The organism is Phyllobacterium sp. OV277 (assembly GCF_900104355.1).
GTDB lineage: Bacteria > Pseudomonadota > Alphaproteobacteria > Rhizobiales > Rhizobiaceae > Phyllobacterium.
The window spans coordinates 1-56,634 of record NZ_FNIY01000013.1 but is presented as its reverse complement, the minus strand read 5'-3'; the positions used below and the strand labels follow the sequence as shown (position 1 = coordinate 56,634).

The 56,634-nt window shown below is 54.4% G+C and carries 61 protein-coding genes (1 of these 61 only partly in view); 42 read left to right on the top strand and 19 right to left on the bottom strand.

Annotated features, from left to right (window positions below):
- The 15 genes from BLU05_RS24195 to BLU05_RS24120 form a co-directional block, all read left to right on the top strand.
- On the top strand, positions 1-884 hold the 3' portion of the coding sequence (locus BLU05_RS24195) for a VOC family protein (RefSeq protein WP_091886067.1). 13 nt of this gene lie to the left of the window's left edge; 884 of the gene's 897 nt are visible here — the last part of the coding sequence; its start codon lies beyond the left edge, outside the window; its stop codon occupies positions 882-884.
- Entirely contained in the window at positions 881-1,714 is an 834-nt protein-coding gene (gene kdsA, locus BLU05_RS24190) for a 3-deoxy-8-phosphooctulonate synthase (RefSeq protein ID WP_091886064.1), read from the top strand. The genes BLU05_RS24195 and kdsA overlap by 4 nt, the downstream gene beginning before the upstream one ends.
- 90 nt (positions 1,715-1,804) lie before the next feature.
- A complete protein-coding gene (locus BLU05_RS24185; protein ID WP_091886061.1) occupies positions 1,805-2,158 on the top strand; it encodes a PRC-barrel domain-containing protein in 354 nt (117 codons plus the stop codon).
- Positions 2,159-2,322: 164 nt separating this feature from the next.
- The gene (eno, locus tag BLU05_RS24180; RefSeq protein ID WP_091886058.1) at positions 2,323-3,600 is read left to right on the top strand and encodes a phosphopyruvate hydratase; all 1,278 of its coding nucleotides are present in this window, start codon (positions 2,323-2,325) and stop codon (positions 3,598-3,600) included.
- Positions 3,601-4,634: 1,034 nt separating this feature from the next.
- Positions 4,635-4,967, top strand: coding sequence for an FtsB family cell division protein (locus tag BLU05_RS24170; protein ID WP_091886052.1), 333 nt, complete (start codon positions 4,635-4,637; stop codon positions 4,965-4,967).
- A 128-nt stretch (positions 4,968-5,095) separates the two neighbouring features.
- The gene (gene pdhA / locus BLU05_RS24165; protein ID WP_091886049.1) at positions 5,096-6,127 is read left to right on the top strand and encodes a pyruvate dehydrogenase (acetyl-transferring) E1 component subunit alpha; all 1,032 of its coding nucleotides are present in this window, start codon (positions 5,096-5,098) and stop codon (positions 6,125-6,127) included.
- A gap of 13 nt (positions 6,128-6,140) precedes the next feature.
- Positions 6,141-7,535 carry a pyruvate dehydrogenase complex E1 component subunit beta gene (locus BLU05_RS24160; RefSeq protein ID WP_091886046.1) on the top strand — a complete coding sequence of 465 codons (1,395 nt, stop codon included), beginning with the start codon at positions 6,141-6,143 and terminating at the stop codon, positions 7,533-7,535.
- 16 nt (positions 7,536-7,551) lie between these two features.
- Entirely contained in the window at positions 7,552-8,904 is a 1,353-nt protein-coding gene (locus BLU05_RS24155) for a pyruvate dehydrogenase complex dihydrolipoamide acetyltransferase (RefSeq protein ID WP_091886043.1), read from the top strand.
- An 8-nt stretch (positions 8,905-8,912) separates the two neighbouring features.
- Positions 8,913-9,551, top strand: coding sequence for an SGNH/GDSL hydrolase family protein (locus BLU05_RS24150; RefSeq protein ID WP_091886040.1), 639 nt, complete (start codon positions 8,913-8,915; stop codon positions 9,549-9,551).
- Between the two features lie 24 nt (positions 9,552-9,575).
- Positions 9,576-11,021 carry a dihydrolipoyl dehydrogenase gene (gene lpdA, locus BLU05_RS24145; RefSeq protein WP_091886035.1) on the top strand — a complete coding sequence of 482 codons (1,446 nt, stop codon included), beginning with the start codon at positions 9,576-9,578 and terminating at the stop codon, positions 11,019-11,021.
- An 89-nt stretch (positions 11,022-11,110) separates the two neighbouring features.
- Entirely contained in the window at positions 11,111-11,308 is a 198-nt protein-coding gene (locus BLU05_RS24140) for a hypothetical protein (RefSeq protein ID WP_091886153.1), read from the top strand.
- Between the two features lie 35 nt (positions 11,309-11,343).
- Entirely contained in the window at positions 11,344-11,601 is a 258-nt protein-coding gene (locus tag BLU05_RS24135; RefSeq protein WP_244518522.1) for a GlsB/YeaQ/YmgE family stress response membrane protein, read from the top strand.
- A gap of 9 nt (positions 11,602-11,610) precedes the next feature.
- Positions 11,611-12,576 carry a lipoyl synthase gene (gene lipA, locus BLU05_RS24130; protein WP_091886029.1) on the top strand — a complete coding sequence of 322 codons (966 nt, stop codon included), beginning with the start codon at positions 11,611-11,613 and terminating at the stop codon, positions 12,574-12,576.
- A gap of 4 nt (positions 12,577-12,580) precedes the next feature.
- On the top strand, positions 12,581-13,039 hold the full coding sequence (locus BLU05_RS24125) for a type II toxin-antitoxin system RatA family toxin (RefSeq protein WP_091886026.1): 459 nt from the start codon (positions 12,581-12,583) through the stop codon (positions 13,037-13,039).
- Positions 13,040-13,343: 304 nt separating this feature from the next.
- Positions 13,344-13,775 carry a GNAT family N-acetyltransferase gene (locus BLU05_RS24120; RefSeq protein WP_348271774.1) on the top strand — a complete coding sequence of 144 codons (432 nt, stop codon included), beginning with the start codon at positions 13,344-13,346 and terminating at the stop codon, positions 13,773-13,775.
- 2 nt (positions 13,776-13,777) lie between these two features.
- On the opposite strand, the gene BLU05_RS24115 is transcribed toward BLU05_RS24120, so the two are convergent.
- Together BLU05_RS24115 and BLU05_RS24110 are read right to left on the bottom strand one after the other, a co-directional pair.
- The gene (locus BLU05_RS24115; protein WP_091886020.1) at positions 13,778-14,269 is read right to left on the bottom strand and encodes a CinA family protein; all 492 of its coding nucleotides are present in this window, start codon (positions 14,267-14,269) and stop codon (positions 13,778-13,780) included.
- Positions 14,266-15,459 (bottom strand): bifunctional 2-C-methyl-D-erythritol 4-phosphate cytidylyltransferase/2-C-methyl-D-erythritol 2,4-cyclodiphosphate synthase, encoded by a 1,194-nt coding sequence (locus BLU05_RS24110; RefSeq protein WP_091886017.1) that lies wholly within the window; start codon positions 15,457-15,459, stop codon positions 14,266-14,268. The genes BLU05_RS24115 and BLU05_RS24110 overlap by 4 nt, the downstream gene beginning before the upstream one ends.
- 192 nt (positions 15,460-15,651) lie before the next feature.
- Here BLU05_RS24110 and dusB point away from each other — a divergent pair, with 192 nt between their 5' ends.
- The 3 genes from dusB to ntrC are packed head-to-tail and all read left to right on the top strand — an operon-like array spanning position 15,652 to position 19,273.
- Complete coding sequence (gene dusB, locus BLU05_RS24105; RefSeq protein ID WP_091886015.1) at positions 15,652-16,650, top strand: tRNA dihydrouridine synthase DusB; 999 nt, start codon at positions 15,652-15,654, stop codon at positions 16,648-16,650.
- Positions 16,647-17,804: a two-component system sensor histidine kinase NtrB gene (locus BLU05_RS24100; protein ID WP_091886012.1), complete on the top strand. Its 1,158-nt coding sequence runs from the start codon at positions 16,647-16,649 to the stop codon at positions 17,802-17,804. Before dusB ends, BLU05_RS24100 begins: the two co-directional genes overlap by 4 nt.
- Positions 17,805-17,806: 2 nt before the next feature.
- Positions 17,807-19,273: a nitrogen regulation protein NR(I) gene (gene ntrC, locus BLU05_RS24095; protein ID WP_091886008.1), complete on the top strand. Its 1,467-nt coding sequence runs from the start codon at positions 17,807-17,809 to the stop codon at positions 19,271-19,273.
- A 9-nt stretch (positions 19,274-19,282) separates the two neighbouring features.
- On the opposite strand, the gene BLU05_RS24090 is transcribed toward ntrC, so the two are convergent.
- Complete coding sequence (locus BLU05_RS24090) at positions 19,283-19,747, bottom strand: Lrp/AsnC family transcriptional regulator (RefSeq protein WP_091886005.1); 465 nt, start codon at positions 19,745-19,747, stop codon at positions 19,283-19,285.
- A gap of 160 nt (positions 19,748-19,907) precedes the next feature.
- Between BLU05_RS24090 and BLU05_RS24085 the strand changes: the two genes are divergently transcribed.
- Positions 19,908-20,921 (top strand): 1-aminocyclopropane-1-carboxylate deaminase, encoded by a 1,014-nt coding sequence (locus BLU05_RS24085; protein WP_091886003.1) that lies wholly within the window; start codon positions 19,908-19,910, stop codon positions 20,919-20,921.
- A 241-nt stretch (positions 20,922-21,162) separates the two neighbouring features.
- Here the strand turns inward: BLU05_RS24085 and BLU05_RS24080 are convergent, their stop codons facing one another.
- From BLU05_RS24080 to BLU05_RS24060, 5 genes are all read right to left on the bottom strand, one after another.
- Positions 21,163-21,513, bottom strand: coding sequence for a DMT family protein (locus BLU05_RS24080; RefSeq protein WP_091886000.1), 351 nt, complete (start codon positions 21,511-21,513; stop codon positions 21,163-21,165).
- Between the two features lie 172 nt (positions 21,514-21,685).
- The gene (locus tag BLU05_RS24075) at positions 21,686-22,864 is read right to left on the bottom strand and encodes an alpha/beta hydrolase family protein (protein WP_091885998.1); all 1,179 of its coding nucleotides are present in this window, start codon (positions 22,862-22,864) and stop codon (positions 21,686-21,688) included.
- A gap of 75 nt (positions 22,865-22,939) precedes the next feature.
- The gene (locus BLU05_RS24070; protein ID WP_091885995.1) at positions 22,940-23,602 is read right to left on the bottom strand and encodes a hypothetical protein; all 663 of its coding nucleotides are present in this window, start codon (positions 23,600-23,602) and stop codon (positions 22,940-22,942) included.
- Between the two features lie 79 nt (positions 23,603-23,681).
- Positions 23,682-24,422: a CbtA family protein gene (locus tag BLU05_RS24065; RefSeq protein ID WP_091885992.1), complete on the bottom strand. Its 741-nt coding sequence runs from the start codon at positions 24,420-24,422 to the stop codon at positions 23,682-23,684.
- A gap of 12 nt (positions 24,423-24,434) precedes the next feature.
- Positions 24,435-24,644: a CbtB domain-containing protein gene (locus BLU05_RS24060; protein WP_091885989.1), complete on the bottom strand. Its 210-nt coding sequence runs from the start codon at positions 24,642-24,644 to the stop codon at positions 24,435-24,437.
- A gap of 233 nt (positions 24,645-24,877) precedes the next feature.
- Between BLU05_RS24060 and BLU05_RS24055 the strand changes: the two genes are divergently transcribed.
- The 7 genes from BLU05_RS24055 to BLU05_RS24025 all read left to right on the top strand — a co-directional run bounded on the left by BLU05_RS24055 (position 24,878) and on the right by BLU05_RS24025 (position 30,901).
- Positions 24,878-25,474, top strand: coding sequence for a histidine phosphatase family protein (locus tag BLU05_RS24055; protein ID WP_244518521.1), 597 nt, complete (start codon positions 24,878-24,880; stop codon positions 25,472-25,474).
- A 76-nt stretch (positions 25,475-25,550) separates the two neighbouring features.
- Positions 25,551-25,922: a copper homeostasis periplasmic binding protein CopC gene (gene copC, locus BLU05_RS24050; protein WP_091885983.1), complete on the top strand. Its 372-nt coding sequence runs from the start codon at positions 25,551-25,553 to the stop codon at positions 25,920-25,922.
- Positions 25,922-26,806, top strand: coding sequence for a copper homeostasis membrane protein CopD (gene copD / locus BLU05_RS24045; protein WP_091885979.1), 885 nt, complete (start codon positions 25,922-25,924; stop codon positions 26,804-26,806). The genes copC and copD overlap by 1 nt, the downstream gene beginning before the upstream one ends.
- 232 nt (positions 26,807-27,038) lie before the next feature.
- A complete protein-coding gene (locus BLU05_RS24040; protein WP_139210516.1) occupies positions 27,039-27,446 on the top strand; it encodes a hypothetical protein in 408 nt (135 codons plus the stop codon).
- A 113-nt stretch (positions 27,447-27,559) separates the two neighbouring features.
- The gene (locus BLU05_RS24035; protein ID WP_244518520.1) at positions 27,560-28,813 is read left to right on the top strand and encodes a hypothetical protein; all 1,254 of its coding nucleotides are present in this window, start codon (positions 27,560-27,562) and stop codon (positions 28,811-28,813) included.
- A 149-nt stretch (positions 28,814-28,962) separates the two neighbouring features.
- A complete protein-coding gene (locus BLU05_RS24030) occupies positions 28,963-30,540 on the top strand; it encodes a putative bifunctional diguanylate cyclase/phosphodiesterase (protein WP_175540740.1) in 1,578 nt (525 codons plus the stop codon).
- Between the two features lie 154 nt (positions 30,541-30,694).
- On the top strand, positions 30,695-30,901 hold the full coding sequence (locus tag BLU05_RS24025) for a TOBE domain-containing protein (protein ID WP_091885971.1): 207 nt from the start codon (positions 30,695-30,697) through the stop codon (positions 30,899-30,901).
- Positions 30,902-30,934: 33 nt separating this feature from the next.
- Here BLU05_RS24025 and BLU05_RS24020 read toward each other — a convergent pair whose 3' ends face one another.
- Positions 30,935-31,261: a hypothetical protein gene (locus BLU05_RS24020; RefSeq protein ID WP_091885969.1), complete on the bottom strand. Its 327-nt coding sequence runs from the start codon at positions 31,259-31,261 to the stop codon at positions 30,935-30,937.
- 310 nt (positions 31,262-31,571) lie between these two features.
- On the opposite strand from BLU05_RS24020, the gene BLU05_RS24015 reads away from it, so the two are divergent.
- Complete coding sequence (locus tag BLU05_RS24015; RefSeq protein ID WP_091886148.1) at positions 31,572-31,934, top strand: DUF6481 family protein; 363 nt, start codon at positions 31,572-31,574, stop codon at positions 31,932-31,934.
- A 12-nt stretch (positions 31,935-31,946) separates the two neighbouring features.
- Here BLU05_RS24015 and BLU05_RS24010 read toward each other — a convergent pair whose 3' ends face one another.
- From BLU05_RS24010 to BLU05_RS23995, 4 genes are all read right to left on the bottom strand, one after another.
- Positions 31,947-32,465, bottom strand: coding sequence for a DUF1993 domain-containing protein (locus tag BLU05_RS24010; protein WP_091885966.1), 519 nt, complete (start codon positions 32,463-32,465; stop codon positions 31,947-31,949).
- A gap of 69 nt (positions 32,466-32,534) precedes the next feature.
- Positions 32,535-33,617 carry an ABC transporter ATP-binding protein gene (locus tag BLU05_RS24005; RefSeq protein ID WP_091885963.1) on the bottom strand — a complete coding sequence of 361 codons (1,083 nt, stop codon included), beginning with the start codon at positions 33,615-33,617 and terminating at the stop codon, positions 32,535-32,537.
- A complete protein-coding gene (locus BLU05_RS24000; protein ID WP_244518528.1) occupies positions 33,614-35,152 on the bottom strand; it encodes an ABC transporter permease in 1,539 nt (512 codons plus the stop codon). The genes BLU05_RS24005 and BLU05_RS24000 overlap by 4 nt, the downstream gene beginning before the upstream one ends.
- A 201-nt stretch (positions 35,153-35,353) precedes the next feature.
- On the bottom strand, positions 35,354-36,364 hold the full coding sequence (locus BLU05_RS23995) for an iron ABC transporter substrate-binding protein (RefSeq protein WP_091885957.1): 1,011 nt from the start codon (positions 36,362-36,364) through the stop codon (positions 35,354-35,356).
- Between the two features lie 287 nt (positions 36,365-36,651).
- Here BLU05_RS23995 and BLU05_RS23990 point away from each other — a divergent pair, with 287 nt between their 5' ends.
- Together BLU05_RS23990 and BLU05_RS23985 are read left to right on the top strand one after the other, a co-directional pair.
- The gene (locus BLU05_RS23990; protein WP_091885953.1) at positions 36,652-36,945 is read left to right on the top strand and encodes a hypothetical protein; all 294 of its coding nucleotides are present in this window, start codon (positions 36,652-36,654) and stop codon (positions 36,943-36,945) included.
- 116 nt (positions 36,946-37,061) lie between these two features.
- Positions 37,062-37,637 (top strand): DUF1349 domain-containing protein, encoded by a 576-nt coding sequence (locus tag BLU05_RS23985; RefSeq protein WP_091885950.1) that lies wholly within the window; start codon positions 37,062-37,064, stop codon positions 37,635-37,637.
- Positions 37,638-37,646: 9 nt separating this feature from the next.
- On the opposite strand, the gene BLU05_RS23980 is transcribed toward BLU05_RS23985, so the two are convergent.
- Positions 37,647-38,351: a GntR family transcriptional regulator gene (locus BLU05_RS23980; RefSeq protein ID WP_113097131.1), complete on the bottom strand. Its 705-nt coding sequence runs from the start codon at positions 38,349-38,351 to the stop codon at positions 37,647-37,649.
- Between the two features lie 135 nt (positions 38,352-38,486).
- Between BLU05_RS23980 and BLU05_RS23975 the strand changes: the two genes are divergently transcribed.
- The 4 genes from BLU05_RS23975 to BLU05_RS23960 all read left to right on the top strand — a co-directional run bounded on the left by BLU05_RS23975 (position 38,487) and on the right by BLU05_RS23960 (position 42,908).
- Positions 38,487-40,043 (top strand): sugar ABC transporter ATP-binding protein, encoded by a 1,557-nt coding sequence (locus BLU05_RS23975; protein WP_091885945.1) that lies wholly within the window; start codon positions 38,487-38,489, stop codon positions 40,041-40,043.
- Positions 40,044-40,084: 41 nt separating this feature from the next.
- Entirely contained in the window at positions 40,085-41,365 is a 1,281-nt protein-coding gene (locus BLU05_RS23970; RefSeq protein WP_210184635.1) for an ABC transporter permease, read from the top strand.
- Between the two features lie 82 nt (positions 41,366-41,447).
- Entirely contained in the window at positions 41,448-42,377 is a 930-nt protein-coding gene (locus tag BLU05_RS23965) for a substrate-binding domain-containing protein (protein WP_244518524.1), read from the top strand.
- Between the two features lie 177 nt (positions 42,378-42,554).
- Positions 42,555-42,908 (top strand): DUF1428 domain-containing protein, encoded by a 354-nt coding sequence (locus BLU05_RS23960; protein ID WP_091885940.1) that lies wholly within the window; start codon positions 42,555-42,557, stop codon positions 42,906-42,908.
- A gap of 15 nt (positions 42,909-42,923) precedes the next feature.
- Here BLU05_RS23960 and BLU05_RS23955 read toward each other — a convergent pair whose 3' ends face one another.
- Both BLU05_RS23955 and BLU05_RS23950 read right to left on the bottom strand, forming a co-directional pair.
- On the bottom strand, positions 42,924-43,208 hold the full coding sequence (locus tag BLU05_RS23955; protein WP_091885937.1) for a hypothetical protein: 285 nt from the start codon (positions 43,206-43,208) through the stop codon (positions 42,924-42,926).
- 24 nt (positions 43,209-43,232) lie between these two features.
- Positions 43,233-43,646, bottom strand: a complete 414-nt coding sequence (locus tag BLU05_RS23950) for a DUF2147 domain-containing protein (RefSeq protein ID WP_091885934.1) — start codon at positions 43,644-43,646, stop codon at positions 43,233-43,235.
- 299 nt (positions 43,647-43,945) lie between these two features.
- Between BLU05_RS23950 and BLU05_RS23945 the strand changes: the two genes are divergently transcribed.
- From BLU05_RS23945 to hflX, 9 genes are all read left to right on the top strand, one after another.
- Positions 43,946-46,222, top strand: a complete 2,277-nt coding sequence (locus BLU05_RS23945) for a sensor histidine kinase NtrY-like (RefSeq protein ID WP_091885931.1) — start codon at positions 43,946-43,948, stop codon at positions 46,220-46,222.
- Positions 46,212-47,573: a nitrogen assimilation response regulator NtrX gene (locus tag BLU05_RS23940; protein ID WP_091885929.1), complete on the top strand. Its 1,362-nt coding sequence runs from the start codon at positions 46,212-46,214 to the stop codon at positions 47,571-47,573. Before BLU05_RS23945 ends, BLU05_RS23940 begins: the two co-directional genes overlap by 11 nt.
- Positions 47,574-47,695: 122 nt before the next feature.
- Positions 47,696-48,100, top strand: coding sequence for a RidA family protein (locus tag BLU05_RS23935; RefSeq protein ID WP_091885926.1), 405 nt, complete (start codon positions 47,696-47,698; stop codon positions 48,098-48,100).
- Positions 48,100-49,476, top strand: a complete 1,377-nt coding sequence (trkA, locus tag BLU05_RS23930) for a Trk system potassium transporter TrkA (protein WP_091885923.1) — start codon at positions 48,100-48,102, stop codon at positions 49,474-49,476. Before BLU05_RS23935 ends, trkA begins: the two co-directional genes overlap by 1 nt.
- 21 nt (positions 49,477-49,497) lie before the next feature.
- Positions 49,498-50,262 (top strand): MBL fold metallo-hydrolase, encoded by a 765-nt coding sequence (locus BLU05_RS23925; protein ID WP_091885920.1) that lies wholly within the window; start codon positions 49,498-49,500, stop codon positions 50,260-50,262.
- An 8-nt stretch (positions 50,263-50,270) separates the two neighbouring features.
- Positions 50,271-51,374, top strand: a complete 1,104-nt coding sequence (locus BLU05_RS23920) for a lactonase family protein (protein WP_175540738.1) — start codon at positions 50,271-50,273, stop codon at positions 51,372-51,374.
- Positions 51,375-51,385: 11 nt separating this feature from the next.
- Positions 51,386-52,252 (top strand): D-amino-acid transaminase, encoded by an 867-nt coding sequence (locus tag BLU05_RS23915; RefSeq protein WP_091885914.1) that lies wholly within the window; start codon positions 51,386-51,388, stop codon positions 52,250-52,252.
- A 120-nt stretch (positions 52,253-52,372) separates the two neighbouring features.
- Positions 52,373-52,618, top strand: a complete 246-nt coding sequence (hfq, locus tag BLU05_RS23910; RefSeq protein WP_091885912.1) for an RNA chaperone Hfq — start codon at positions 52,373-52,375, stop codon at positions 52,616-52,618.
- Positions 52,619-52,626: 8 nt separating this feature from the next.
- The gene (gene hflX / locus BLU05_RS23905; RefSeq protein ID WP_091885910.1) at positions 52,627-54,039 is read left to right on the top strand and encodes a GTPase HflX; all 1,413 of its coding nucleotides are present in this window, start codon (positions 52,627-52,629) and stop codon (positions 54,037-54,039) included.
- 6 nt (positions 54,040-54,045) lie between these two features.
- Here the strand turns inward: hflX and mazG are convergent, their stop codons facing one another.
- The 3 genes from mazG to BLU05_RS23890 all read right to left on the bottom strand — a co-directional run bounded on the left by mazG (position 54,046) and on the right by BLU05_RS23890 (position 56,271).
- Positions 54,046-54,867 carry a nucleoside triphosphate pyrophosphohydrolase gene (gene mazG / locus BLU05_RS23900; protein WP_091885907.1) on the bottom strand — a complete coding sequence of 274 codons (822 nt, stop codon included), beginning with the start codon at positions 54,865-54,867 and terminating at the stop codon, positions 54,046-54,048.
- 75 nt (positions 54,868-54,942) lie between these two features.
- Positions 54,943-55,170, bottom strand: coding sequence for a hypothetical protein (locus BLU05_RS23895; protein WP_091885905.1), 228 nt, complete (start codon positions 55,168-55,170; stop codon positions 54,943-54,945).
- Positions 55,171-55,248: 78 nt separating this feature from the next.
- Positions 55,249-56,271 carry a hypothetical protein gene (locus BLU05_RS23890; protein WP_139210515.1) on the bottom strand — a complete coding sequence of 341 codons (1,023 nt, stop codon included), beginning with the start codon at positions 56,269-56,271 and terminating at the stop codon, positions 55,249-55,251.
- Positions 56,272-56,634 lie beyond the last annotated feature (363 nt).

Sequence of the window (56,634 nt, the reverse complement as noted above, 5' to 3'; positions counted from 1 at the left end):
CTCCCCGCACATCTCGTCCCGTTGATCATCTGGTTCTGCCCGTGGTGGAACTGGATACCGCTCGTGCCCGGCTTGAAGCGCTGGGCTTTACGGTTGCGCCGGTTGGCGTGCATCCGTTTGGCACTGAAAATGCCTGCGTGTACTTCAACGATAATACGTTTCTCGAACCGCTTGCTATTGGCCAGCGGGAGACGTGCGAACTTGAAGCGCGCAAGGGCAATGTCTTCGTTGCCCGGGATCAAGCCTATCGTTTCCGCAATGGGCAGGATGGTTTTTCTGGACTGGTGCTGGGCACGGAAGATGCGAAAGCGGATCACAGGGAATTTGTGAAGTCAGGTATTTCAGCTGGCGAGGTTCTTGATTTTTCAAGAGCTTTCAAAACGCCAGAGGGCAAGGAAGATACCGCCAGTTTCCGTCTGGCCTTTGCCTCGGATTTGCGGGCACCGGATGTCTTTTTCTTTACGATCCAGCGCATCAATACGCCAAAAGTAGATCGGACCACGCTGCAGACCCATAAGAATGGCGCATTGGGATTGCGCGAGATTGTGCTGTCAGAGATCAATCCGACGGATTTCCAGTATCTGTTGCAGGAGCTAGTCAATCAGCGCGATGTGAATGCGCACTCTTTCGGCATGGATATTCGTGCTGCAAATGCCAATATCACCGTGCTGACGCCTGCGGGTTTGCGTTCATTCCTTGGCCTTAATGCCTCTGAGAACGAGCGCGGTCTGCGCCTGCAGGCTTTTGTGGTCGGCGTGCGCGATCTGGCTGCGGTTGAAACTTTGCTTGCCAACAACAATATCTCCACCGAAAAGCGCGGCTCCCGCCTGATTGTGCATAAGGCACCGGGACAGGGCGCTGCCATTATATTTGAGGCTGCCTGATGTCCCTGAATTCCACCGTATCCGCCGGCCCGGTTGCCTTTTCCAATACCGGTCAGTTTTCGCTGATCGCCGGTCCATGCCAGATGGAAAGCCGCCAGCACGCCTTCGATATGGCTGGCGCTCTGAAAGAGATGACCGGCAAGCTCGGCATCGGACTGGTTTATAAATCAAGCTTCGATAAGGCGAACCGCACATCGCTAACAGGCAAGCGCGGCTTTGGCCTTGAAAACTCGCTGCCGGTTTTCGCCGATATCCGCAAGGAATTCGGCCTGCCGACACTGACCGACGTTCACACGGAAGAGCAGTGCGCCATTCTGGGTGAAGTGGTGGATGTGTTGCAGATTCCGGCATTTCTTTGCCGCCAGACCGATCTGCTGATCGCTGCTGCCAAGACAGGCAAGATTGTCAACATCAAGAAGGGTCAGTTTCTCGCGCCTTGGGACATGAAGAATGTCATCGCCAAAGTGACGGAAAGTGGCAATCCGAATGTCATGGTCACCGAGCGCGGTGCGTCTTTCGGCTATAATACGCTTGTCTCCGATATGCGCTCGCTGCCGATCATGGCAGGTTTTGGCGCACCGGTTATTTTCGACGCGACTCATTCGGTACAGCAGCCAGGCGGGCAGGGTGGTTCGACCGGTGGTCAGCGCGAATTTGTGGAAACATTGTCCCGCGCGGCTGTGGCCGTTGGCGTTGCAGGTGTCTTCATTGAAACGCATCAGGACCCTGATAATGCGCCTTCCGATGGCCCCAACATGGTGCCGCTCGACCAGATGCCGCGTCTTCTGGAAACACTGTTGAAATTCGACCGTATCGCCAAGGGCCTCTGAAAGGTTCCGGGCAAAAAACCTGAATTTTTATGCAACCATGGGCGGCTTTGTTCATTCCCCTTTCAGTGACAACAGAAAAGGAGTGAGCAAATGCCAACCAATTCAGGTCATACAACAGCGATCCGTGCCACACGCGTTATTGGTACGAATGTCTACAATACAACCGGTGAAAAGATCGGCGAAATTGAAGACGTGATGCTGGACAAATCAGCCGATGGAATCATGTTTGCCGTTGTTGGCTTCGGCGGTTTCCTTGGAATTGGCGAAAAATATCATGCTGTTCCATGGTCCATGCTGGATTATGATACCAATAATGATGGATACGTCGTGCCATTCACGCGGCCCCAGCTGGAACAGGCGCCGACCCACACAATCAAGGAATTGACGGAGAATGACGGGCGCAAGGCGCGCGATCTCTCTGTTTCCTATTACAAAGCAGCGTAAGCAGTTTTTGTGACGGCTGTACCGTCTATTCTGGAAAAAGGTCGTCTCTGACGGCCTTTTTTCTGTTTTGATCGACAAATCGTCTCAATGGGGATTTTCCTTGTCATCTTCATTCGCTATTCCAGTTGCGAATGCTGCCCAATGTAAATTGAAGGAAAAGCCTTATGACTGCTATTGTCGATATTATTGGCCGTGAAATTCTGGATAGTCGCGGGAACCCGACTGTTGAGGTCGATGTCATTCTCGAAGACGGCTCTCTCGGCCGCGCTGCCGTACCATCAGGCGCATCGACAGGTGCACATGAGGCGGTTGAACTGCGCGATGGCGGCACACGCTATCTCGGCAAGGGCGTTCAGAAGGCCATTGATGCGGTCAATGGCGAAATTTTTGATGCCATTGGTGGCCTCGACGCTGAAAACCAGATCCATATCGACAAGACCATGATTGATCTGGATGGCACACCGAATAAGGGCCGTCTCGGCGCCAATGCCATCCTGGGCGTATCGCTTGCTGTTGCCAAGGCTGCTGCCGAAGCATCCGGCCAGCCACTCTATCGCTATCTCGGCGGACCAAACGCCCACGTCCTGCCCGTTCCGATGATGAACATTATCAATGGCGGTGCGCATGCTGATAATCCGATCGATTTTCAGGAATTCATGATCCTTCCCGTTGGCGCATCGTCCATTGCCGAAGCCGTGCGTTATGGTTCGGAAGTGTTCCACACGCTGAAGAAGCGTCTGAAGGATGCCGGTCATAACACCAATGTCGGCGACGAGGGCGGTTTCGCTCCAAATCTCAAGACCGCGCAGGCTGCGCTCGACTTCATCGTTGAGTCGATTGAAAAGGCCGGTTTCAAGCCGGGTGAAGAAATCGCCATTGGTTTGGATTGTGCTGCCACCGAATTCTTCAAGGACGGTAATTATGTCTATGAGGGGGAAAAGAAGACCCGTGATCCGAAGACACAGGCAAAATATCTTGCCAAGCTGGTTGCCGATTACCCGATCATCACCATCGAAGATGGCATGTCCGAAGATGACTGGGAAGGCTGGAAATATCTGACGGATCTGGTTGGTGACAAATGCCAGCTGGTTGGCGATGATCTGTTCGTTACCAACTCGGCGCGTCTGCGCGATGGTATCAAGATGGGTGTGGCCAATTCGATCCTCGTCAAGGTCAACCAGATCGGCACGCTGTCGGAGACGTTTGATGCCGTGGATACCGCGCACCGTGCGGCCTATACCGCTGTCATGTCGCACCGCTCGGGTGAAACGGAAGATTCAACGATTGCCGATCTCGCCGTTGCCACCAATTGCGGACAGATCAAGACCGGCTCGCTTGCCCGTTCGGACCGGGTCGCCAAGTACAATCAGCTGATCCGTATCGAGCAGGAACTTGGACCGCAGGCCCGTTATGCGGGTCGCAGCATCTTCCGCAGCATCTGATAAGGATTTGCTTTTGCATCAGGGCGCCAGAGATGGCGCCCTTTTTGTTTGATGTGAGGTTTGTGGTCCGCCCTTCGACAGGCTCAGGATGAGGGGTGCTAAATTCTGCGGCCTTTATGATCTGCAATTTTGGCGATTATCGTTACATCCACCCAAGCCCCTCATGGTGAGCTTGTCGAACCACGAACCACGCAGCGGCGGCGCTCACCCCCCTCTGCCTTGTCAGGCATCTCCCCCACAAGGGGGGAGATCACATTGACATCAACGCCTTTGCACAACAGGAATCGTTGCAGATTGTGCAAGATAGTATTGAAGGCTGATCTCCCCCCTTGTGGGGGAGATGTCCGACAGGACAGAGAGGGGTGAATACATCCTCAACATTGCAGTCACGGAATGTACCTCCTCATCACCACACCCGCTTTCGCGTCTGGCTATTGAAAAGGTGGGAAAGACGGGCGATCCAAAAGGGAACGCGGGTGTCTTTATGGGTAGTGTAGTTGGTGCGTTCCCCAGAGATTTTCCTGTTTCAACCAAGAAAACTCCCGGATCGCCCGTCCCGATGACTGGTTTTACCCTTGTGAGATAAAACCGCTTCCCCTGCGGTTGGGTTCTCCCCGCAGACGAAATCACCGATCCTTTCCTGACTTCAGAAAGTTTCCGGAGCATTCCCGCCGGAAAGGACACCATCAGAATAAGCGAGGTGGGATGGTGTTGGATAAGTTGGTGTGATTTTTTTTAAATTGATGGCTGCATGGATTTGGTTCGTGGTTCGACAAGCTCACCATGAGGGAGAGTGAGGTCTGCAACGATAATCGCCAACGTTGCAGAAAATGACTCCCGTTCATCACCTCGCTCCCTCATGGTGAGCTTGTTGAACCACCAACCACGAACCACATTCATGCAGCCCCTCCGCAGCCTCCCATCACCTCAATCAAAACCCGAATTTAATCGCCTGTTAAGCAAAACATTGTTTTATGGCCGTGTGATTAATCAGGCCATGATGACCTGATTCCGCATTCCTTCGGGTCATTGCCATGTGGACAAAACAGAGACGGAAAACCAATCGCGGACGGCTTGTCGTGCCGATCCTTGCAACCATGTTTTTCGCCTATTTCGGTTTCCACGCCTATCACGGCGAATATGGTCTTTACTCCACGATCAAGCTGCAGGAGCAAACGCAGCTGCTGCGTGCGCAATACGATGCCGTCAAGACTTCGCGCATAGAGCTTGAACGGGAGGTGCAACTTATGCATGATGGGACAATTGAGCGGGATATGCTGGATGAACAAGCCCGCAAAGCGCTGAATGTTTCGCGGCCGGATGAAGTCACAATCATGCGTGGCTCCGGCGATTTGACTATTAACTGATATCCGGTTAATTCACCTTTTATTGTGCATTTTGAACATCTTATTTGCATAGCTCTTATTCAAATCTGCATATTGTAAGTTCTGCTCCTGCTGCTATTGTCACCAGACAAAATAACAGGGAGTGAGATATGGCTACGAGGGCGAAAAAAAGCCCTGCGCGTCCCGCGCAGACCTCTGCTGTCAAAGCACCAAAACCAATCCAGTTCACAAAAGAGCAAGAGCTCGAAGCCTACCGCGAGATGCTGCTGATACGGCGTTTCGAAGAAAAAGCCGGTCAGCTTTACGGTATGGGTTTTATCGGTGGTTTCTGCCATCTCTATATCGGTCAGGAAGCTGTTGTCACCGGTATGCAGGCAGCGCTGATCGAGGGTGATCAGGTGATTACCGGTTATCGCGACCATGGCCATATGCTGGCCTGCGGCATGAGTGCCCGGGGTGTGATGGCTGAGTTGACCGGACGCCGCGGCGGCCTTTCCAAGGGCAAGGGCGGCTCCATGCATATGTTCTCGAAAGAGAAGAACTTCTACGGCGGTCACGGTATCGTCGGTGCGCAGGTCTCGCTCGGTACTGGCCTCGCTTTTGCCAATCGCTATCGCGAAAACGGCAATGTATCTCTGGCTTATTTCGGTGATGGCGCTGCCAACCAGGGTCAGGTTTACGAAAGCTTCAATATGGCGGCGTTGTGGAAGCTGCCTGTCATCTACATCATCGAAAACAATCGCTACGCCATGGGCACCTCGGTTTCCCGCGCTTCGGCCGAAACTGATTTCTCCCGTCGCGGCATTTCTTTCAACATTCCCGGTATTCAGGTTGACGGCATGGATGTCCGTGCGGTTCAGGCAGCTGGCGAGGAAGCCACGGCATGGGCGCGCTCTGGCAAAGGCCCGATGATCCTGGAAATGCAGACTTACCGGTATCGCGGTCACTCCATGTCTGATCCGGCGAAATACCGTTCCAAGGACGAAGTGCAGAAAATGCGCTCCGAACACGATCCCATTGAGCAGGTGAAGAACCGGTTGATCGAAAAAGGTTGGTCCACCGAGGACGACCTGAAGAACATCGATAAGGATGTGCGCGATATCGTTGCTGATGCAGCGGATTTCGCCCAGTCCGATCCGGAGCCGGATGCATCCGAGCTCTACACCGACATTCTGCTCTAAGGGAGGCGCGATCATGCCTGTAGATATTCTGATGCCAGCGCTCTCGCCGACCATGGAAGAGGGCAAACTGTCGAAATGGCTTGTTAAGGAAGGTGACAAGGTCACTTCCGGCGACGTTCTCGCAGAAATCGAAACCGACAAGGCGACGATGGAAGTGGAAGCTGTCGATGAAGGCACAATCGGCAAAATTCTCGTTGCCGAAGGCACCGACAATGTGAAGGTCAACACGGTCATTGCCGTTCTGCTTGGCGAAGGCGAAAGCGCCGATGCTGCCAGCGCGCCAAAGGCTGCTGCTGCCGAAGCGCCTGCCAAGACGGAAGAAGCACCAAAGCAGGAAGCCGCAGCTGAAAAGCCTGCTGCAACCGTTCCGGCTGCACCAAAGGCTGAAGTTGCCGCTGATCCGGATATTCCGGCAGGCACTGAAATGGTTTCGACCACTGTGCGCGAAGCACTGCGCGACGCCATGGCCGAAGAAATGCGCCGTGATCCCAACGTCTTTGTTATGGGTGAAGAAGTCGCCGAATATCAGGGCGCCTACAAGATCACGCAAGGATTGCTCGACGAATTTGGTCCAAAGCGCGTTGTCGATACACCGATTACCGAACACGGCTTTGCCGGTGTGGGTGTGGGTGCTGCGATGACCGGCCTGCGTCCGATTGTTGAGTTCATGACCTTCAACTTTGCCATGCAGGCAATCGACCAGATCATCAATTCGGCAGCCAAGACACTTTATATGTCGGGTGGCCAGATGGGTGCACCGATGGTGTTCCGTGGTCCAAGTGGTGCGGCTGCCCGCGTTGGTGCTCAGCACTCCCAGTGCTATGCCGCATGGTACAGCCAGATTCCGGGCTTGAAAGTCGTCATGCCCTATACGGCTGCCGACGCGAAAGGTCTGCTCAAGGCTGCAATCCGCGATCCGAACCCGGTTATCTTCCTCGAAAACGAAATCCTCTACGGTCATTCCTTCGATGTGCCGAAGCTTGATGATTTCGTCCTGCCGATCGGCAAGGCCCGCATCCACAAGAAGGGCACGGATGTTACGCTCGTCTCCTTCGGCATTGGCATGAACTATACGGTCAAAGCCGCGGAAGAGCTGACAAAGCTTGGCATCGATGCGGAGATCATCGATCTGCGCACGATCCGCCCGATGGATATTCCAACTGTGGTGGAATCGGTGAAGAAAACCGGCCGTTGCGTGACCATCGAGGAAGGCTATCCGCAGTCTTCGGTCGGTACGGAAATTGCCACCCGCGTCATGCAGCAGGCATTCGATTATCTCGATGCGCCAATCCTGACGATTGCCGGTAAGGATGTTCCGATGCCCTATGCCGCCAATCTGGAAAAGCTGGCATTGCCGAACATTGCTGAAATCGTCGAGGCCGTCAAAGCTGTGACATACACAGCGTAAAGGGGAGGAAATCGATATGCCGATCAATATCACCATGCCGGCGCTTTCTCCCACGATGGAAGAGGGCAATCTCGCCAAATGGCTTGTCAAGGAAGGCGATAAGGTTGGTCCCGGCGATGTGATTGCCGAGATCGAAACCGACAAGGCAACGATGGAAGTCGAAGCTGTCGATGAGGGCACTGTTGCCAAGATCGTCGTTCCTGCCGGTACTGAAGGCGTCAAGGTCAATGCGTTGATCGCCATTCTGGCAGGCGAGGGCGAAGATGTTGCTGCTGCTGCCAAGGGTGGCGGTGACGCTGCTCCCGCCAAGGCAGAGGCTGCAACTGCTCCAGCGACAGCCGAAGCGCCCAAGGAAGAAAAGAAGCCAGAAGCCGCTCCAGCACCTGCAGCAGCCCCGGCTGCTGCTGCTCCAGCAAAGTCTGGCGACCGCAGTTTCTCGTCACCGCTGGCACGCCGCATAGCCAAGGATGCCGGGATTGATCTGGCTGCCGTTACGGGTTCCGGCCCCCATGGCCGCGTGATCAAGAAGGACGTTGAAGCAGCAATCTCTGGCGGTGGCGCCAAGGCAGCCGCGCCTGCCGCCGCAGCATCCGCTGCACCGGCAGCAGCGCCGAAGCCTATGTCTGATGACACGGTGCTAAAACTGTTTGAGGCAGGTTCCTACGAGCTGGTGCCGCATGACGGCATGCGCAAGACGATTGCCAAGCGCCTGCTCGAAGCAAAATCAACCGTTCCGCATTTCTATTTGACAGTTGATTGTGAACTCGATGCGCTTCTGGCGCTGCGTGCGCAGATCAATGCGGCATCGCCAATGCGCAAGACCGAAAAGGGCGATGTCCCAGCCTACAAGCTGTCGGTCAATGACATGATCATCAAGGCGATGGCTCTGGCCCTGCGCGACGTGCCGGATGCAAACGTATCCTGGACCGAAGCCAACATGGTCAAGCACAAGCATTCCGATGTGGGTGTTGCCGTTTCGATCCCCGGCGGACTGATCACACCGATCATCCGCAAGGCCGAAGAAAAGACCCTGTCCACCATCTCTAACGAGATGAAGGATCTGGCCAAGCGCGCGCGTGATCGCAAGTTGAAGCCTGAGGAATATCAGGGCGGTACAACGGCTGTTTCCAACCTCGGTATGTTTGGCGTCAAGGATTTTGCCGCCATCATCAACCCGCCACATGCCACCATTCTGGCAATCGGTGCGGGTGAGGAGCGGGCCGTCGTCAAGAAGGGTGAGATCAAGGTTGCCACGGTCATGTCCGTGACGCTGTCGACCGATCACCGCGCCGTCGATGGAGCCTTGGGTGCCGAGCTTGCGCAGGCCTTCAAGCGCCACATCGAAAACCCGATGGGCATGCTGGTCTGAGGCCGCCGATGAAAACGGTTCTCTGCTATGGCGATTCTCTGACCTGGGGGTATATCCCTGACGGGTCAGGGCGTCATGCGCTGGAGGACCGCTGGCCGCAGGTATTGCAGGCGGAGCTTGGCAGCAACGTGAATATTGTTGCCGATGGTCTGAACGGGCGGACAACCGCCTTCGATGATCATCTTTCAGGATTTGAGCGCAATGCTGCCAAGACGCTAACCACGGCGCTTGGCACGCATTTCCCGCTTGATCTGGTCATCATCATGCTCGGCACCAACGACATGAAGACATTTATCTGCGGCAATGCATTGGGCACCAAGCGCGGTATGCAGCGGCTGATCGAAATTGTGCGCACTGCGCCTTACCAGCTTGGTGTGAAAGCACCTGATATCCTGATCATGTCGCCGCCAGCACTGGGTGAGGCAGGCGGGCCGGAATTCAGGCTGGTGTTCGAGCAGGGTATAGAGCAGTCGCGCCTGCTCTCAGCCTATTATGACGATGCCGCCAAAGAGGCCGCTTGCGGCTTTTTCGATGCGGGATCGGTGGCAAAAACATCGCCTGTCGATGGCGTGCATCTGGATAGAGACAATACACGGGCAATCGGCAAAGCCATTGCACCAATCGTTCGAGGCATACTCGATATTTAGTTCAGTCTTAGGAGGACCCGAGTCTTGGCCAATAATTACGACGTGATCATCATTGGTTCCGGTCCGGGCGGCTATATCGCTGCCATCCGTTCCGCGCAGCTGGGATTGAAAACCGCCATTGTGGAGCGCGAGCATCTTGCCGGTATCTGCTCCAACTGGGGCTGTATCCCCACCAAGGCGCTGCTTCGCTCGGCCGAAATCTTTCACTATGCCGAACATGCCAAGAATTACGGCCTGAAGATCGAAGGCAGCGTAACAGCTGACCTCAAGGCAATCGTCGCGCGCTCGCGCGGCATTGCCGAGCGGATGAATGGCGGCGTCGGCTTCCTGATGAAGAAGAACAAGGTCGATGTCATCTGGGGCGAAGCCAAGCTGACCAAGCCGGGTGAAATCATCGTTTCCAAGACCACCAAGAAGCCGATGGAGCCGCAGGCACCATTGCCCAAGAACGCCTTGGGCGAGGGCACCTACACGGCAAAACACATTATCATTGCAACCGGCGCCCGTCCCCGCGCGCTGCCGGGTATCGAGCCGGATGGCAAGCTGATCTGGACCTATTTCGAGGCGATGAAGCCGGAAGAAATGCCAAAGTCGCTGCTGGTCATGGGCTCGGGCGCTATCGGTATCGAATTCGCCTCGTTCTATCGCACCATGGGTGTTGATGTGACTGTGGTCGAAGTGATGTCGCAGGTCATGCCTGTCGAAGATACGGAGATTTCCAACTTCGCCCGCAAGCAGTTTGAAAAGCAGGGCATGAAGATCATCCTTGATGCCAAGGTCACCAAGGTTGAAAAATCAGCCAACTCGATCACCGCCCATGTGGAAAAGAAGGATGGCAAGGTCGAAAAGATCACCGCTGACCGTATGGTTTCGGCTGTCGGCGTTCAGGGCAATATTGAAAATATTGGCCTTGAAGCGCTTGGGATCAAGACGGATCGCGGCTGCATTGTCATCGATCCCTATGGCAAGACCAATGTTCCCGGCGTTTATGCCATTGGCGATGTGGCTGGTCCGCCCATGCTGGCGCACAAGGCCGAGCACGAGGCTGTCATCTGCGTGGAAAAAATCGCCGGATTGCCGAATGTCCATCCGATGGACAAGGCCAAGATCCCGGGCTGCACCTATTGCAACCCGCAGGTTGCTTCCGTTGGTCTGACAGAAGCCAAGGCCAAAGCCGAAGGCTACGATATCCGCGTCGGCCGCTTCCCCTTCGTTGCCAATGGCAAGGCGATTGCGCTTGGTGAAGATCAGGGCATGGTGAAAACGGTTTTCGACAAGAAAACGGGTCAGCTTTTGGGCGCGCATCTGGTTGGTGCGGAAGTCACTGAACTCATTCAGGGCTTTGTCGTCGCGATGAACCTTGAAACCACCGAAGAAGAACTGATGCATACGATCTTCCCGCATCCGACATTGTCGGAGACGATGAAGGAAAGCGTGCTGGATGCCTATGGACGCGTTTTGAACGCCTGATATGTGAAAGGATTACCGGCCCGTTGGTCACCATCAAGGATAGCAAACCCTGGATTCGCCTGTCATGGGCAATCCTCAAATGGTCGACACTGATCGGCTTTGGGCTGGGGTTTGCCGCATCCGCCTTGAGTCTGCTTTCCGGCAACACCATATCCATCAATGGCACGGCCATTGGCGGTTGGGCCGGTGTCTGGACAGTGACTGTGGCCTGCGGGTTGGGCGGTTTTCTTTTCGGTGTTATATGGGCTCTGGTGTTTCGTGCCATTGCAATTGCGTCAGGACGATAGAGCGAGCAGAGATGACAGATCAACCAGTCAGTATCATGAGCATGCCAGGGGTCGGTTTCTTCGGAATGCTGCTCATCGGTTTCATCGCAGGATATATCGCTGAGAAAGCGATGAACCGAAATCACGGCTTGTTCACCAATATTCTTGTTGGTATTGCCGGGTCTTTCGTCGGTGGCACACTTGCCGGATTGTTGAATTTCAACTTTTACGGCTTTTTTGGAAATCTGATCGTTGCGACTGCTGGTGCAATTATCATTCTGTGGATTTTTGGCAAAGCCAGATCCTCAAACTAGGACATTGTGATGGTAACGGTTCTCGATACGATCGATCAAAAACGGCGCCTGCGGCATCCTGAAAAGGCGCATCGACCGGATACGGAGCTTCTGAAGAAGCCGGATTGGATTCGCGTCAAGGCGCCTGTTTCCAAGGGCTATTCGGAAACGCGCGATATCGTCCGTTCGCACAATCTCGTGACGGTTTGCGAAGAGGCTGGCTGCCCCAATATTGGTGAATGCTGGGACAAGAAGCACGCGACCTTCATGATCATGGGCGAGATTTGCACACGCGCCTGCGCGTTCTGCAATGTTGCAACAGGCTTGCCGACGGCGCTTGATCCGAACGAGCCTAAAAATGTCGGAAAGGCCGTCAAGAAGATGGGTCTGACCCACGTTGTTATCACCTCCGTTGATCGTGATGATCTGCCCGATGGTGGTGCCCAGCATTTTGCCGACGTCATCAACGCAATCCGCGAGATTTCACCCGGCACCACTGTAGAAATCCTGACACCGGATTTCCTGCGCAAGGATGGCGCTCTGGAGATCGTTGTTGCTGCGCGTCCTGATGTGTTCAACCACAATCTCGAAACCGTGCCGTCCAATTATCTCAAAGTGCGCCCGGGTGCCCGTTACTTCCACTCTATCCGCCTGTTGCAGCGGGTGAAGGAACTTGATCCGACAATTTTCACCAAATCCGGCATCATGGTCGGTCTTGGCGAAGAGCGGAACGAAGTTCTGCAGCTTATGGATGATCTGCGTTCTGCCAATGTGGATTTCATGACCATTGGCCAGTATCTGCAGCCAACGCGCAAGCATCACCCGGTTCTCAACTATGTCACGCCGGATGAATTCAAATCCTACGCGACGATTGCCAAGACCAAGGGTTTCCTTGTGGTTGCATCGAGCCCGCTGACCCGTTCATCGCACCATGCGGGTGACGATTTTGCCAAGCTGAAGGCTGCACGCGAGGCGCTGCACGCCAACAGAAGCTAACTGAATGCCGAAATTCGATACGACACGCCCCGTGGTGCATCGGGCCGAGCAGATGTTTGATCTGGTCGCCGATGTGGAAAGCTATCCGCAGTTTCTGCCCATGTGCGAGAGCCTGAAAGTACGCTCGCGCAAGGAGCGGGATGGCAAGACCCTGCTGATTGCCGATATGACTGTTGGCTACAAACTTATCCGCGAGACATTTACCAGCCAGGTTCTGCTCAAGCCGGATGAGAAGGTCATCGAGACCAAATATATCGATGGCCCCTTCCGTTATCTCGACAATAAATGGCAGTTCGTGCCATTGGGCAATCCTGAGCATTCCGAGGTAAAATTCTATATCGATTATGAATTCAAAAGCCGCACACTCGGTTTTTTGATGGGATCGATGTTCGATATTGCCTTTAGGAAATTCACCGAAGCCTTTGAAAAACGCGCTGACCAGATTTATGGGCGGGGGCCTTAGAGCCCATGTTTGATTTATTTCTCCGGCTAAGTATATGCTGCTGATTGCCTATTCTCATGGGGGCAACGTTGTTATCTGCAAAAGTTGCAAACCAATCGCGCGTGGTTCGACAAGCTCACCATGAGGGAGAGGGGTGGGTTGCAAAGATGGTGACCAATGTAGCAAATCTTGGCTCCCTTTCATCATCACTCTCCCTCATGGTGAGCTTGTCGAACCACGAACCTGCAATATTTTTGGCACATCAAGCGATTGATCGCGTCTGGCCGATTCAGCTAAAGCAAGAGCGCAATCAGCATGGGAGACAATGATGCGCCGCAGTGAGTCCGATTTTTCAGTTCATATGGAAACGCCATCCATTGACGATTACTGCCGGTTGCGTCTGATCTCGGGCCTGAGCCCAAAGAGCAGGGAAGCGGCGGCTATAGGCTTGCCGAATACGATTTGCGGTGTGACCATCAAACTGGATGGCATGGCTGTCGGCATGGGCCGTATCGTCGGCGATCGCGGCTGTTTTTATCAGGTGGTGGATATTGCCGTTGACCCTGATCATCAGGCACGCGGGCTTGGCAAAAAGATCATGACAGCGTTAAAGGCATATCTGGATGCGGAAGCGCAGGAGGGGGCTTATGTCAGTCTCGTCGCTGACGGTCCGGCAAAATATCTCTATGCAAAATTCGGCTTTGAGCCTGTGACACCGGAAGCAATTGGTATGGCTTACCGGGTAACGCGCAGCTGATTTCAGGCAAGTATTTTGAGCACCAGATCGAGCGCCGTATTAACCGCGGCGTGACGGATGCTTGCGCGGCCATGATCCGGGAAAATATGGCGCACAGCCTGTGGTGCCTGTCCTTTGAGGACGACGCCAAACCAGACAAGCCCAACCGGTTTTGCGGCGGAACCGCCGCCGGGACCGGCAACACCTGTAACTGACACTGCAATTCCCGCACGGGAATGCTTCAACGCACCCGCCGCCATGGCAAGCGCCACTTCCTCGGAGACAGCGCCATGTGTGTCTATGAGTTCCGAGGAGACACCAAGCATGTCGTGCTTGGCTTCATTGGAGTACGTGACGAAGCCGCGATCCACCACGTCGGACGAACCTGATATATCGGTAAGGGAGGCCGCAATCAGGCCGCCCGTGCAGGATTCCGCTGTCGCCAGCAAAATGCCTTTGGGACGGCACGCTTCCAGAACCGCGATGGCCTTTACCTCCGCAATCAGCCCGCTCATTCCGGTAAACCACCGGGATAGATCACCGACGCAGTGGCGATGGCGGCAATGCCTTCCTTGCGGCCGATAAAGCCCAGTTTCTCGTTGGTTGTCGCCTTGACCGAAACGCGGTCGGGCGTAATTCCAAGCATTTTTGACAGAGCTGCGGTCATTGCCGCGCGATGAGGACCAACTTTCGGTTCTTCGCAGATCAGGGTGATATCCGCATTGGCAATCCGTCCGCCCGCTGCTTTGACGATCTTTACCGCATGTTCGACAAAAATATGTGAGGCAGCGCCTTTCCATTGTGGATCGGATGGCGGGAAATGCGTGCCGATATCGCCAGCGCCGCGTGTGGCCAGCAGGGCATCGGTCAAAGCATGCAATGCCACATCCGCATCGGAATGGCCGTTGAGCTTGCGGTCATGTTCGATGAACACACCGGCAAGCGTCACACCATTGCCGGGTTCGAAGGAGTGGACATCGTAGCCATTGCCGGTGCGCACATCCGGAAAGGCGGCATGTCTCTCGGACAGGCGGTCATCAGCCATATCAATATCCTTTGCCCAGGTGAGTTTCGTGTTGTCAGCCGAGCCCTCGACAATGCGCACCGGCAGACCCTGCCATTCGGCAATGGCGGAATCATCGGTGAAATCAGAGCGGCCAATGGCGAATGCTGCATCATGCGCCGCCATGATCGGCTCATAGGGGAAAGCCTGCGGCGTTTGGGCGGCATAAAGCCCGGCACGCGGAACCGTGGCGCTGACCATGGCATCATGGCCCGCTGCCTTCAGCGTATCGGAAACGGCAAGTACCGGCAGAACACCAATATGTGGTGTCAGATTGAAGATCACCCGTTCAAGCAGATCAGCGGAGATGAAAGGGCGCACGCCATCATGGATAAGCACGTGATCCGGAGCGTTGTCTTTGAGGGCAAGCAGTCCAAGCCGGGTTGATTCCTGCCGTGTCGGTCCGCCCGTGACTTTCGTCACCTGCAGGGCATAATCACCGGCTGCCTGCGCAAAAAGCGTTTCGTCTTCCTTGTGGATGACCACAACGACATGATCGATGAACGGACAGCCGAGAAAAGCACGCAGCGTATGCGCCAGAACCGCTTCACCGCCGATCTTGCGATATTGCTTTGGTCCTTCAACGCTTTGGCCCGCGCGTTCTCCGCGACCAGCCGCCACAATGACGGCTGCTACCCGCATCTGTCTGTCGTCTGTACCTGCCGCCACACTTCTCTCCGTAACTTCCAACTGCGTTACCTGTTGCCGAAGCGAAAGACCAGAGGTTTAAACGAAAACTAGTCACTTCCAGGTGCTCTTTGCCTTGCCTAACCAGGTGTTCCTGTCTAAAGGATAGGCGATTGGAAAATTGCATACGAAACAGGCAACAGTGACGTGACTGATCTGCATCAACCACTCAACATAGGCGGCGTTGTCCTGCGTAACCGGGTGTTCCTTGCGCCAATGTCCGGGGTTTCCGACCTGCCGTTCCGCCAACTGGCGTGGAAGGCAGGAGCGGGCATGGTTGTATCTGAAATGGTTGCAAGCGCGGAACTTTGTACGCGTGAGCGCGGTAATCTGCTGCGGCTGCGCGGTGATGGTCTTGGCACGCATGTGGTGCAGATCGCTGGACGCGAGACAAAGTGGATGGCGGAAGCCGCGCGTATTGCCGAAGGCGAGGGCGCGCATGTTATCGATATCAATATGGGCTGCCCGGCTAAGAAAGTGACGGGCGGTTTTTCCGGCTCGGCGCTGATGCGCGATCTCGATCACGCTTTGACGCTTATCGAAGCGACTATCGGTGCAGTCAAGGTTCCTGTGACGCTGAAAATGCGGCTGGGCTGGGACGATGACACCATCAATGCACCTGAACTTGCTAGCCGCGCCGAACAGGCCGGTATCCAGATGGTGACGGTGCATGGGCGCACACGCTGCCAGTTCTATGAGGGCAAAGCCGATTGGCGCGCAATCCGCGCCGTGAAAGATGCGGTTTCGATACCGCTTGTTGCCAATGGCGATGTGCTGAACCGTGATGACGCAGCCGGTATTCTTGAAGCTTCCGGTGCTGATGCCGTCATGGTCGGACGGGGTTCCTATGGGCAGCCATGGCTTCCCGGACTGATCGTGCATGGCAGTAAGAGTGGCCAAAACACTGATATGATTGCGGATTACGCTGTCGCCCATTACGAGGCGATGCTGGCCCATTATGGCGAGCAGACAGGCATTCGCCATTCCCGCAAACATCTTGGCTGGTATCTGGAAAAGCACGGTGTTGATATCAGCGCCGCTGAACGCGCCGGGATTATGACCGAGACAAACCCGCGTCTGGTTGCTGGACGCCTGCATGCCGCGCTCTCGCGGTCTGACGAACACGACATGAAGAAGGTTGCATGATGACGTCGGCAGACAATGTTACGATGGACGACAAGTTGGCAGGCACTGTTCTCAATGCCATCCGCCATCCGGTGATCATGCTCGATGAGACGGGGCATATTTCCTATGCCAATGCCGATGCGGAAGCCTTTTTCCGCTCCAGCGCCAGCATATTGAGCCGCAATACGCTTGAAATGCTGTTGCCATTCGGCAGCCCATTGCTGGCTCTGGTCAAACAGGTGCGCGAAAGCCCATCGCCGATCAATGAGTATCGTGTCGATGTCTCTTCGCCGCGTCTTGGACAGGACCGGATCGTTGATCTCTATGTGACACCCGTCAGCGAAGCGCCGGGCTCGATCGTTATCCTGTTCAAGGAGCGATCCATGGCTGAGAAGCTCGACCGCCAGATGACCCATCGCGGTGCGGCACGCTCGGTGACGGGCCTTGCATCCATGCTGGCACACGAGATCAAAAACCCGCTATCGGGAATTCGCGGTGCGGCGCAGCTATTGGAAACCGGGCTCAATGATGATGACCGTGCGCTGACACGGCTGATCACCGATGAGACTGACCGGATCGTCTCGCTTGTCGACCGCATGGAAGTCTTTTCGGACGAGCGACCAATCGAGCGTGAAGCCGTTAATATTCATGTTGTGCTTGATCATGTGAAAGCCATTGCCAAGAACGGCTTTGCCAGTCACATCAAATTCCACGAGGATTATGACCCGTCACTGCCCTATGTCTTCGCCAATCGCGACCAGTTGGTGCAGGTCTTTTTGAATCTGGTGAAGAACGCCGCCGAATCCATCGGGACAAACGAACCGGGCGAAATCACCCTATCGACGGCCTTCCGGCCCGGTATTCGCCTGTCTATTCCGGGTATTCGCAACCGCGTGTCACTGCCATTGGAATTCTGCGTGCAGGATACTGGAGCAGGTGTTTCGCCTGATATCATGCCGCATCTCTTCGATCCGTTTATCACAACCAAGCCCAATGGCTCCGGTCTCGGCCTTGCACTTGTTGCCAAGATTGTGGGCGATCATGGCGGCGTGATCGAGTGTGATTCCGTGCCGCGCAAAACCACGTTCCGCATTCTGATGCCCGCATGGCAAAGCGATCCTTCGGTCGAGGATCATGCGGATGAAATGATTATTACGAAAAAGGCAGGGTTCTGATCATGAGCTTGGGAAGCATTCTCGTCGCGGATGACGACGCAGCAATCAGAACAGTCCTCAATCAGGCACTTTCGCGTGCCGGTTATGATGTGCGCATCACATCCAATGCCGCCACCCTGTGGCGCTGGATTTCTGCTGGCGATGGTGATCTTGTTATCACCGACGTGGTAATGCCGGATGAAAACGCCTTCGACCTGCTGCCACGTATCAAAAAATCGCGTCCAGATTTGCCCGTCATCGTCATGAGTGCGCAGAACACTTTTATGACCGCAATCCGCGCTTCGGAGGCGGGTGCCTATGAATATCTGCCAAAGCCCTTCGATCTGACCGAACTGGTCAGCATCGTTGGCCGCGCTTTGAAGGAACCGAAGAAAAAGCCGGAAAAGTGGGCCAATGAGGAACAGCCCGACACGATGCCTCTGGTTGGTCGTTCGCCAGCCATGCAGGATATATATCGTGTTCTCGCCCGCATGATGCAGACCGACCTCACAGTGATGATTTCAGGTGAGTCCGGCACAGGTAAGGAACTCGTAGCGAGTGCGCTGCATGAGTATGGCCGCCGTCGTAAAGGTCCGTTCGTTGCCATCAATATGGCGGCTATTCCGCGCGATCTGATTGAATCCGAGCTTTTCGGCCATGAGCGGGGTGCCTTCACCGGCGCGCAGAACCGCTCAAGCGGCCGGTTTGAACAGGCCGATGGCGGCACGCTGTTCCTCGATGAAATCGGCGATATGCCGATGGAAGCGCAGACGCGGCTGCTGCGGGTGCTGCAACAGGGCGAATATATGACCGTTGGCGGTCGCACACCGATCAAAACCGATGTGCGTATCGTGGCCGCGACCAACAAGGATCTGCGCACACTGATCAATCAGGGCATGTTCCGCGAAGATCTCTATTATCGCCTGAATGTCGTGCCGCTACGACTTCCGCCGCTGCGCGAGCGCGGCGAGGATATTCCTGATCTGGTCAGGCATTTCTTCAAGATGGCGGCAAAAGACGGTCTGCCGGAAAAACGCATCACTGCCGATGGTCTCGATCTGATGCGCCGCTATCCGTGGGCGGGCAATGTGCGCGAACTGGAAAATCTGGTGCGCCGTCTGGCTGCGCTTTATCCGCAGGAAGAAATCAATGCGGATGTGATCGAAGCGGAACTCAAAGCCGATCTTCGCCCGACCGAACCTTCCTCCAATTCAATGTCCAACGAGGATATCACTATCGCCCAGGCGGTGGAACTGAACATGCAGCGCTATTTCCTCTCCTATGGTGATGATCTTCCGCCGGTCGGGCTTTATCAGCGTGTGCTTGAGGAAGTGGAATATCCGCTCATTCTCTCATGCCTGACAGCCACCCATGGCAACCAGATCAAGGCAGCGGAACTGCTCGGGCTCAACCGCAACACGCTGCGCAAGAAAATCCGCGAGCTTGGCGTGAACATCTACAAGAACACCAAGAGCGACATGGGCCGGTAACGCCGCGTTTCAGAAATCCAGCGGTGCATTATCGATCACTTCTTTCATGACGAAAAAAGTTCGGGTCTGGCGAACGCCGGGCAGGGCGATGAGCTGGCTGCCGTGAATGCGGTTGAAGTCGGCCATGTCCTTGACGCGGATTTTGAGAAAATAGTCGAAATCGCCAGCGACAAGATTGCAGTCGAGAACAAAACTCAGTTTTGTCACCGCTTGCTCGAATTGGGCGAAACTCTCAGGGGTTGAGCGGTCCAGCACCACGCCGACCATGACAAGCGCACCGCGGTCGACTTTTTGCGGCTGCACCATTGCCCGCACGGTCTTGATATACCCGTCTTCAAACAATCGCTGTGTCCGTCTGTGGCAGGTGGCGGGACTGACATCCACAAGCGTTGCCAGTTCCGCATTGGTCAACCGCCCATTCTTTTGCAGATACCGCAACATCTTCATATCGATACGATCGAGATCACCAGTCATGAAAGAATCTTCCATTGTTCAACCAAGATATAAGAGATTATCGTATCAAGCGAAATTTTGAAGATCAGTTTCGGAAATTTTAAGCTTAACTATGAGAGCACCTTTCTCTTGATGGGTGGTAGCGTTTTGCCAGCAACAATGTTCCATCAAGGGGAAAACTATGCTGGAAAAATTCGAACGCTATCCACTGACATTCGGACCGACGCCTATCGAGAAACTAAGCCGACTGTCGCAACATCTGGGCGGCAAGGTGGAGCTTTACGCCAAGCGCGACGATTGCAATTCCGGGCTGGCATTTGGTGGCAACAAGCTGCGCAAGCTTGAATATATCGTGCCGGACGCGATTGCTTCGGGTGCTGATACACTTGTTTCCATTGGGGGCGTGCAGTCAAACCACACCCGCATGGTTGCGGCGACGGCTGCAAAGATCGGTTTCAAATGCCGTCTCGTACAGGAAAGCTGGGTCCCGCATGAGGATGCTGTTTATGATCGCGTGGGAAACATCCTTTTGAGCCGCATCATGGGCGCTGATGTGGAAATGGTTGATGAAGGCTTTGATATCGGTATTCGCGAAAGCTGGGAAAATGCCATTGAGGATGTGAAGGCCAAAGGCGGCAAGCCCTATCCGATTCCTGCTGGTGCTTCAGTGCATAAATATGGCGGGCTGGGTTATGTCGGCTTTGCTGAGGAGGTGCGGGCACAGGAAGCGCAACTTGGTTTCAAGTTTGACTATATCATCGTCTGCACGGTAACGGGATCAACCCATGCGGGCATGCTGGTTGGTTTCGCCAAGGATGGGCGTGAACGCAATGTCATCGGCATTGACGCCTCGGCAACACCTGCACAGACCAAAGCGCAGGTGCTGGAGATCGCACAGCGCACGGCAGAGCTGGTCGAGCTGGGTAAGGATCTGACCGAAGCAGACGTAATCCTGAACGAGGATTATGCCTATCCGATCTACGGCGTACCGTCCGAGGAAACCAAGGCGGCCATACGACTTTGCGCGCGGCTTGAAGGTATGATCACCGATCCTGTCTACGAGGGTAAGTCCATGCAAGGCATGATTGATCTGGTCAGCAAAGGGTTTTTTCCTGAAGGATCAAAGGTGCTCTACGCCCATCTCGGCGGTGCCCCGGCGCTCAATGGCTACGCCTATACATTCCGTAATGGTTAGCTAATTGCGGCAAAGTCGTTGTGTGGCTGGGAGGCGAAAGAAACATGTCTCCCAGCTGTATTATTAATTTAATCGACTAACTAGTTTTCCGAGGCTTATCTTGATCAGGCTGTCAAGTAGAATCCATAGATTCTGTAGGATACCCACATGATTCTCATATTGCGTTTTTTAAGATAATAATGCAATAGGCCAAAGCATTGGGAGCTTTGTTACTATGGGAATCTTTGCTATTATCTGACTTTCAAAGTGGTCCTTTGAACACGAAAAATGCACCGGCGCAGATCATGGCAAAACCCACGAGATGATTGATAGTGATTTTCTCGCCCAGATACATCACCGAGAAACCGGCGAAAACCAGAAGGGTAATTACCTCCTGAATCGTCTTCAACTGGGCTGCGGAATAGATTTCGTGGCCATAACGGTTTGCTGGCACAGCAAGGCAATACTCGGCAAAGGCAATCATCCAGCTGACGAGGATAACCAGAAAAAGTGGCCGGTTTTCAAACTTGAGGTGCCCGTACCAGGCAAATGTCATGAAAACATTGGAGCCAAGCAACAGGAGAATGGGGCGAATATAATCAAAGGATGGCATGAGGTGTCCTTGGCTGTGACGAGGTGTAGCGAAAGGCAGTAACGTTCAATCGATCAAAACGATCCAGACATATGGCTTTTGCGCACATCATAGGAAATGTGACGTATTGCCCATAGGCTGACGTAATGTAGCGCAGCTATGAAAGGAATGAAGATTGAACGGGAGATATGAATCAATGAGATTTTTCATGGGCGGCCATTTGGTTGCCCGCAGCATACAAGGTGCATTCAGTCTCATTCTTTTTCCGACCCTTCTGACATAGAGTAATTGCTCGCTTTGCGGCCTCTTCCTGGGTTCGTGCCCATGTTGTCCAACCCCAGGCACCCTCGACGTTTGTTGCAAACGCCTTTTCGTAGGACTGCATCGCCAGATATTCCTTAAATGCATCGTATCCTCGCAAGGACATATTGTCCGGTGGCAACAAATTGGCGTTTGACAGAGTAACCAGTTCTTCATTGGAAAGTTTGTTCTTCTTCAGGAAGAGGGCGACCCGTTGCCACCAGAAGCTTTCCGGAGCGGATATTAAAATGGTGTGGCCATCGTCCTCGAAGGCAGCCGTTTGAAAAAACTCTGCCACACCACCTGCTTGCCGGTAATTATCAAACATTTTCCGGCCAAGAGTTGGCGAGAATGACATGTCGTTAGCGGAATATATCCAAAGAGTTGGGATATGGGCTGTCTGTCCGTAAGATTTGATCGCATTCATGAGACCATTCTGGTCGCAAAACCGCCCTTTCTCCGGAGCGCCGCGTCCGCCGTCAAAGTTGATGACAGCCTGCACACCCGGCGGATTCAAGGCAGCCGTTGCAAGCACTCCGAAGCCGCCAGAGGACATTCCAATAAGAAGTGTCTGGTCGCTTGATGCCCAGGGTTGGTCCCGTATCGCTTTCAATGCGGCAATGAGATTGTCACGCGCAACTTTACCCGCCCTCGCATGCCTAGGGGACTTGCAGGTGCCGCCGCCATATTCATTATCGCCAGTTGATTTGCCGTATCCCTGCCGCAGGACGACAACGGCGGCATAGCCATGCCGGGCAAATGCGATGGCCGGAGAAGAGAAGCGATTTGGGTTAAGTTTGCGATCGCTCGCATCTCCGTTGGTACCGTGTGTAATCAAGGCAATGGGAAACCGTCCAGACTTGTTCGGGCGCGTTACAAAAGCATCGAGAGTTGCCTGCCGGCCATCCTGCAAAGTCACCTTCAGTGAAAGAGGTTCTCTTACCAAACCATCCAGTTGCTCATTGACTTGCCGCGTTCGATTTTCATCCGCAACGCTGGCGGACATTGCGCCAAGCAGGATCGCAGCAAACACCAAGGTGCCGTTGCGCAATGCGATGAAGAGCTGACGCATCGTCCGATTTTCCAAAATTGAAATGAGACGCTTCAAAGACACCCCACTTGTCACCCAGCAACCGATAAATTCGTTCTACGAGGCGGTAAGCGGGCGTTGAGGCGCGCGTGTAAATTGCATGAAGATAAAGCCCGCGGCAAGAAACGTAACTGCAAAACTCAGGAACGATAGCAGACTGGTCAGATGGCGGGGAATATCACTCCAGCGCGGACGAATAATATTGGCGGTATTATAAGGATCGCCGCTGTACTGGCACATGACAAACGACCCGCCATTGCGCACAAGTTCGGCATCAATATCGGAGACCAGTGCGTCAACAGTGGTCCTGTGCTCAGGCATGTCGCGCATATAGACCAGCACCGCCTTCACTGCAGCCAGATAGGCATGCGAGCACGCGTTGAAAGGGCTCTCCTCGTCGGTAACACTGCCGGGAACGATGCCCCAGAGACAGTAGCTGTACTGAATATTGGTGTAATTGACGAGCCGCCGGAATGTTTCATCCGTGCGGGTCATCCGTGCCGCAAGGTCAAGGATCGACTTGCGATAATTGGCAATGATGGCCATTTCACCGTGGGATAGACTTGGAATGGAAATACCTGATGTATCGGTGCCTGCGCTGCTGCGATGTGCCCAAGCAACCGAGTTTGGTGATAAAAACAACAGTATGCAGGTGATGATGGCTCCGGCAAGCGGACCAATTGCGCGTCGCCGATATTTTCCTGATGTTTCCGATCTCATAACAATCCAATCGGCGGCGGGAGACGCGTCTATAAGAGTCGGGCCTGAACGCCGCAATGCAGGCGTTCAGGCAAGTCGATCAGCGAGCGGTTTGCAAGCGGTAGCTTGGACGGTGCGAAGCCAAAACCCGTTCAGCCAGAACGCCGAAGACAAGGCCGATGGTCGTCCAGATGACCACGTGCAAGCCAAGCGAGGCAACGCGGAAGTTCCATAGAACGGTCGGTGAAAACTGTTCCGGAACTTCGTTGATTGCCGGCAGAAGATACTGCACGAGAGCAATGAAAACGACATAGGCGGCACCGGCAATCAACGCCGAATTCCACGCACCATGCTGGGCACGCAGGCGGCTTGCCAGTCCCGTAGCTGCAGCAAGGGCAGCGACAGATACCACCAGCATAACAAAGAACAGTTCCGTTCTGGCGGCAATCGTATCAGGACTACCGACTGCGGGCGGGTTCATGGGATATTTGATGGCGGGCACCAGCACAATCGCAATGAAACCAGCCAAGGCGAGCAGCGCCGCCGTTGCACGCGGGCTGAATGAACTGACCCGGCCATGGGCAAAAGCGAAGACCAGAGAAAACAATCCACCAAGAGCCGTGCTGAAAACAACAACGCCGGTGAAAAGGCCAAGGCCAGCCTGCGTTTCGCGGGAGACGATCTCAGGTTCGGCGACTTCACCGGCGGCCTGGCTCATCTTTTCCTCGAAAGCAATGGCATGATCGACCTGTGGTTCACCGAAAACCCGGGCAAAACCAAAGGCCAGCAAACCAGCCAGCAAACCCGCGATCATGCCGCGGATCAAAAGGTTTCTAGTCATTGACCGATCTCCTTAATGGCAGGGGAAGCCGAGGAGATGGCGGCCGTCATGCACGAATTCATGCACATACATGCCCGAGAAGAGTGACATTGCGCCTTCTTCCGCGCCGATAAAATAGATCGCAAGCAGCAGAAGCAGGCCGCCAAAAATGGCCCACGGCAGAACTTCACCAAGAGGAATTGGTGTGACGCCGGCTGCAGGTGCTAGAGTGATATCGGACATAAACTTTCTCCCAGAATGACGCGTTCGATAACGGAATGAATGATGCTACGGTTAGGGTCTGGCTTACAACCAGCATATGAACAGCTGACTGAATTACAGTGGCGCGACCGCTCCGGAATTTCACCGGCTTCCAAACCCGCAACTCCACGTTTATATCTGTGCGCGCTGCACGCTGTCAATGAACGGCCATGGGGCTGTTTTCGTATTTTTCTCAAGAGTTTGCAGGGGATATTTTGACAAAAGCCACGCGTTTGACATTTGTTTGTCACGGAGCGACATCAGCGACGCATGCGGGTGCATTTCCGCTTGATGAAGCGCTTGCTCCGGGAGAGACACAGCGCGCGGCTGGATTCGCCGGTCAATTGCGCCATGCGCACCATTTTTTGACCAGCCCTGCGCTGCGTGCGCGGCAGACCGCCGAAGCCTTAGGGCTGGAAGCCACAGTCGATGCAGCCATGGCAGATATGGATTATGGACGCTGGGCAGGAAGACCGCTCAGCGATATTCATGCGTCAGATCCTGATAATGCCGGGAACTGGATGGCTGATCCAGATTCGGCGCCACATGGGGGCGAATCCTTCAATGATCTTCTTCAAAGGGTTTCGGACTGGATGGAGGCGCATTTGGATGATGGCGGTCATACTATCGTCGTGAGCCATGCCTTGGTCGTCCGTGCTGCCATTCTCTATACTTTGCAGGCACCCGTTTCCGCATTCTGGCGTATTGATGTTGAGCCGTTGAGTTTCACCGAACTGCGCAGCGATGGGCGTAGATGGATGTTGCGGGTCTGTGCCAATTTGCCATCGCCAATAGAAGGCAACACGACATGAACGGGCCAAAATCCGGCTTAGTTTCCACTGCAACTGTGCAACAGCGCCTTCTCAACCATCGCCTCAAGGAGTTCCCATGTCCAAGCTGCCCCATATTCTCACCCTTGCCGCCATTCTCAGCATCGGCATAGCGGGCGAGGCACTTGCGCACGCACATCTGAAAAGCGCAACACCCGCCGAAAACGCAGTTGTAACCACATCGCCGAGCGAGCTTGATCTGACATTTTCGGAAGGGCTTAATCTGAAATTCTCGTCGGCAACTTTGACCGGAACAGACAAAACCGCCGTTGCGACTGATAAGGCGAAGTTGGCAACGGGCGATAACAAAACAATGGTGATACCAATCTCCAAACCTCTTGCGGCGGGTGGATACACGGTCAACTGGCAGGTGCTTTCAACCGATGGCCATAAGACTAAGGGCAGCTACACCTTCACCGTTAAGCCCTGATGGAAGCGGAAACCGCGCTCATTCTTTGCAGGCTCGTTCGCAACCTATCTGCGATGTTCCTGTGGGGTGCGTTTGCCTATCTGGCGTTGCTTGTACCTCAAGCTCTTAGATTGGACATCGGGCAACGCCTTCGCACTGCGCGTGTCAGCGCCATTATTCTGGCTATTGCATCGACATTCCTGGCGCTTCCGTTTCAGGCGGGAGCCATCGGGCAGGGCTGGAGCGACGCTGTTGATCTATCGACGATCCGGGACGTTTTGCTCGAAACCAGCGTTGGTAACGCCTGGCTCATTCAGGCAATTGCCGCATCGCTGCTCACGCCCGCGCTCGTCTTGCCAATGCGAAAAGCAATTGCTGTCACCGTGGCTGGATCTGGATTGCTCCTGATAAGCTTGGCTTTGTCAGGCCACGCAACAATGCAAGATGGTTGGGTTGGCTTGGCCCATCGTCTCAACGACATGGTGCATGTCCTATCGGGCGGCGCGTGGATCGGAGCGCTGATCCCGGTCATGTTGGTTCTTCGCCTGTTGCGCCAGCCCGGATATCATCAGTCTGCGCAATTGGCGCTGATGCGATTTTCCACGGCAGGTCATATTGCTGTTGCGCTTGTGATCATATCCGGTGTGATCAACACTTTTCTTACTCTTGGACATATTCCAAAGGACTTTTCCTCGCCCTATCAGGCATTGCTGGCGTTGAAGATCATCCTCGTAATCCTCCTGACGGCGCTGGCCATTGTGAACCGCTATATCTTTGTGCCGCGCATGAGAACCCACAATGTAAATTCGATACAGGCGATATGGTATGGAACGCTTATGGAGATTGTTTTAGGGGTTGGCGTGCTCGGGCTTGTGGCATGGTTTGGTATGCTCGAACCCGTGTAAAACTGCTTACATGCGATGGTTGCAGGCCGCCCGTCATCCCGAAAAAGCCGGAATATGATTCTTGAGGCGCGAGCCTCCCAAAGAGTTGGGAGGCTGGCAAAACGCAATCTGGTTCTAGCAAGAGAGACAGAACCGGAATCCGGTGCCTGTTTTTGCCGATGTTTTAACCGCGCTTTCGTTTCAGCCCAGGGACCGATGCCCTATGCTCAGGCCAATCGTAAGAGAATGGCCCATGAAAAGCATATCCGACTTGAACAGCAGATCTTCCGGGCGAGCCGGGAACAGCACTCCGGTAGAGCAGGGCCATCAGGTATTGCTCTCCGGTGTCGTCGGACGTTCACCAAAATCGGCAAAGCGCACAATGAGCCAGTATTTCAAGACGTTGTCGGATGTGGATGCGGCGCGTAATCAGGTCGATAAAGCAAGACGCGCAGCTGATGAGAGTTTGAACAAGGCCAAGGCGGCACCAAAACCGCATGAAATCACCAACCCGGCCTTCGTCGCTCTTTTCGAAGCACACCAGCATGACCGGGAAGTGCTTTTCGCTGCCATGCGCACACTGGATCGTATGCAGGAAGTCTTGCGATCAGAGTCTGAAAAGGCAGGTCAATTTACACAGGACGATAAGTTTTCGCTTTAAAAACACGAAAGCTAAAAGTGTATAACTGACCAGCTTGATTGTATTTTGCAGACTTTTGCGTTTCTCCAGACTATCAATCCGTTGTTTGATGTCATCAACAACGGAAAATCTGCGTGAAAAAACTCATTTCCCTGATCGTCGTGGCAAGCTTTGCCTGTTTTAACCTGTCGGCGGCAGCGCGGGCAGAAAGTGCCGCAACTGAATTGTTCCAGAAATATCTGGCCAATGGCCGGATCGGTGAAGCCGATGAGCAAATGATTGCTCTGGCTGCCAAAGCCACTGACAACGCCGATGCGCAGCTCGGTCTCGGACTCGTACGCTCGGCCCGGGCATTCGAAAAGCTGTCACAATCGCTCTATCGTTATGGATTTGGCTCAAAGTCCGATGGTTATGAGATGTTTCTCGGACGTGGTTCCAGCGAGATTGCCAGAAATTATAATCCGGAGCCCATCACCTACGACCAGTTTCGCGGGATTCTTGCAGCATTCATTGCTGATCTCGATTCCGCCGACAAGGCGCTTGCCGCCGTTGGCAACAAGCCGGCAAAGCTGAAAGTCGATCTTTCCGTTGCGCGGTTTGACTGGAACGGTGACGGGACAGTCGGCCCGGAGGATCACATTGGCCGCGCCTTTTCCGATACGGACGAGAAGGGCGAGCCTGTACCATTCATCGTTGGTTTTGACACTGCCGATGCGAAATGGCTGCAAGGTTATGATAACCTTCTGATGGCTGTCGCCAAAGCATGGCTTTCCCACGATTTTTCCGAAAGCTGGAACAGCAGCTTCAGTGTTGTCTTTCCGCGGGCCGTCTCGACCATGTCAGAGGCCAACGGCAAGGGCGGCGAAGATGAGACGATGTTCGGTGTCAGAAAAGCGCAAGCTGATGATATCGCCGATTTTGTTACACTCATCCACACAATCCGCTGGCCGGTTGCTGACAAAGCCATGTGGAGCGAGGTGCGCGATCACCTGAAAAAGGTCATTGTGCTCAATCGCGAAACCTGGGCGTTGATCGACAAGGAAACTGACGACGATCACGAATGGCTGCCAGGACCAAAACAGAAGAGCGGTGTTCTGCCGTCCTTTGATGTGACGCCTGAACGTATTCAGGCCTGGCTTGCCGTGCTCTCACAGTTTGAAGCGGCCCTTGATGGCAAGATCCTCGTTCCTCACTGGCGCTTTGATAAAGGCATCAACCTTGCAAAGGTTTTCGACGATCCAAAACCCTTTGACTTGGTGCTTTGGGTAACTGGCCCGGCAGCCGTACCGTATCTGCAGGATGGTCCGGCCATGACCAGCGGTGAATGGAGCCAGATTACCAATATCTTCGAAGGAAACTTTGCGTCCTACGCCTTTTACTTCAACTAGAGTAAAAAGCATAAAAGACCGGCGAGATACGAGCTGTCGCAATAGGATGCGTGATTTCTGATCACGTTGCTCCATTGCGGCAACCGCTCGGGCAGCCAGCAATGCTGCCGGACACAAATGATCGGTCTGGGGTTGGAAACGAACAGATTATGCAGGGAAAACGTGAGAATGAGTCCGTCGGATTTTATGCGCGATTCTGGAGTTTCGTTGTGCGCAACCGTGTGAGCATACAGGATTTGGGTATTCTGCTGGCGATTTTGCTGGTGCTTGCCTATGTGGCTTTTCAGATCGATATTTTCGAAACCGAAGGAAGCGTCAGTTCTGGCGAATTGCTGATCGAACTGGATGAGACGCTACTGCTCGGGTCCGTCCTTGCACTTGGCTTGCTCGGCTTTGCCATAAGGCGTTATCTAGAGCAGAAACGTGAAATCGCGCGCCGGATTGAAGCGGAGAAACAGGCCCGTATTCTGGCCTATCAGGACCCTTTGACTGGCCTTGCCAATCGCCGGCAATTCGAGGAAGCGTTGCGGATGGCAGTTGCGTCTCCGCCACGCACCGGCGCCGTCCATGCTGTGATCATTCTTGATCTTAATGGCTTCAAACAGATCAATGATGCCTATGGTCATGGTGTCGGCGACGATGTGCTTGTTGTGATTGGCCAAAGGCTGCAGCGTACCATTCGCGATGGCGATCTTCTTGCACGGCTTGGCGGCGACGAATTCATTATTCTGGCCCAGCATTTGGCTGGAGCAGAATCTGCCGCCAATATCGCTTTGCGCATCGTCGATGAATTGCGCGACCCCATCATTGTCGGGTCCATTCATTATGATGCAGGCGCAGGTATTGGTATCGCATTGTTGCCAACGGATGCTCACTCGGGCGAAGATGCTGTTCGTAAGGCTGACGTGGCACTCTACCGTGCCAAGGCAGAACGCCGTTCCACTTTCCGCTTCTTTGAACAGGATATGGACAGGCTCGTACAGGAGCGCGAACAGCTTGAGCGTGATTTGCGCGCCGCTGTTGCCAATGATGGCATCAATGTCCGCTTTCGACCGTCATTTGACCTGCGTTCCGGCAAGGTGATCGGCTTTGAAGCTGTGCCAAGCTGGATTGCTGGTGATGGCAAGGAAGTGCCACCTGAACGGTTTCTGCCGATAGCGGAAGAAACAGGGCTGATTTACGCTCTTGGTCAGCGTATTTTTGAAAAAGCGTTCATGGCGGCCAGACAGTGGCCATCCAATGTTACCCTGTCGATCGATGTGCTTCCCGGACAGCTTAGAGACCGGGAGTTCGGCAAGACAATCCTGCAATTGCTTCAATCAACCGGATTCGCCGCGCAGCAGCTGGATATAGAAATCACCGAAAGCCTCGTCGTGCATGATCTGGAGGCAGCCAAGCTGGCACTCGGGCCGCTGCGCGCAGCCGGGGTGCGGTTAACCCTCGACAATTTCGGCACGGGCTATTCCAACCTCTACCACATACAGGAATTCAAGCTCGACAAGATCAAGATTGACCGCCGTTTCATTGAGAATATGAACGAGGAAGAAACTGCGAAAATGGTGCGCGCGCTTGCCGGTCTTGGGCAAGGGCTGGGATTGGTGGTCAGTGCAGATGGGCTGGAAGGGCGTGCAAACAATGAAACGCTGCTGCGATCCGGTGTCGATCAGTGGCAATCATCAGGGGATCTCGTGACAATTGAAGAAACAGAGCGCTTCTTTAAACCCTAGTCAGCCAGTGATAGCGACTTATTCAGCCTGTTCCGGACAATAAACTTTCGCATAAATCTTGATAAGAACAGCCTGATTTTTCGAGGTCTTTTCTTTCATTCATTGTATTGAAGCTCACGTCGTCTAAAGTGCGGCAAACAACAGGAGAAACACCATGAAAATCAGTGCGCGCAATCGCTTGAAGGGCACCATCGTCGAAGTCACCAAGGGAGCCACGACGGCCCATGTGCGTATCGATGTGGGCGGATCAATCGTCACTGCATCCATCACCAATGAGGCAGTTGATGAATTGCAGCTCAAGGTCGGCAACAGCGCCTACGCGGTTGTGAAAGCGTCTGATGTTATGGTCGCTGTCGACTGATCACCGCTGAGCGCCGCGTCGAAACACGCGGCGTTACTTTTTCGTGCGGCGCAAAAGCTCGATTGCTATGTGCAGCACATCTTTTTCCTTGATGCCGACGGTCACATCTTCGACATCATCAATCGTTTCGCCATCAACAAGACGGATCGGGTTGTGTCCCTTGGCAACAATCATAGTCCTGACACGGCGCGGAATTGCCGGAAGCAGAAAGCGTTTGACGCATTCCACCAGAACCTCGCGCTTGTTGGGAGCTAGCTTGCCAAGCTTTTCGCGCAGCAAAGACCCAAACATGTTACCATCAGCAAAACCAAATTTGCTATCAAGATCAAAGGCATGCAGCTGGTATTCAATGTGAGCCATTTTGCTCTCCCCTAGGCACCTGTCCAGAGTGACAGATTTTCTATGCCTCGATACATCAGAGATATGGTGATCGCCCCTTGGGTTTTCACGTTCTTTTTTGTGTTGTTGACACCAGATGTTACATTGAGCCTGAAAATTTGATAATTCAATTGCGCTTTGCGACGAGCTTTCATTGTCACAGCGCGCCGGGTAGGTTACAGGATGCATATCTGCGGTGCTGCACGATGCGGCGCACTGTAGCGCAACCGGTAATATTGCCGAGGGCGCCTCCAGCAGATATCCAGATGACACATACAAGGACTACCCCGGATTGAAACACCTTAATGAATTTGCCGATCGCCGCAAAGCGGCGGCCGAGGCTAAGCAACTGCTTCTCAAAAAGTTCGAAAAAGCACCAAAGCCGACAGACCCTGAAATGTTGGCCAAGCGTGCGGAACGGGAAGCAATCGCCGCTGCGCGCGCAGCCCGGCAGGAAGAACGCGAACGGATGAAGCAGGAAGAGCGGGACCGCAAACTTGCGGAAGCCGCCGCCATTGCCGAAGCAGCAGCGGCTGCAGCAAATGCGATTCAGGCTGAATCCAGCAACCGCATTGCCCGCGTTGTTGCTGATGAAGCCGAACGCAAGGCCGAACGTGATCGCCGCTACGCTGCCCGTAAAGCCAGGCAGCGCTAGTTGCTCTGACGCCTACATTGAGTTGCTGTAAGCACCAAGATAATCCAGCTTGCCAATGGGAACACCATTGTGCCGGAGGATGTCGTGTGCCGTGGTGATGTGGAAAAAGAAGTTCGGTAAAGCGAACTTCAACATGTAGCCATGTCCGTCGAGATGTGCCTTGTTTTCGCCGAAACTCAAGGTCACTTCGCGCTGATCGCTGGTATCCAGCGCTGATGCATCAAGGCCTTCCAGAAACGCCACCGTATTGGCAATGCGTGTTTTCAGATCGGCGAAACTTGTCTCGGTATCAGGAAAGCTTGGTGTTTTGACATCGGTCAGGCGGCCAATCGTTGCTTTGGATGTGTCGCTGGCACGCTGGACCTGACCTGAGAACGGCAGCATATCAGGTGCAAGACGGGCATTGACGAGTACGTTGGGGTCGATCTTCTTTTCAGCGGCATAGGCCTCGGCTTTGGCAATGAGTGCCGAGAGAATTGAAAAGCCACGAATAAAGACCGGGACTGAAATCTGGTACATTGAAAGCGACATGGAGCGTTCCTTCCGGGAGCATGCTTGTTTGGCATACTGCTCTTCCGACCAATCGGAACAGCAATCGCCTCAGGCAAATATATGCGGCTCGCCAAGGACTTCAATGCGTACGTGATCGTCAATTGAAGGCAAATTGACAGCAGAACATTTGATCTGCACTGGCGCAGGTGTCCCACCGTTGAAAACGCTCTGATTATCAAGGATCGCAACCATCAACGTGCATACGGCGCCGCCGAATTCAATATCAACCACCTTGCCATAGCGAACGGTATTTTCAAGCGTCTTCACGGCTTCGTTTTCGGGCACGGTGACGAGTCTCAACTGTTCCGGGCGCAGCATGATCTGCGCAGAGCCAAGACGCTTGTTGGTCTTGGCCGCAAGGCGCCCAAAGGCGCAATCAACCCACCCATCGCCAAGTTCGGCCGGCAACAGAATGGCATCGCCGAGAAAGGATGCTGTCGTAGGGTCTGTCGGGTTGAGATACAATGTGCGCGGCGGGCCTGCCTGAACCAGTTTTCCCTGTCGCATCACAGCAACATGATCGGCAAAGGACAGGGCTTCCGCCTGATCATGCGTCACCAAAATGGTCGTAATACCAGCTCTCTTCAGCACCTCAGCAACCACTTTGCGCATGCTCTCACGCAAGCCCGTATCGAGAGCCGAGAATGGTTCATCGAGCAGCATCAATTGGGGTTGCCGTGCCAGTGCGCGGGCGAGGGACACCCGCTGCTGCTGTCCTCCCGACAGTTGATGCGGCCGACGGTGAAGCATGACGCGGTCAAGTTCCACCATGTCCATAAGTTCCAGAACGCGCCGATCACGATCCGGGCTGCGTTTGTCCAACCCGAACCCGATATTGGCGGCAACGGTCAGATGTGGGAACAACGAACCGTCCTGTGTGACAAAGCCCACGCTGCGACGATGCGCAGGAACAATCGAGAGGCCTTCCGCCAGAATCTCGCTGTTAAGCGTTATCCGGCCATCATCGGGCGCTTCAAAGCCGCCAATAAGACGGAGCAATGTTGTCTTGCCTGACCCTGACGGACCCACAATGGCGGTGCGGCTGCCCGCTTCAATGGAGAGCGTCACATCATCAACAGCTGTGGTCACGCCATAGCGTTTTGTTACGCCCTGAATGTCGAGAAAACTCATCGTCCAACAATCCGTTTTGATTGGGCGTGCAGCAGAAGTGTCAACGGGAGTGACAGCACGACCATCATCAGTGCATAGGGTGCCGCCGCCGCATAATCAATCTCACTGGTCAGCGCCCAGAATTCCGTGGCCAGCGTGCGTGTGCCATTGGGCGCGAGCATCAGTGTTGCCGTCAGCTCATTTGTAATGCCAAGTGCGACAAGTGCAATACTGGCGGCAGCGCCTGGTGTCGCCAGTCGCATGGTAATCTGCATGACGGCCTGTGCGGGTGTTCGTCCAAGGGCCATGGCCGCCCGTTCAAGTTCGACCGGTGCCTGGGCAATGCTCGCACGCAGGCCCACCAATGCACGCGGCAGGAAAAGCAGGGCATAGGCCAGAAGCAGCGTCGCTGCGGTCTGATACAGCGGCAGGACAACGCGTACCGTGATCGTTACAAGCGCCAGTGCAACAACAACCCCGGGCAGCGAGCCAACATAGTAGTGGCAGGCCTCAAGCACACGTTGAACGCGGCCCGGCGCTCTGACGGAAAGCCATGCCATGGGGATGACCGCAACCGTGGCCAGAAGTGCCCCGGCAACAGCCAGAAAAAGTGTAGTGGAAAATGCCGTGCTGATGGCATCAAGATTCCAGACAGCCGTTCCTCCGGCAATAAGCCAGCGGGTCAGTGTCACAAAGGGAACACCGAGCGCCAGTGCTGAGGTAATCAAGGGAATCAGCAGACAGGGAAGGGTAAACCAGCCGAGCCGATGTTTGGTGATCGGACGCGCTGAACCCGAGCCCACACGTGCATAACGTTCATTGCCGCGGATCAGGACTTCAAGCCCCAGCAAGCCCGCGCAGCACAACACAAGTACGCCCGCCAGCATATTGGCAGCAGGGCCGTTGAACGTGGACTGGAATTGGTCGACGATTGCCGTCGCAAAAGTATCGAACCGGATCATAACAAAAAGGCCGTATTCCGCCAGAAGATGCAGGCCGATCAGCAGCGAACCGCCGCAAATGGCAAAGCGCAGCTGTGGCAGCAATACGCGGAAAAAAACGCGCCACGGACCAAGCCCAAGCGATGCGCCGACATCTTCCATGGCCGGATCAACGCGCCGCATCTGGGCAGCAACCGGGAGATAAAGAAACGGGAAATAGGCAAGCACGGAAACGAGAACCCCGCCGGACAGGCCATGCAGGCTTGGCGCAATGCTGATCCAGGCATAGCTGTGGACAAATGCCGGCACGGCAAGCGGCGCAACGGCCAGCCACGCCCAAAGCCGCGCGCCGGGCAGATCAGTGCGCTCCGTCAGCCATGCGAGGCTGACTGCGAGAATGATCGACAGCGGGATTGTCCAGACTTCCAGCAAGACCGTATTGATCAGAAGTTCCCCGACACGGCCGCGAAACACCAATGCAATGACCGTATCCCAGCCGGTCTGAACAGTAACCCAGATAACAAACCCGAGTGGAAGCAGGCTAAAAGCCGCGACAATGCCCGCAAGGCCAAAAACAGACAGGAACGGCAAGCGGCGCCTGACTTTCAGTGGCACCGGCGGCAGCGGCGAAGCGGCTGTGCTGCTTATTGATCCTGATGATACCAATTCACATTTGCTTTCATGGGCATGGGCGCTTCGCAGCGGCCTGTTTGGCCTTCTTATCTGAAGGAAAATAGAAGAACACCCCCCGCAGGACCAAATGTCGCTGCAGGGGTGCCCGTAGGTTTTTTCAGTACCTGATTGTCGGCGTCGGGATTACAGCAGGCCCGCAGCAGTCATCAGATCAGTGACCTTCTTGCTGTTGAGCTTGGAAGGTTCAACCTTCGGGGCCTGCAGATCAGCCAAGGGAACGAGTGCCGCATTGGATGCAGCATCCTTGCCAACAGCATACTCGAAGGAATCGCCGTCCTTCAGGATTGCCTGACCAGCCTTGCCCGTAACCCACTTCAGAAATGCCTGCGCGTCTTCCTTATGCTTGCTTGAAGCGAGGACACCGCCACCGGAAATGCTGACAAATGCACCCGGATCTTCATGCTTGAAGTAGTGCAGGGAAACATTCTTGGTGTTTTCGCCTGTCTTGGCCTTATCGCCGAAATAGTAGTAATGATAAATGACCGCGCCTTCGATTTCGCCTGCGTTAACGGCTTTCATGGCGACGCTGTTGCCCTTATAGGCTTTTGAATTTTCTTTCAGTGCCTTCAACCATTTGGCTGTGGTTTCTTCACCTTTCAGTTCCAGAAGCGCACTGACGATGGCCTGAAAGTCAGCGCCGGCTGGTGCTGCACCCCAGCGGCCTTTCCAGCTGGTATCAGCAAGGTCGAGCAGGGACTTTGGCAGCTTGTCTTCAGTCAGCTTGGTCTTGTCATAGGCAAACACTGTTGAACGGGCAGCAACGCCGGTCCAGCGGCCATGTTCGGGGCGGAAATTCGCGGGAACCTGTTCAAGCACGGCCTTATCAAGCGGCGCGAACAGCTTGGCATTGTCAACGAGAACCATGCCGGGGGAGTTTTCCGTGAGGAATGCATCGGCCGGTGAGGCGGCGCCTTCCTGAACGATCTGGTTGGCCAGTTCCATGTCTTTACCGTTACGGATCGTGACTTTGATGCCTGTTTCTTTGGTGAAGCCATCAGCCCATTCCTTGGTCAGGCTTTCGTGCTGGGCGTTATACACAACGATGCCATCGGCATTCTGCGCCATAGCGGGTGTGGCAATGATGGCGACCGCGAGCGCGGCAACGCTTGCAATAGTCGAAAAGTTGATCTTCATAAAAACTCCTTTGATTTGTATGGCTTACAGAGCAAATTTCAGGTTGCTCCAGCAACTGACCAGAACCATTCAGCCATACAAAACATGAAATATTTAGTCAACAATAATGGGTGCATTTTTGATCCCAGAATTACGATCACGAAGATGTTATATGTCCTGTGAAAGAGTGTGATTTGCCATACCAGTCAAAGAGGAATCTACTAAATTTCTGCCCGTGAATTTTGTCTGCCAGTCTTTGACGACAAAAGCGGCACAGCAAAAAACTTAGCCATATCAGGGAGTGTGTCATGCCTTTTTCAAGCAGAGACCAACGCATCCACTCCACCACGGATTGGGACATCATGCAGCACGCCCATGACCGGGCATCAAAGATGCTTGATCGCTGTCCGAAAACCCATGTGCGTTGCAACCAACTCGCCAAGATCGTGATCGCCATCTATGAAAGCGGTGTCCACGATATTGATGAACTGGCGGTGATGGCGGCGAACCGCGAACTCAATGTTCTGGCGGAGAAGGGGCTTTTTCAGCAACCCTTTCGTTTTACACCAACCGATAAACGCCCTGAAACGCTCCACTCATAAAACGCCTGTTTAAAAACAGGATTGCACCGCTGGCGGCACGGTTTTTGCACGCGTGACAATCTGTTATTACCCGTTTGCGCCATATCCCGATTGGATTCGCTTGCGGAGAGACATTCATGACTATGCAATTCCACTGGCTGAACGAGCCAGCATCCTTTCGGGGCGATGCCCACGAACTTACGCTTTCAACGGGTGAAAATACCGATTTCTGGCAGCGGACATTCTACGGTTTCGAGCGCGACAATGGCCACGCCTACCTCACTCCCGTCAGCGGCGATTTCAGCGCGAGCGTCACTGTACGCGGTGATTACAGGGAGCTTTATGATCAGGCGGGACTGATGCTTCGCATTGATCATCAGAACTGGATCAAGACTGGCATCGAATATACAGATGGCCTGATGCATTTCAGTGTCGTCGTGACCAACCGGATTTCTGACTGGTCGGTTATTCCACTGCATGGCGCTCGTACCGACGATGATGTGCATATAAGGCTTACCCGCCATGACGACGCCGTACGTGTTCAGTTTGCGATTAATGATGCGCCATGGCAGCTTGCGCGCCTTGCCCCATTTTCCAATGCAGATGCGTCGGTTGGTATCATGGCATGTTCACCGCAGCGGGCAGGCTTTGAAGCGACCTTTCGGGATTTGCAGGTCGGCCCGGCAATCGCGCGGGATCTCCATGCGGAGTAGGGCAGGTTTCTAGCTGGCGAACAGTTCCGGCCGCTTGGTCTGCAACTGCAGAAGCATTTTCCCCATTTTGGAAATATGATCTTCCATTGTAGCCACCGCGCGTTCAACGCTCTTATCAGCAATGGCAGCGACAATCGCCTCATGTTCTTTGAGCGTCTCAACCATGCGCGTTTCGTAATGGAGGAGGAGGCGACGCACCCGATCGATCTGGCTGCGCTCCTTCGAGGCGATCTCGCGCAAGCCAACCAGACCTGCAGCATCGCAGATCATATCGTGAAGCTCCTCATCAAGCGCATAGAAGCCTTCAAAATCTCTGGAATCGGCTGCCTTACGCTGTTGCGCCAGATTGTTCTGAAGACGTATGACCGTCTCCGATGAGCTTCGCTCTGCTGCTCGCCGGATCGCAGCCGTTTCCAGCGCAATACGCACAAACTGGGCGGTCTCGATCTTGTCCAGCCGCAATCTTGCAACGAAAGTCCCGGTTTGCGGGTAAATCTCCACCAGACCTTCATCGGCGAGACGATTAATGGCATCGCTGACAGGGGTGCGTGATACCCCAAGCTGCAGGGCCACAAGCTCTTTCCGGATAGCTTCGCCCGGAGCGAGCTGCGATGAAATGATGGCCTGGCGCAAAATGGAATAGACCTGATCCTTGCGTGTGACCGCGACAACTTTTTGTTCCCGGTAGTTCTTGCCGCCTGATCCCAACTGCACGTCCCAAGCTCCCCGAAATGTCCAATTCAAAAGATTCGATCCAACCAATTTCATTGGAATGAAGCATTTGACTCCCGCCCAATAACATCTAACATGTTACATATTAGCTTGAAAGAATGTTTTGGGAGGAACATTTTGGATAGTCATCTGCCGATCGTATCAATGCGCGGCATCAGCAAATCATTTGCCCATATTGTTGCTCTGCGCAGCGTCGATCTCGATATTTATCCAGGCGAGATTCATGCTGTCATGGGAGAGAACGGTGCGGGTAAGTCGACGCTGGTGAAAATCCTCAGTGGCGTGCATCGTCGCAGCGGCGGTGACATGCTTGTGCGCGGGCAGGAGGTCGATTTCGCTTCGCCCAAGGAAGCCGAGCGTAACGGCATCGCCATCATCCATCAGGAACTTAACCTCATCCCAAGTCTCAGCGTATCCGAGAATATTTTTCTTGGCCGCGAGCCTCTTATCGGAGGCTTGTTTATTGATCGGAACAAAATCGAGAAGAAGAGTGCCGAACTGCTTGGCAGATTTGGCATCGATATCGACCCACGCGCCGATGTGGAGAATTTGCGGGTGGGCGAGCAGCAGCTTGTGGAAATTGCGCGCGCTCTGTCCTTGAATGCTGATGTACTCATACTGGACGAGCCAACTTCTGCATTGTCGGAAACCGAGGCGCAGAGGCTGGCGAATTTCGTGCGGGAACTGGCCCGAAATGGTGTCGCTATTGTCTACATCTCGCATCGCATGAACGAAATTTTTGCATTGGCCGACAAGATCACTGTTTTGCGCGACGGGAATTTTATTGCCACGCGCAAAGCGCAGGATTTGAGCGAACGCGATCTCATCCGCATGATGGTTGGCCGGGATCTGGCTGCTCCTGAGCCAAAAGCAGATGTATCAGACAGACCGGTTGTGCTTTCCGCACGCAATCTCGGCCTTCGCCGCCCCAATTCACGCGGTAGCATGCATAATGTCGTCGATGATGTGAGTTTTGATCTCCATGCGGGCGAAATCCTTGGTATTGGCGGGTTGCTCGGCTCGGGCCGCACGGAAGTGCTTGAACTCATTTTCGGAGCCGCGACAGGCGAGCGTTTTGGCACAGTCATTCGTGGTGGTGCGCGTCTTAACGCCCGTTCGCTGACGCCTCGACGTTCAGTGACCAGGGGTATTGCTTTCCTGACTGAAGACCGAAAGGGAACCGGCCTGTTGATGGATGCCGATATCCGGTCAAACGCCGTGTTGCCTTCATTGCCGTGGCTCGCAGCGCTTGGCTGGATCACCCGGCGGCGTGAAAACCCTGTTACAAATCGGGTGATAAAATCGATGCATGTGCGTTGCGATGGTCCGGATCAAAAGATTGATCAGTTAAGTGGTGGCAACCAGCAGAAAGTCGTGCTGGGTAAATGGCTGGAAACCCGGCCAAGCGTCGTGCTGCTGGATGAACCAACCCGCGGCATCGATGTAGGCGCGAAAGACGAAATCTATGACCTTTTGAAGAAACTCGCGCTGTCAGGCGTGGCCATCATCATGGTGAGTTCGGAATTGCCGGAGCTTCTCGCACTTTCCAGCCGTATCCTGGTGATGTGCGAAGGCAAGGCCACCGGCATTATTGAAAATGCCGAGTTTTCCGAAGAACGGGTGATGGAGCTGGCGACGCCCTTGGGAACGGTCCTTTCGAGGGACGCGGCATGACACAAACAAGCGAGCAGACCATGCAGTCATCCCAACGCAATCTGGGCCGGATCAAAAGCGTGCTCAACGCAACCAAGCTTTATTGGGGATTGGTACTGCTGTTTCTGGTTGGCATCTTCTCATCTCCTGTCTCGTCCAAAGGGCACAATATTTTCCTGTCCTATGGCAACCTGTCCGATGTTTTCAGGCAAATTTCCGTCACGGGAATTACGGCTGTCGGTATGACACTGGTGATCCTGATATCAGGGATTGACCTGTCCGTCGGATCGGTCCTTGCGCTCGGTTCCGTCGTTTGCGCCATGCTTTTGACCAATGAAGGCTGGTCGGCAGCCTATTCGATTGGCGTGCCCGCTATTTTCATTCTTTCATTTCTCGTGGTTCTGGGGGCGGGATTATTCATCGCAAAGGCTAGCGACCGGTCAATTGGCGAGCAATCGGATAATCAGACGCAATTAAATCGCATCATTGCCCTCGTCGCCATTGTCGGCGCAGCGGCAATCGCCTGGTGGGTCGCATCGGGCGCAGACGCAAAGGCCGGAGTGCTGCTGGTGCTGGTTGTGGTTCCGGCGGTTGGTTTCATGCTGGGAATGGTCAATGGCCTCGTCATTGTCGGCGGTCGTCTACAGCCGTTCATTGTGACGCTCGCCATGATGGTTGCTGGACTTGGTATTGCGCGCCTGACTGCGGGGCAGAACACGGCAGTCTGGCCTGTCTACACAGGCAGCAATGCAACTGAAAACTTTGAATTCCTTCGCTCGTTGATCTTCGGGCTGGTGCCTGTGCCCGGATTGATCTTCGCAGGCATTATCCTGCTATTCTGGGTAATCCTCAAATATACGAAGTTCGGCCGCTACATCTACGCAATCGGCGGCAATGAAGAGGCCGCGCGTCTTGCCGGTGTGCCGGTCTGGCGCGTAAAAATCACCGTTTACGCAATCTCGGGCTATCTCGCTGCGCTCGCAGGCATTCTTTACGTTGCGCAATACCGGCAGGGAAAGCCCGATGCGGGCATGGGACTGGAGCTTGATGCAATTGCCGCCGTGGTTATCGGTGGAACCAGCCTCATGGGTGGCCGCGGTTCGATGATCGGCACACTTGTCGGCGTGCTCATCTTCGGTTTCCTCAGCAATATCCTGCAGCTGAACAATATCGACAGCAATACGCAGCTGGTGCTCAAGGGCATCATCATCATCGTTGCAGTGTTGTTGCAGGAGCGACGCTCCAGCGGATGGCTGTTTTTCCTCTCCCAGCTAATGACAGCCAATCCTTCAAAGAAATCCGCGCCCGACAAGCCAGAAAACAGGCAAGGGCAGGGTGAATGAACTGACAGCAAAGAACATCACGACAGAAAATAACAGGGAGGAAATCATGCATCTGACACGCAGACATTTTGCCAAATTGGCAATGGCAACCGCCTTCATAGCGCCACTGGCACTTCACATGCCAAGCGCGGAGGCCAAAGACAAATACGTCATCGGTTTCAGCCAGACCACGACCGTCGAACCTTGGCGCGTCCAGTTCAACAAGGATCTGGTGGCCGAAGCCAAGAATCATCCGAATGTCGAATTGCTTGTTGCCGACGGGCAGGACAAGACGGAAAAACAGGTCGCCGACGTCGAGAATTTCATCCGGCAGGAGGTGGACGCTATCCTGATTTCACCAAAGGAATCGGCTGGCCTGACAGGTGTTGTGGAAAAGGCCATGGATGCCGGTATTCCAGTGATCGTACTCGATCGCAATGTGGATACGGACAAGTTCACCCAGTGGATTGGCGGCGATAACGTCGTCATCGGTGAAGCCGCCGGACAACATGCGGTGGAATTGCTTGGTGGCAAGGGCAAAGCCAAGGGCACTGTTGTTGAAATCTGGGGCGGTCTCGGCACGCAGGCCAGCCATGATCGCAGCGACGGTTTCCACAAATATACCGACGCGGAGAAGGGCATTACCTATCTATTGGATAAGCAATCTGGCGACTGGAAGCAGGATCAGGCCTATAACATCATGGCGACGGCCTTGCGCAACCATGAAGATATAAGCTTGGTCTACGGCCATAATGATCCCATGGCCTATGGTGCTTATCTCGCCGCCAAAGACGCAGGGCGCGAAAAGAACATTCTGTTCCTTGGCGTTGATGGCCTGCCGAATGAAGGTGTCCAGTGGGTCAATAAGGGCGAACTGGCCGCCACATTCCTTTATCCGACACCCGGCGCTGAAGGATTGCGGCAGGCCCTGAAAGTACTGGCTGGCGAAAAGGTCGAAAAGAAAATCGTCCTCGGTACTGAAACCATTACCAAGGAAAATGCGCCCGAAATTCTCAAGAAGAACGGGCTCTAATTATTCACTGAGCCAATAACCGGCGTACCCATCTCAAAAACTGGGTACGCCTCTGCATGATTTTCGCCCCAAGGCTCAACGCGCATTTGATGCCGTTTTGAAAAAAATCAGGGAACGATGTCGGATAGTGCTCCGTTCAATCGTCCTAGGGCAGTTGAAACAAGTGAGGAGATCAAAATGTCATATGTTGATGGATTTGTACTCGCCGTACCGAAGGACAAGATCGACGCGTATAAGGCCATGGCCAACACGGCAGGCGGCGTCTGGAAGGAGTATGGAGCACTCGCCTATGTTGAATGCATTGGCGATGATGTTCCCTATGGTGAACTCACATCCTTTCCGCGCGCGGTACAGGCCAAGGAAGACGAAGTCGTTGTATTTTCGTGGATTGTCTATAATTCACGGGCGGAGCGGGACGAGATTAACAAGAAGGTCATGGCCGATCCTCGGCTTGACAGCGACAAATGGGAAATGCCTTTTGATGGAAAACGCATGATCTATGGTGGCTTTCAGTCCTTCATGGAACTCTGACAGCCGGTTCTGCCATCAATGGCCAAACACGTTCAGGCCGAGAACGGCAACGGCATAGGCCAGGCACGGAACAAACCACAGCAAGGCCCATCCGCCGATTCGGCGGTGGGTCAAGGCTGCGCCAATGGGGCCGCCAAGCGCGCTGATCGGCCAACCGCACATCACGTAAAAAATCATGCGCGATTCAGGCGTCACGCCACCATCCGATGCCATCACAGAAATCCCGGCAAAGAACAGGGCAAGCGGAAAGCACAAAAGGCAGAGGACCGCGCCGAATATCACCAGTGCTTTTGAGCGCATGGATAATCCGTGGATATGATGACTTTAATCAACCCGCCGCCAGGTCGAATCTTTGCAGAGCAGTCCGCCAAGCACGCAACCTGACAGTTGAATGCCCTTGTCCGAAAGCTTGGCTTTGCCCGAATAGGTCTTGCCATTTTCTGTATTGTAGAGAGAACCGGTATAGGTTCCCGAATCCGTCGGTTTCAATGTGACTGCCTGTATTCCCACAACCGGCCGGTCGCGCTTGGACGCATCAGGGTTGTTGACGTCATTAACAGGGTTGCTCATCCAGATCACCGTGCCGCAAATACCCGCGCCGCAATCGCTCAGCCGCACCTTTGTGCGTCCCGTATCATTGACATAGGTGCCCGTTATATCGGGCGCCTGCGCCATGGCGGGCACAGCCATCGCCGAGACGACAAGCAAAGACAAGGTCAATTTTTGAATGTTAAACAACGAGTATCTCCTGAATGCAAAACGATATTTCCTACCCCTGCATTAATACTCCGGCTAAATTTTGACGCGAGCGTTACGCTCGCCTTTTCTTTCTCTGAAATTCATACAATTTGGATTGCGCGCGGAAATATTAAGGTAAGCCAGCGGGCTATTTCATCGAATTTCCGCCGACTTTTAACGCATCAATTAGGTTCACTAGTGAATCTCCAAGTAAATTCTGCACAACTTTCAACGACAGGGCGTTGCATTTCCGCCACAATGTGTTGCATGAGTGCAACGTGGTTGGGATGGCATAAGCGATGCTCTTATCAAATTCGGTCAATCAGTTCGGGAATTCGCTCACGGCTGCCGCTGGCGGCAACACGCAGCGTTTTTATTCCCGTATTGGTGTTATCACGGTTGTGCTGGCGCTTTTGACCACCGGCATAACGTTTTTCATCCTGACCGGAATGACACCGGTTCGCCCTGACAGCAATATTTCCTTCTTCCTCACCAGTATCAATGCGGTGCTGATTCTCGCACTGATTGTTCTGATCGGCCGGGAAATCTATCGTATCAGCCAGGCCAGAAACCGGGGGAAGGCTGCTGCACGACTGCATGTGCGTCTTGTTGTACTGTTTTCGCTTGTTGCCGCCGTTCCGGCCATGCTTGTTGCAATCGTCGCTTCCGTTACGCTTGATCTTGGACTTGACCGTTGGTTCGAGATGCGAACAACGACGATCGTCAATTCCTCAATCAGCCTTGCCAATTCCTACATTCAGGAAAGTGCCCGCAATTTGCAGGGAACAACACTGGAAATGGTCAGCGATGTGGATTCGCAGCGCTCACTCTACAATCTTGATCGCACCAGCTTCACGCGGTTCCTCACCCAGCAGGCGAATGGGCGTGGCCTGATTGGTGCTTTCATCATCCGTTCCAGCGGAGACGTGGCCGTTCGTGCCGATATACGCACCAGCATAACAATACCGCCCGTGGCAAAATCCATCTTGAAGACAGCTGAAGATGGCAGGCCGGTTCTGATACCGCCGGAACAGACCAATCTGCTGAGTGCTGTTGTGAAGTTGCAGCAAATACCCGACATGTTTCTTTATACGGTCCGCCCCGTAGACGGAGACATTCTGAACTCCATGCGGGCGATTGAGAGCAACACGCCGGAAGCGCGCCAGCTTGCCGCCAACGGCGTTAACACACAGATTCTGTTTGCGTTGCTTTATTTCGGGCTCACCCTGACATTGCTTTTATCGGCAATCTGGACAGGTATTGCGGTGGCCGACAGGCTTGTGCGTCCTATTCGCCTGCTGATCGGGGCGGCGGGTGATGTCGCGACGGGTAATCTCGATGTGGCCGTGCCGGTGCGCCGTTCTGACGGCGATGTTGGCTCGCTCTCCCAAACATTCAACACCATGGTGCGCCAGCTTGGTACGCAACGTCGTGATCTTGTAGCAGCGAAAGACCAGATCGACGAACGCCGCCGTTTCTCGGAAGCTGTGCTGTCAGGTGTCACCGCCGGTGTGATCAGCGTAGACGGTGATGGCGTTATCGGCATCATGAACCGATCCGCAGAGACCATGTTCGAGCTTGATCCGGTCACCACTGTTGGCAAGAATCTGACGGCACTTGTACCTGAGATCGGGCTGGTTTTCGAAGTGGCCCACGCCACAGGCCGCCCGGTTTATCGCGAACAGGTGTCTATGTCGCGCCGTGGCAGCGCCCGCACATTCAATGTTCAGATCACGGTTGAAGACGCCGAATCCGCAGAACATTCCTATGTCGTGACGGTGGATGACATCACCGATCTCGTTGAGGCACAGCGGTCCTCGGCCTGGGCCGATGTAGCGCGGCGCATTGCCCATGAAATCAAGAACCCGCTGACGCCAATTCAGCTGTCCGCCGAACGTATCCGCAGACGTTATGGCAAGGTGATCACCGAAGACCGCGAAGTGTTTGACCAGTGCACGGAAACAATCATCCGGCAGGTGGGTGATATCGGCCGTATGGTGGATGAGTTTTCATCCTTTGCCCGCATGCCCAAGCCGGAAATCAAGGCGATGGATCTGCGCGAAGCGTTGCGCGAGGCTTCGTTTCTTGTGGAAGTCAGCCGCAGTGATATCCGCTTTGAGCGGGATTTTGGCAGCGTTCCGCTTGTGGGTCAGTTTGATGGCCGATTGATCGGCCAAGCCTTCGGAAACGTGATAAAGAATGCAGCGGAAGCTATTGAATCCGTTGTTAAAGAAGGGCTAGGGGAGGGGCACATCCGCGTCCGCTCCAAGCAAGAAGGGGATGAGTTGATCGTCGAAGTTACCGACAATGGCAAAGGCTTGCCACGGGAACATCGGCAGCGCCTGCTCGAACCCTATATGACAACGCGCGAGAAGGGCACAGGCCTTGGCCTCGCAATTGTCAAAAAGATCGTCGAAGAACATGACGGTCAAATTGAATTGCACGACGCCCCTGAAGATTTTTACGGCGGACGTGGTGCAATGATCCGCATGATATTTCCAACTACCCCTACCGATACACAGACAGCCGAAAATACCACTCAATCGGCGAAACAGGTGAATTCAAATGGCATCTGACATTCTTGTCGTCGACGATGAAGTCGACATCCGCGAGCTTGTTGCAGGAATATTGAGCGATGAAGGCCACGAAACCCGTGTGGCTTCCGACGCTGACAGCGCCTTGGCTGCGATCGATGATCGCATTCCCCGGCTGATCTTTCTGGATATCTGGATGCAGGGCAGCCGTCTCGATGGCCTTGCCCTGCTGGACGAAATCAAAATCCGTCATCCGGAGATTCCGGTGGTGATGATTTCTGGTCACGGTAATATTGAAACCGCCGTTTCAGCCATTCGCCGCGGCGCCTATGATTTTATCGAGAAGCCATTCAAGGCAGATCGCCTGATCCTCATTGCCGAACGGGCACTGGAGACATCGAAGCTACGGCGCGAGGTTTCGGATCTGCGCAAGCGTTCCACAGAGAGTTTTGAACTGCTCGGCACATCACTGTCGATGAACCATTTGCGCCAGACGATTGAGCGCGTTGCACCGACTAACAGCCGTATCATGATCACCGGCCCATCGGGTGCAGGCAAAGAACTCACTGCCCGCGCCATCCACGCACTTTCTGCCCGTTCAAAAGGGCCATTCGTCAATTTGAATGCCGCAACCATTACGCCGGAGCGGATGGAAGTGGAGCTGTTCGGCACCGAATCCGACGGCGGCGAACGCAAGGTCGGTGCGCTGGAAGAAGCCCATGGCGGTATTTTGTACCTCAACGAAATTGCTGATATGCCGCGCGAAACGCAGAACAAGATTCTGCGCGTTCTCGTTGATCAGCAGTTTGAACGGGTAGGCGGCACCAAGCGCATCAAGGTGGATGTGCGCATCATCTCCTCAACCGCGCAGAATCTCGAAGCCATGATTGCCGAGGGCCGTTTCCGCGAAGACCTGTTCCACCGGCTGGCCGTTGTGCCGGTTATCGTTCCGCCTTTGGCCGACCGCCGTGATGATATTCCTGCGCTTGTGGAGTTCTTCATGACGCAGATTGCCGAACAGGCCGGTATCAAGCCGCGCAAGATCGGTCCGGATGCCATGGCCGTGCTGCAATCCCATTCCTGGCCGGGCAATATCCGCCAGTTGCGCAACAATATCGAACGGCTGATCATCCTTGCACGCGGCGATGATCCGGAAGCGGTCATTACAGCCGATCTGCTGCCCGCGGAAATCGGTGACACCTTGCCAAAGGCTCCGACTGAATCCGATCAGCACATCATGGCTTTGCCCTTACGCGAGGCACGCGAGCGATTTGAGAAGGAATATCTCATTGCGCAGATCAACCGGTTTGGCGGCAATATTTCCCGTACGGCGGAATTTGTCGGCATGGAGCGCTCGGCATTGCATCGCAAGCTGAAATCGCTCGGCGTCTGACCGGTTCAATCCACTCTAAGACGTCATTCAACATGGCAGTATTCGGTTGCGACTCTCCCGGTTTTGCGGGAAAGTCGGCGGCCTTTGCTCTCCAGCATCGGCTTTTATCATGGGAGTGAGGAATGTTTCGTCCTGTCAATCCGTCCGGTCCGGCCATACCGGGCCTGTCTCAGGCCATGTTGATCGAAGGCGGCAAGCTTCTTATGCTCTCAGGGCACGTTCCTTTCGACGCAGAGGGGAAAATTCCGACGAAGGATGTGGCCGCACAGCTTGATCTGGTCTTTGCCAATATGGAGGCAACGCTTAAAGCGGCTGGCACAGATTTCAGCAGTATCGTCCGGCTGACCTATTACATCAGGGATTTTGATCAGGCCATGTTGCCGGAGATACGCGCTGTTCGTGATCGCTGGGTGAACACGCAATGTCCTCCGACCAGTAGCCTCATCGGCGTAGCTGCACTGTTTCATCCTGACGTTCTGATCGAAGTGGACGCGATGGCCGTCATTACCGAAGGTAAGACTGGCTGATGCGTGTCATCATCTGCGGCGCAGGGCAGGTAGGATATGGTATCGCCGAACGTCTGGCGGCCGAAGACAATGATATTTCGGTTATCGATACCTCGGCTGAGCTTATTCAGGTGATACGCGATACGCTTGATGTGCGCGGGTTCGTTGGTCACGGCGCTCATCCGGATGTTCTGGCCGCAGCCGGTGCCGAACAGGCGGATATGATCATCGCTGCGACACTCTATGACGAGGTCAATATCGTCGCCTGCGAAGTCGCACACGCCCTGTTCAATGTACCGACCAAAATTGCCCGTATTCGCGCGCAAGCCTATCTGCAGCCGCATTATCAGGATCTGTTTTCCCGCGATCATATGCCCATCGACGTCATCATTTCCCCTGAACTTGAGGTGGGTGAAATGGTGCTGCGCCGTATCGCCTTGCCTGGCGTGAGCGATGTCGTGCGCTTTGCCGATGAGAATATTGTGGTGATGGCGATCGAGTGTCTGGAAGACTGTCCCGTCATCAATACGCCACTCATTCAGCTGAGCGATCTTTTCCCCGATCTGCCGTCGACGGTCATGGCGATCATCCGCAACGACAAATTATTCATTCCGCGCTCGGTCGATCAGCTTTTTGCGGGTGATATAGCCTATGTGGCGACGACCAAGGCGCAGGTGCGCCGCACGCTGGCCTTGTTCGGACATGAGGAGCCTGAGGCCACACGCATTGTTATAGCAGGCGGTGGCAATGTCGGTCTCTATGTTGCCCAGACCATTGAGGCAAAACAGCCCAAGACCAAAGTCAAACTGATCGAACCCAATCTGATGCGTGCCAATGCCATCGCCGATGGTCTGCGCCGTTCCATGGTCTTGCACGGCAGCGCGCTGGACCAGAAACTTCTGCTTGAAGCGGAAATTCAGGATGCGGACCTTCTGGTGGCGCTGACCAATGATGATCAGGTCAATATGCTGGCGGGCGTCATGGCCAAGCGCCTTGGCTGCAAGTCCAGTCTCGTCCTCATCAACAACCCGGATTATCTGGACCTGAGCAAATCTCTGGGTATCGATGCCCATATCAGCCCGCGCAGCGTCACGATTTCGCGCGTGCTCCAACATGTGCGCCGGGGCCGTATCCGGGCCGTACATAGTGTCCAGAAGGGCCGGGCGGAGATTATAGAGGCGGAAGCACTCGAAACCTCGCCGCTCGTTGGCGCGCCGCTGCGCGATCTCGATCTACCCGATGGTCTTCGTATCGGCGCGATCTATCGCAATGGTGAGGTGATCCGGCCCGATGGTTCTGTTCGCATCAAGCCGCAGGACCGGGTGGTTATCTTCGCAACTGCAGAAGCCGTCAAACAGGTCGAGCAGATGTTCCGCGTCAGCCTCGAATTCTTCTGATCAGCAGAAAGAAGCGCACAAATGAAACTGCAACTCCTTCGCAACGCCACGCTAAAACTTGACTACGCTGGTTCCACAATCCTGATCGATCCGTTTTTCGCACCAAAACACAGCCGGCCGTCATTCACAGGCCGTTCGCCCAACCCAATGACTGATCTTCCGGTATCTACGGACGAAATCCTAAAAGGTGTCGAACTTGTTCTCATCTCCCATCTGCATGCCGATCATTTTGATCCTGTAGCGCAGGAACTCGTTCCCAAGCATTTGCCCTTGATTTGCCAGCCGGGTGACGAAGAGACGATCCGATCTTTCGGCTTTACGGATGTGACGCCGCTGACCGCAGATATCAAGTGGAAGAACATTCGTCTGACGCGCCGGGACGGCAATCACGGCACTGGCGCGGTTCTCCAACTCATGGGCAATGTTATTGGCTTCACGATCGAAGCGCAGAACGAACCCTCCATCTACTGGGCAGGTGACACAATCCTCTATCCGCCGGTGCGTGAAACCATCGAGACGACACAGCCTGATATTGTCGTTACCCATTCGTGCGGTGCCAAGTGGGACGGCGTTCTGATTGTCATGGATGCCGAGCAAACCATCGAGGTCTGCCGGATTGCCCCACAGAAGACAAAAATTATCGCAACGCACATGGAAGCTCTTGACCACGCGACGGTCACCCGCGACGATCTCAAGGCTTATGCGCAGGCGCAGAATATCGATTCCCATAAGCTGATCATTCCTTTCGATGGAGAAACCCTCCATCTCACAGCCCCCAACTCATGAGACCAATCATGTCAAAGACTTACGCTTTTGTCGGCAACCTGAATCGCAATGCTTTGCCCGATGAGGGAAAGGGTATCAGCGTCTTCAGGTTTGATGACAAAACCGGGGATCTCTCGCTCGTCAGCGAGTATCTCGCCATCGACAATCCCGGCTATCTGGCCATCGATGAGAAGCGCAAACGTCTCTATGCAGCCGTTGAAATTCCCAGCTGGAACGAGGGGATGGCAGTCGCGTTTGATATCAACCCGGCAACGGGCGCGCTGTCCTATATCAATATGCAGCCCACACTCGGCAATACGACCTGCCATCTCGGCTTTGATCAATCGGGCGAAACCATTTTTGCCTCAAACTATACCGTCGCCGATCTTGGCGAGCGTCCGGGCAATGCGGTCGCTGCTTTCGCAATCCGCGCCGATGGCGGGCTGGAACCAGCTTTTGCTGCCGCTATTCATGAGGGCAAGAACGCAATCCTGCCGACGGACAAGCGTCAGCATGGTCACTGCGCCGTGGTCAGCCCTGATAATCGCACGCTATTTGTCTGCGATCTCGGCCTTGACCGGATCATGGCTTACAAGCTCCCGGCCAAGGGCGGAAAGCTTGAACTGGCAGCAACGCCATTCACGCAGCTACCCGATGGAGCAGGGCCGCGCCATCTGACATTTCATAAGAATGGCAAAATAGCTTACGTTATCAATGAATTGAACAGTACTGTTTCAGTTCTTCATTATAATCCTGAAACCGCCGAATTGACGCTTGGCCAGACGCTTCCCTCTATCCCGGCAGACTTCAAGGATACCAATACCTGTGCTGAGATCGCCGTGAGCGCCGATGGCCGCTTCCTCTATGGATCGAACCGTGGTCACAACAGCATTGTCAGCTATGCCATTGCCGCCGATGGCAATATCTCGCTGATTGGCAGGACGCCATCACAAGGACTTGGACCGCGCAATTTCGTGATTGATCCTTCGGGCAAATTTATGCTCGTTGCCAATCAAAAGGGCGGCGGTATCGCTGTATTCAGCCGCGATATCGAAACTGGCGCACTGGAAGATACCGGCAAGCGCGTCGGCCTGCCAACGCCCATGCGCATCGTCTTTGGCCAGTTCGAATAGGAGTTATACCGATGTCCCGTATTGCCTACGTCAACGGTCAGTATATCCCGCATGCCAGCGCCGGTGTTCATATTGAAGACCGTGGCTATCAGTTTGCCGATGGTGTTTACGAGGTCTGTGAAATTGCCCGTGGCAATATCATGGACATGACACGCCATCTTGATCGGCTTGGCCGGTCGCTCTCGGAACTCCGGATTGCCTGGCCAATGAACCGCAAGGCGCTGCAGGGTGTGATTGCCGAGGTCGTCAGGCGCAATCGTGTCCGCAATGGTCTGGTTTATCTGCAGGTGACCCGCGGTGTTGCCAGGCGTGACCACGTATTTCCTTCGGCTGATACGCCGCCGTCTATCGTCATCACTGCCAAACGCACTGATCCCAATGCCTCGGCTGCCCGCGCCGCAAAGGGCATCAACGTCATCACCGTGCCGGAGAACCGCTGGGAGCGGGTGGACATTAAATCTGTCGGCCTTTTACCAAATGTTATGGCGCGCCAGCAGGCCAAGGAGCAGGGTGCTCAGGAAGCATGGTTTGTTGATCCTGACGGCACCGTAAAAGAGGGCGCAGCAACAAATGCGTGGATTGTCACCAAGGACGGTGTTTTGGTGACCAGACAGGCAGAAACCGGCATTTTACGCGGTATTACCCGCACAACCATCTTCGATGTGGCCAAAAAACTCGGCCTAAAGATCGAAGAACGTGGTTTTTCCGTCGAGGAAGCCAAGCGAGCGCGCGAGGTTTTCATGACGGCAGCCACAACTGTTGTCATGCCAATCGTTGCGATTGACGGCGAATCGGTGGCAAATGGACACCCGGGAACGATCGCACTTTCGTTACGAGAAGCGTTTTTTGACATTGCGGAAAAAACGCCATCCTGTTAACCGGAGTATGAGGGGACTAACAAAGCTATTTTTCACCTCCTGCAGGAGTAGGTTTTTTCTGCTCCCGTTGCCGAATTTTGTATGAGACACGTTTGCTGATCGCATAAAAGGACAAAAACAATGGCTGAACGATCGCAGAATCTTCAGGACCTTTTTCTGAACTCCGTCAGAAAACAGAAGATTTCTCTGACAATTTTCCTCATCAATGGCGTCAAACTGACCGGTATTGTCACTTCCTTCGACAATTTCTGCGTGCTGTTGCGCCGCGACGGCCATTCACAGCTCGTCTACAAACATGCCATCTCGACCATCATGCCGAGCCAGCCTGTCCAGATGTTCGAAGCTGAGGCCGAAGACAGCGACTGAGATAACATTTGACCAAAGAAACACGGCGTAACGCGCAAAATCCTGGCGGAACCACCAATAATGGTGAGACCGCCAGAGAAGCCACGCGTGCAATCGTCATTGTGCCGGTTCTACCGCAGCGCTTTTCCGTTGGCGGCAAGGACGATGATCATGGCCGCATGAAGCACCAGCCCGAATTCCAGCGCAGCGACGATGCGCGGCTGGAAGAGGCTGAAGGTTTGGCTCGAGCCATTGATCTGGACATTGTCCATTCTGATATCGTGAACGTTTCGGCGCCGCGTCCGGCCACTTTGCTGGGCACGGGCAAAGTTGAAACCATCCATGAGATCATCGAAGCCTCCCACGCGGAATTGGTGATCGTCGATCATTCGCTGACGCCGGTACAGCAGCGCAATCTTGAAAAAGCATGGAATGCCAAGGTTCTCGACAGGACCGGACTTATCCTCGAGATTTTCGGACGGCGCGCACAGACGAAAGAGGGCGCCTTGCAGGTGGAACTCGCCCATCTGACCTATCAGAAGGGCCGTCTGGTTCGCAGCTGGACCCACCTTGAACGTCAGCGCGGTGGTGGTGGCTTCCTCGGTGGTCCGGGTGAAACGCAAATCGAGGCCGACAGACGCGCTTTGCAGGAAAAGATCCTGCGCATCAAGCGCGAACTGGAAACAGTCGTGCAGACACGCACATTGCATCGGAGCAAGCGCAAAAAAGTGCCGCATCCGGTCGTGGCGCTTGTCGGCTATACCAATGCGGGCAAATCAACGCTGTTCAACCGGCTGACCGGAGCAGGGGTTGTGGCCGAAGATATGCTCTTCGCCACGCTTGACCCAACGCTGCGCCGCATCCGGCTGGAACATGGCGAGACTATCATCCTGTCCGATACGGTGGGTTTTATCTCCAGCCTGCCGACGCACCTCGTTGCAGCCTTCAGGGCGACGCTGGAAGAGGTGGTGGAAGCCGATCTCATCCTGCATATCAGGGATATTTCCGATCCTGACACCGCAGCCCAATCAGAAGATGTACATGCGATTATGGCCAGCCTTGGCATTGAGCGCGGCGATACGAAACGTATTCTTGAAGTGTGGAACAAGATCGACAAGCTTGATGAAGCAGGCCGCGAGTCCGCACAGCGCCTCAGTGCCGCGGTCAAGGGTATTGAACATCCCATTCCCGTATCGGCAATTACGGGCGAGGGCGTCGATGCCCTGCTTAAGGAAATCGAGAACCGCATTGCCGGCAAGCTTGAGCGCGTCAAGATCACCTTGCGGCCCGATCAGATGCGCTTGATGGACTGGATCTACCAGCATTCGAGTAATGTGAAGCGCAAGGATCTGGATGATGGCTCGGTGTCGCTCACCATGGATATGACCGTCGCGTCGCACGCCAATCTCGACGAGAAATTATTGCGCCGGAACAACGGGTAAGCCGCGTTACTTCGCGGTTTTTGCTTCCTGCCAGAGTGCTTCCATTTCATCAAGCGTTGCCGCGTCAAGCGTCTGTTTCTGCTCGTTCAACTTGCGCTCGATATAATGAAAACGGGAGCGGAACTTTTCGTTGGTTCCGCGCAGGGCGCTTTCCGGTTCGAGATTCAGATGGCGGCCGAGATTGACGATGGCAAACAAGAGGTCGCCATATTCTTCTTCCGTGTTCTCTTTGTCGCCATTAGCGATAGCCTGCTTCAACTCGCCGATTTCTTCCTCGATCTTGTCGAGAATAGGCGCGGCCTCCGACCAGTCAAAGCCTACCTTGGCGGCCTTCTGTTGTAGTTTGAGCGCACGCATCAGGGCAGGGAAGCCATGCGGAATATCGTCAAGGAAGCCGTTTGGTTCCACGGCACCAAGATTGAGTGCTGCACGGCGCTCACGCCGTTCCGCCTTTTCCTCGGCCTTGATCTTGTCCCACATGCCTTTGGCCATACCGGCGCCACGCGCAGCTTCCTCGCCAAAAACGTGCGGATGGCGGCGGATCATCTTGTGAGTGATCGCCTGAACCACATCGCCGAAATCAAACGCCTTCAGTTCTTCGGCCATGCGCGCGTGAAACACGACCTGCAGCAGCAAATCACCCAGTTCTTCGCGCAGATCATCAATATCATCACGCTCAATGGCATCGATCACCTCGAACGCTTCCTCAAGCGTATAGGGCGCGATGGATTTGAAATCCTGTTCAATATCCCACGGACAGCCGGTTACAGGCGTGCGCAGAGCTTGCATGATGTCGAGAAGGCGGGTGATGTCGCGGGATGGTTTCATGGAAGCATATTAGGACAGGAGCAGAGTGGCTGATATGACGGAGCTCAAAAGCCGCGTGCTTGTCCACAGGATCGGTTAATGTTGGTGCAGCGATATCGGGCCAATCACGTCATAGACAATCTTCACGCCGTCAATCGTATCGGGCAAATCGGCTGTTTCAGGCACATAATCACGTAGATTGACCTTGATGGCATAGGAGTCACCGATGCGGATCAGGCCGACGCCGACGACGGTCCCGCATGATCCGGCAATCTCTTTCGCTTTCGGCTTGGCAAGCCGCGCCTGTTCGATGGAGGTGCTCATGTCCTTTAATTTAGTGCATCCTACAGGCTGCGGCTAGAGCCCGGCCATATTAAAGCTGGCGAGGGGTGTTTTTCACACTCAAACGGGCATCGTCAGGCCCAATTGTTCCAGCACAATGGAAAGGTCATTAGCAAAGGTCACGCCCTTGCCATTGGTGCCACCCTGATCACTGCCAGCAAACAGCAGGGCACATGCATAGCCTTTTTCGTCCATGATTACCGATCCACTATCACCGCCGGAGCTGAACGGACCGCTGCCCGATGTTTCGATTTCAATCTGGCTATCAAAACCGATATCGCCAAACTCATAGCTGACAACAACATCATCGACTTCAATTGCCGTAACCGTGCCCTGCGTTATGCCGGTTGTTCTGCCGACCTTGAATACTTTGTCGCCGGGACGGAGCGGGGTCTTGCGCAGACCCTTGAGCTTGCCAGCCCCCGTCAGGGTAACGGCATCAAAGCCGATATCCGCATCGATTGAAGCAATGGCCGCATCAACCAGATTGTTCATGCCTGATTTAACGGGCACAAAGGCGAGCAGTTCGCCCACCTTGTCCTTGTTTTTCTTGCCGCCATCATAGGCGCCGGGCTGCAGGATCGCATCGCCGATCTTCGCCTTGTTCTCATTGGCCAGCACATGATTATTGCTGAGAATGACTGTCTTGCCACTCTCCGTATGCTGCGCAAAACCACCGAGCGTACCTGCCGTGATGGAAAAATGTCCAATCGATGCGCCAATCAGCAGAGGTCTTTGCCGCAACTGATGCCACGGCAAGGCTGCGGGGGCTGCATCTGCACCGCCTTTGAAAACTGTGCCGATATAGGTGATATCTGCCTTGTTGCGTGCGGCTTCCTCGATCTGGGCGCGCAGATGGACATTGGTTTCAAGCGCGCGCCGCTGAACGCGCACAGCCAGCCGATAATCATTCTTGCCATCACCGGCAGCAATGCCAAGAGCGATTCCGCCTTCAGCACCAGTCAGACGACGTATTGCCGTGGAACGGACAATCCTGTGTTCGGCGCGAATTTCGGTAATAAGAGGTTTTATGATCTGTTCGGCGATCTCTGTTTTCAGGGCACGTACAGTTTTTAAATCCACGGTGGTCATCCTTTCTTGTGTCTACAAGTCCAGGGCACGTGTGCGACTCGCAATAAGCTTAGCGGCGCATATTCAATTTGGCGAGCGACGATAGGGTGAATTCAAAGCCGTTGGAGAGAGCAGTCCGATGGGAAAGAGAGCCAGTGCAGACGCATTGGCAAACATCGATACATGTGGCAGCAATTTAGAAATGTCGCGTTGTGTGCAAAGTAGAAATGTCATCCCGAGAGATGCCGAGGTGCGTCGCCGGGCAGGGCGGAGACTTCAACATCGCAGCCCGGACCGGTGACAGTGAATAGAGCCGTGGCAGCTTGCTCCTGTAGTCTGCCTTCTCTTCGTTTCTCAATCCAACTGTCGCGCCGC

Bases quoted from the DNA above. Each gene is read 5' to 3' on its own strand.
- lipA (WP_091886029.1), top strand. From the start codon at position 11,611: ATGGTAACGGTTCTCGATACGATCGATCAAAAACGGCGCCTGCGGCAT.
- hfq (WP_091885912.1), top strand. From the start codon at position 52,373: ATGGCTGAACGATCGCAGAATCTTCAGGACCTTTTTCTGAACTCCGTC.
- BLU05_RS23955 (WP_091885937.1), bottom strand. From the start codon at position 43,208: ATGCGCTCAAAAGCACTGGTGATATTCGGCGCGGTCCTCTGCCTTTTG.
- BLU05_RS24110 (WP_091886017.1), bottom strand. From the start codon at position 15,459: ATGCGGGTAGCAGCCGTCATTGTGGCGGCTGGTCGCGGAGAACGCGCG.
- BLU05_RS23945 (WP_091885931.1), top strand. From the start codon at position 43,946: ATGCTCTTATCAAATTCGGTCAATCAGTTCGGGAATTCGCTCACGGCT.
- BLU05_RS23935 (WP_091885926.1), top strand. From the start codon at position 47,696: ATGTTTCGTCCTGTCAATCCGTCCGGTCCGGCCATACCGGGCCTGTCT.
- BLU05_RS23925 (WP_091885920.1), top strand. From the start codon at position 49,498: ATGAAACTGCAACTCCTTCGCAACGCCACGCTAAAACTTGACTACGCT.
- BLU05_RS24005 (WP_091885963.1), bottom strand. From the start codon at position 33,617: ATGAGTTTTCTCGACATTCAGGGCGTAACAAAACGCTATGGCGTGACC.
- BLU05_RS24120 (WP_348271774.1), top strand. From the start codon at position 13,344: ATGATGCGCCGCAGTGAGTCCGATTTTTCAGTTCATATGGAAACGCCA.
- BLU05_RS23915 (WP_091885914.1), top strand. From the start codon at position 51,386: ATGTCCCGTATTGCCTACGTCAACGGTCAGTATATCCCGCATGCCAGC.
- BLU05_RS24065 (WP_091885992.1), bottom strand. From the start codon at position 24,422: ATGACTAGAAACCTTTTGATCCGCGGCATGATCGCGGGTTTGCTGGCT.
- BLU05_RS24030 (WP_175540740.1), top strand. From the start codon at position 28,963: ATGCAGGGAAAACGTGAGAATGAGTCCGTCGGATTTTATGCGCGATTC.
- BLU05_RS24100 (WP_091886012.1), top strand. From the start codon at position 16,647: ATGATGACGTCGGCAGACAATGTTACGATGGACGACAAGTTGGCAGGC.
- BLU05_RS24060 (WP_091885989.1), bottom strand. From the start codon at position 24,644: ATGTCCGATATCACTCTAGCACCTGCAGCCGGCGTCACACCAATTCCT.
- BLU05_RS24115 (WP_091886020.1), bottom strand. From the start codon at position 14,269: ATGAGCGGGCTGATTGCGGAGGTAAAGGCCATCGCGGTTCTGGAAGCG.
- trkA (WP_091885923.1), top strand. From the start codon at position 48,100: ATGCGTGTCATCATCTGCGGCGCAGGGCAGGTAGGATATGGTATCGCC.
- BLU05_RS24010 (WP_091885966.1), bottom strand. From the start codon at position 32,465: ATGTCGCTTTCAATGTACCAGATTTCAGTCCCGGTCTTTATTCGTGGC.
- ntrC (WP_091886008.1), top strand. From the start codon at position 17,807: ATGAGCTTGGGAAGCATTCTCGTCGCGGATGACGACGCAGCAATCAGA.
- mazG (WP_091885907.1), bottom strand. From the start codon at position 54,867: ATGAAACCATCCCGCGACATCACCCGCCTTCTCGACATCATGCAAGCT.
- BLU05_RS23920 (WP_175540738.1), top strand. From the start codon at position 50,271: ATGTCAAAGACTTACGCTTTTGTCGGCAACCTGAATCGCAATGCTTTG.
- BLU05_RS23940 (WP_091885929.1), top strand. From the start codon at position 46,212: ATGGCATCTGACATTCTTGTCGTCGACGATGAAGTCGACATCCGCGAG.
- BLU05_RS24040 (WP_139210516.1), top strand. From the start codon at position 27,039: ATGAAAAGCATATCCGACTTGAACAGCAGATCTTCCGGGCGAGCCGGG.
- BLU05_RS23965 (WP_244518524.1), top strand. From the start codon at position 41,448: ATGGCAACCGCCTTCATAGCGCCACTGGCACTTCACATGCCAAGCGCG.
- BLU05_RS24155 (WP_091886043.1), top strand. From the start codon at position 7,552: ATGCCGATCAATATCACCATGCCGGCGCTTTCTCCCACGATGGAAGAG.
- BLU05_RS24020 (WP_091885969.1), bottom strand. From the start codon at position 31,261: ATGGCTCACATTGAATACCAGCTGCATGCCTTTGATCTTGATAGCAAA.
- BLU05_RS24135 (WP_244518522.1), top strand. From the start codon at position 11,344: ATGAGCATGCCAGGGGTCGGTTTCTTCGGAATGCTGCTCATCGGTTTC.
- BLU05_RS23995 (WP_091885957.1), bottom strand. From the start codon at position 36,364: ATGAAGATCAACTTTTCGACTATTGCAAGCGTTGCCGCGCTCGCGGTC.
- BLU05_RS24090 (WP_091886005.1), bottom strand. From the start codon at position 19,747: ATGACTGGTGATCTCGATCGTATCGATATGAAGATGTTGCGGTATCTG.
- BLU05_RS24125 (WP_091886026.1), top strand. From the start codon at position 12,581: ATGCCGAAATTCGATACGACACGCCCCGTGGTGCATCGGGCCGAGCAG.
- BLU05_RS24080 (WP_091886000.1), bottom strand. From the start codon at position 21,513: ATGCCATCCTTTGATTATATTCGCCCCATTCTCCTGTTGCTTGGCTCC.
- BLU05_RS24070 (WP_091885995.1), bottom strand. From the start codon at position 23,602: ATGAGATCGGAAACATCAGGAAAATATCGGCGACGCGCAATTGGTCCG.
- BLU05_RS23960 (WP_091885940.1), top strand. From the start codon at position 42,555: ATGTCATATGTTGATGGATTTGTACTCGCCGTACCGAAGGACAAGATC.
- BLU05_RS24185 (WP_091886061.1), top strand. From the start codon at position 1,805: ATGCCAACCAATTCAGGTCATACAACAGCGATCCGTGCCACACGCGTT.
- eno (WP_091886058.1), top strand. From the start codon at position 2,323: ATGACTGCTATTGTCGATATTATTGGCCGTGAAATTCTGGATAGTCGC.
- BLU05_RS24150 (WP_091886040.1), top strand. From the start codon at position 8,913: ATGAAAACGGTTCTCTGCTATGGCGATTCTCTGACCTGGGGGTATATC.
- copC (WP_091885983.1), top strand. From the start codon at position 25,551: ATGTCCAAGCTGCCCCATATTCTCACCCTTGCCGCCATTCTCAGCATC.
- BLU05_RS24170 (WP_091886052.1), top strand. From the start codon at position 4,635: ATGTGGACAAAACAGAGACGGAAAACCAATCGCGGACGGCTTGTCGTG.
- BLU05_RS24085 (WP_091886003.1), top strand. From the start codon at position 19,908: ATGCTGGAAAAATTCGAACGCTATCCACTGACATTCGGACCGACGCCT.
- pdhA (WP_091886049.1), top strand. From the start codon at position 5,096: ATGGCTACGAGGGCGAAAAAAAGCCCTGCGCGTCCCGCGCAGACCTCT.
- BLU05_RS23990 (WP_091885953.1), top strand. From the start codon at position 36,652: ATGCCTTTTTCAAGCAGAGACCAACGCATCCACTCCACCACGGATTGG.
- BLU05_RS24025 (WP_091885971.1), top strand. From the start codon at position 30,695: ATGAAAATCAGTGCGCGCAATCGCTTGAAGGGCACCATCGTCGAAGTC.
- BLU05_RS23985 (WP_091885950.1), top strand. From the start codon at position 37,062: ATGACTATGCAATTCCACTGGCTGAACGAGCCAGCATCCTTTCGGGGC.
- copD (WP_091885979.1), top strand. From the start codon at position 25,922: ATGGAAGCGGAAACCGCGCTCATTCTTTGCAGGCTCGTTCGCAACCTA.
- BLU05_RS24075 (WP_091885998.1), bottom strand. From the start codon at position 22,864: ATGCGTCAGCTCTTCATCGCATTGCGCAACGGCACCTTGGTGTTTGCT.
- BLU05_RS23895 (WP_091885905.1), bottom strand. From the start codon at position 55,170: ATGAGCACCTCCATCGAACAGGCGCGGCTTGCCAAGCCGAAAGCGAAA.
- BLU05_RS24160 (WP_091886046.1), top strand. From the start codon at position 6,141: ATGCCTGTAGATATTCTGATGCCAGCGCTCTCGCCGACCATGGAAGAG.